Raw genomic sequence first — 57,671 nt, 5'->3', positions numbered from 1 at the left:
CCTCCACATCAGTACCCGGAGAAGGACTGGCCTCCGGATCGGGTTCATAGTAGAAATCGTTGTAATTATAAATCAAATTATCCACCGAACCTTGCTGAGCTAAGGCCGATGTCCAGGCCATATCTGCATATTCCAGCATTTTTCCGAAATCACGTGCAAACATGTAATAATAAGCCATCAAAGTCTGTACTGCACATCGATTCATACGGGCAGGATGGTTTACATTATCGGGAACACTCTTCAGAGCGAAATCGATATCCGCTTTGGCCAGCCCGAACACCTCGGCCGTTGTGGATAATGCCGGATTAGCTTCTGTAGGAGAAGCTGCGGTACGATAAGGAATCGTTTTTGTATCGTTAGCTCCGGCAGGATCATAAACAGGTCCATAAATCATGGCCATTGTCAGATAAGACCACGCCCGGGCAGCCCGGGCCTGTGCCGACAATTCCTCAGCCAATTTCGCCGTCTTTTCATTCTTTACGTCATTTACCCCGTCAATCACATTGTTCAACAAACCGACGGCACGATAAGTACCCCATTCCCAAAAATAATCGGGTTTTTCAGGATTACCGTAAGGCAATTTAAACGTATAGGCAGCGTAGCGGTTAATGTTCGGATGGGTTGCGGTATAATTATAATTGGCACTATTCTCACTGATTTGCAGGTTATCTCCCAAAGAAGCGAGAAGCGTACCTTTATTATTGTCCATATAGTACCAATCTACCGTATACGTATTATTGAGTATATTCTCAAACTCTTCTACTTCCGTAGGAATCAATTTTCCGACAGGCTTGACATCCAAAAAATCATGACACCCCATAAACAAGCCCACCATTAAAGAAATAGTCAATAATTTCGCTTTCATAAGTATATATATTTAGAATGAAAATGATAAACCAAAATAAAATTCAGGACGCAATGGCAATGACGTGAATCCCTGTTCCGTAAAATTATTATATGCTCCTGTCATATTCACCTGAGCAGTTTCCGGGTCTATATCCGTCCCCTTAGCCGTCACAGTCCAAATATTGCGTGCCTGGAAGTAAGCCCGAACATTGTTTACTCCTACAGAAGACAACCAATGTTTAGGGAAGGTATAGGCAAGCGTCACATCCCTCAATTTCATATAACTGGCGTTTCCGGTCAGGAAATCGGTATAAGGGAAATACCAATGTTCCGTACTTCCACTCCGGAGTTGGGGATATTTTTTGGTAGCTTCATCTCCCGGCTTTTGCCAACGGTCGGCAACATGACGATTCTGATAATTCATACCATAGAAACCGTCTTTACGGTATTGATGCCCTAATTTGGCGATAAACATAAAAGAAAGCTGAACGTTTTTATATTTGAACGCATTGGTAAACGACAAATCATATTTCGGACGTACCGTACCCAAATATATAATATCATCGGTAGTCAAGTTAGCGAGCCGGTCTTTCTCTCCGTTTGCCGAATACCCCAAAGCTTCTCCTTTATCGTTCAGACCCGCATATTTAAATCCAAACATAGCGTCGGCAGGGTAACCTTCAGCTAAAATAGGTGCCATACTGGCCCATTGGCTGGTATACATCCGGGTTACATTATATGTTTTAACTTTATTTTTATTATAACTGAAATTGAAAACCGAATTCCAGACGAAATCCTGTTTTTTGATAATATCGGCATTAACAGAAAATTCTACACCATTGTTCTGCATTTCCCCGACATTTTTTGTCAGACTGCTGAATCCGGTCGTCGGGTCGATGGCATCTCTGGCCAACAAATCGGAGCTGTTCTTCAAATAATAATCGAAAGTCAGATTTATACGGTTATCGAATAAAGCGATATCGGCACCGATATTGGTCGTTTTTGTCTTTTCCCAACGCAATTGATTGTTTGGAGGAGAAGCAATACTATAAGAAACTCCACCGGTCATTTCCTGATAAGAGCCTGCCGCAAGCATCAGGTACGGACCTTCGCTTAAAGAAATATTTCCGTTGATTCCGTAAGAAGCCCGCAGATTTAAACGATCGATCCAGGAGACGGAGAAGAATTTCTCTTCAGCCAATTTCCAGGTTGCTCCCACCGACCATAACGGTTTATACCGGTATTTCGAATCTGTTCCGAAGAAATTGGTCAAATCCAACCGTACACTTCCGCTAACCAGATAACGGCTGTCGAATTCGTAAGAACCGTTTCCATACCAGGAAACAAAACGGTTATCCCGCAAATTATACGCCCCGTTTTTTAAAGAATAAACCGTAGTCGAGCCGAACAACATATCCGCCTTATTCAAACCTGAATTCCAATCTTTTATATTTACCGGAATGAAAGATCCTGCCGTCGGATTATATCCCAAACGGGTCGCATACTGATTATTACTATAAGTACTTTTGCGTACTTCATTTCCGGCAAGGAAGGTCACCCGGTGCCTGTCATTCAGAAACGAACGGTTAAAGTTGATCTGAGTCCGGAGTGTCCAGCTTTCATTGATGTTACGCCATTCATCGATCATTGCTCCGTCCGGAAAATAATGACTGGCGTTGTTTGTCTTGGAGGTTGCATCATTGTATTGAATCCTGATACGATAAGCATCCCGGTCATAAGTCGTTTTCTCCACTTTATTTCCTTTGGTCCAAATCCCTCCGGTCTCGATATTCAATCCATCGATAATATATATCTTTAAGGTTCCTCCCAAACGAGTCTGAATATCTTCCGTATCGGTCGTCTCCTTACCCACATCCTCAATCGGATTATAGCTCCAGTCCTTCATATTAGCGATTTTCTCATAATTGGCAATTTTATAAGTACTGGTCGAAAATACCGTCGTCGGTTTGCCCGTCTCCGGATCGACCAGATTATCATAAGGCTGTATCAACGAAGTATTGGTATAACCCAACAAATCGCTCCAACCTCTTACCGGATGTTCATCTTTAGTATATACGACATTAGCCATTAATCCCAACGAAATGTATTTGGACGGTTTCCAGTCGTTCTTCAAATCGAAAATCAGACGGGAATTGTCGGAATGAATCATATTTCCCCGATTATACATATAATTGACAGCTGCATTAAACCGATTTTTCTCCGTACCGCCATTGATGGCTATATTATGCTGATGGCTGAGCTGATTGCGGTAAAAGTATTTCTCCGCCTGCTTCAAACCGTTTATATTCCGCAATTTATCGATTTCAGCCAAAGCTTCTGCCTCAGTCATATTTCCTTCCCGTGCCTGCATCATCAGCCAGGTCACTTTACTCATATTGCTAACGGATTGCGTACTGGGACGGTTCGGATTCTGGTAATACAAATCTAATTCCGCATCGATATAATCCGAAGTCGACGCCCGGTTCAATTTAGATAATTGAGGCTTTAAAATCGTACTTACAATTCCTTTATAAGATACGTTAAAACGATCGGCAGCCCCACGGGTAGTCGTTACTACAATCACACCATTAGCAGCTCTGGACCCATAGATAGAGGCAGCGACCCCATCTTTCAGCACTGTAATATTCTCAATATTCTCAGGATTAATCGATTCGAGCCCCCCCTCGATAGGATAACCGTCCAACACCACCAAAGGCTCGTTTTCCGCATTGAAAGTTGACACACCACGGATTTCTATTTTACCGTCTTTATCCAGTACAACTCCAGTGGCCTGTCCTTCCAGGACAGAACTCAGATTCGACTGTAATTTTGTCTCGATATTCCGGGGAGTTATCACTCCGAACGAACCGGTAGTCCGTTCTTTCGAGATAGTTTGGTAACCTGTAACAATCACCTCATCGAGACTTTCGGCAGCGCTTTCCAAGACCACTTTCAATTCCTGATTGTTTCCGATTTTTATTTCCTTCGTTTTCATGCCCACAAAAGAAAATTGCAAAATCAGGTTGGGCTCATCGTCCACTTTGATCTCAAACCGACCATTGATATCGGTCGCAACACCTGTCTGGGTACCTTTCACTATAACAGAAACTCCGGGAAGGGTAATTCCTTTTTCATCTTTGACAATTCCCCGGATCAGCCTTTTCTGTTGCATCAGAGTTTCCAGCACCTCCCGACTGTTTTCCCTGTCTTTGATTACCACAACATCCCGCAGGAAAGTGTAAGTAAGTTCCGTCCCCTCCAATATCTCATCCAATGCCTTCTCTAATTCCAGATCATGAATTTCGATCCGGCGGTTCCCGATATTTTTCAATTTCTCCTCATTATAAAAAAAACGGACACCGGTTTGTTGTTTTATTTTTTTAAATACCTGACGCAACTCTGCGTTCTCCATGATCAGGGAAACCTTTTTCAATTGTGCATTTGTTGCAGCAACTACCGAAAGATTCAACATCACAGTAAACAAAAGGCATAATTTCATAACCCGGAATAAAGGATTAAAATTAATGGGTACACTACGCCCATACACTTCGTTTTTTTTCATAACTTTGTTTTAGTTTTAGTGAATACTGAAATTAACTGCTCGGATGCGGATGAAGGTTGGCGCTGACATCCGCTCCTTTATTTTTTATTCTATCAAAACAGTCTTGCCTTTTATGCTAAACCGGACATTTCCACCGATTTCCATAAATTCCAGAAAATCGTTGATTGTCTTATAACGTTCCAGATCACCTGTAAAATGTAATTTTTTGACTTCTTCGCGTTTATAAAAAACGGCAATATCATACCACCTGGACAATACTTGCATGATTTCTTCCAGTGTTGCATTTTCAAAAACATATTTTCCGTCTTTCCAGCCGGTATATAAAATAACATCTACTTTCCGGGGCTGAAGACTTCCTCCTTCTTCATCCTTTATCTGAAAACCAGGTTCCAACATGATTTCCCGACCCGGTTGTCTCTCCGGTCGGTACACCACCTTTCCCTGCACCAATGTTGTAACGGTTTTTTGTTCTTCCCGGTAATCCCGAACGTTAAACCCCGTACCCAACACCTCAATCGCTCCCCTGGAAATGTGTACGATAAAAGGATGTTCGCTATCTTTCGCCACCTCAAAGTAGGCCTCTCCTTCTAAATAAACCTCCCGCCGTTCTGCGGTAAAACTAACCGGGAACCTTAGTTTTGAATCGGCATTGAGCCAAACTTTAGTTCCATCCGCTAAAACCAACTGATATTCCCCTCCTATCGGAATATCAATGGTATTGTATACCAATGCTGGTGTCTTTTGTTTTCCTTTATATTCCACGACGGCAGAATCCAAATTCAGGAGCGTTCCGTCTTCTCCGATCAGTTGCTGTTTTTTATCTCCTAAAACTATTTTCTCTCCGTTTGCCAGCGTAATCATCGCCTTGCTCCTGCCGGGTTCCACCACTTCATTTTTTACCGTCAGCGGGGGGACAGACCGTAGCTGTTCCCGATGACTCCAAACCAGTCCAATCCCCACAAACAACAAAACGGCTGCCGCTGCGGTAAGACCGATACGCCCAAACCTCCACCACCTTTTCCTGTTTTTGTATTGCAGGAATTTACGATACGCTATTGCAGAATCGAACTCCTCTTTCTGACGTAAACGTGCTAACCAACGTTTGCGATCCGGAAAAGGAAATTCCCGTTCTTCTATTAAGTTTTGAAGACGGATTTTCTCACTTCCCTTCAATTGTCCGGTAATTTCTTTACACCATAAATCAGAAAGTTCTTCCCTTATTTCGTCATCTTTGTTCATATAACGATTATTTATATAAATAATCCACAAAAAGACAAAACGGGTACCTTTATTAACTGAATTTTTTTCGAAAAACGGATAAATTTATTTAAAAAGTCAATCTTTGGGGTGGAATAAAAGACAGAATAAAATGAAAATGTCAGGCGACAGAATTTTCCGGATATACTGATAAGCTTCTTTTTTATGTTTTTTGACCGTATTGACACTGATTCCCAGAATTTCACCGATTTCTTCCACCGTTTTTTCTTCTAAACAAAGCAGCATCACCTCCCGTCGTTTCTCCGGCATCCGGGCAATCACGCCCCGCAATTTACGGACGACCTCTTCCTCGATCACCGCCCCGAAATCTCCGGCGCTCTCCTCTTCCTGCCCGCATTGGGTCAAACACAGTTCTTTTATATTCCGGTCACGTAAAACTTTCAGACAATTATGATATACCGCCCGATAAAGGTATCCGCGGAAAGAAGGCATATCTTCGAAATAAGTATCCGCTTCCCATAACCGGACAATGATCCCCTGCACCACATCCATAGCATATTCCCTGTCTTTCAGAATTTTCAAAGCATAACAACAAAGCGGAGAATAATACTCCGCATATAAATATTGCCATGCCTTTTCCTGCTTGGTATTGATACCGTATAAGAAATTCTCCGGTTCTTCCGCCATATCGAAAACATCTATGATGGACAAATATAGTGAAAGGCGAGAGCAAAAACAACAAACTGGTTGGATTGATTTTGCCGAACCGCATCTTATATTATACAAATATAGCAATTATAGCCCATTCCCCGATTTTATCGGACAAAAAATCTTATACAGACAGATGAACGAGAATGGATTGGAGCAGAGACTGACAGTAACCTTTTCGTTCAAGTACAGGAAATACCCGAGGCATGTAAGGCAACATTCGCCACTATACTACTATCAACGAGCTCATCTGCCCATCAAACGCGGTAAATTCAGGCCCGCCAAGAAACCAGCCGGTATACTTCGAGGCAAAAAAGCCTTCCGATTTCCCCGATGACAGGAACCGGAAAGCTTTTACACCAAGTATCACATAAAATATTACTCTATCGGCCGATTCTTCAACTCTTCCAGAATTTTGTCACAAGCCTTTTGCTGGGCTGGCGCACCGTCCTTCCTCATGTTGGCGAGGAACATGGAATAATAAGAGAAAGCCAGATGTCTGTCCATCTTCGGGAAATTCTGCCGGCAGGCTTTTATCAATCGGTTGAAATCACCCGCACGGCAAGCCTGTACCACATTCCAGAACGGATACAATTCCGTCATCCCGGCTGCATCCAGATTCTTTTGAATGGTAGCCCGTTCCCCGGGTGTCAAATCCTGTTTTTCAAAAGAAGACCAGCGCAGGTATTCCGTATTGCAACGCACCAGCAGGTTATACACCGTCTTTTCGCCCATCGCCTTCTCATAACGCGGACGGTTGGCCAGAAAATAAGCGTAAATATCCGAACCGACAGTATTCAGAGATAGATTCTGAAACAGGAAAGCATACTTTTCAGACACTTTTTCATCGTCATCCAAAGCGGCAAACAATTCGCCCGCCACCTTTCCCGCTCTTTTATCGGAAGCCCCCATCAGCAGATTCAGATACTGCAACAGGAACTCTTTATCCCGTTCTCCCGAGTCATAGCGCGTCTGTATGGCACCCCAGGCCGAAGAAGGGTCGTAATCCAATTCGCTGAGCAAATCATTTGCCGTCCGATAACCGACAAAACGGTGTACCATCGTCCCATCCGCATCGATCACAAGAAAAGTCGGATAAGCGGATACTTCATAACGTTTTTTCAATTCGACACCTTCCCCTTTTTCCATATCGTATTTGACGCATACAAAGTTCTCGTTCATGTATTTCCCCACCTTTTCCTGCGGGAAGATATCATTTGTCATCATCTTACACGGACCGCACCAGGAGGTATAACAATCCATAAATACCGTTTTGTTTTCCGCCTTCGCCGCTTTCAGCGCCCCGGCAAACGAAATGTCTCTGAACTCCACACCTTGTGCAAAGCCTGCCAGGGCAACACACTGGCACACACACATAAAAAATAATACTCTTAAATTCATAACCAAATTTTATAATTAACTGTTCAAATCTCAAGTTTAGGCTCCCATTTCAATAAAATCTCTAAATCAAGCAGGCCGGTATTTGAAGAAGCGAGTGTCTGAGACCCCATAATTTTTAAGAATTTATCCAATTCCTCAGTTAAGGCAGGTATTCCCAAATACTTCTTCAATTGAATATATTCTTTTGCAGCCGGATTGTCAATCTCTTTTAAAAGAAGAAATGAGATATTGAACATTTAGATAATATTGCCAGTGGAGGAAAATATAAAAAGAACTTTATGAATTTTATACCTTAAACACATTGAGGATTACGGACTTGAAAAAAAGTAACCATCCGAAAAGAATGTAAAACTCATAAAACAACCCCAAAGGACAAGGAACGACGATGAAAAGAAAAATAGTCGTAATTTTGATGGCTTCAAGTCAACCGAAAAGGAAAGCATAACGAACTCTATTCCAATCTATTCGCTACGCTTTTCCCAAATTTACTATTCCATTAGGTGTTTATTTTAACAAATCATCCAAGTATGTATAGAATTCCGCACTCTCTCCTGAAAATATTCTGACAATTTTCCCTTCCGGATCAATGATACACTTGGTTGGATAACCATTTACAGCATACAGAGCAGCCACGTCTATATCTTTACCATCATTGAAGAGTTGCACCCAAGGCAATGCATTTTCCTTTACAGCTGTACGCCATTTTGCATCAGAATCCCGACAAGCAATACTTATGAACTCGATTTTTACCTTATGTTTTTCGTAACTTTTCTTCATATCAGGAAAACCTTTGATACACCATACGCACCAGCTTCCCCAGAAATCAAGCACCACATATTTGCCCCGAAAATCTGTCAAGCTCACGTCCTTACCATTCAAATCTTTCAGTTTGAACTCCGGAGCAACCATTCCCACCTGAACCTTTTTCTTCGCCTCTTTTTGATACAATTCTGCTTCGGCCATTTTCACCAAAGTTTCTGCATAAGTTTTCATTGGCCCTTCTTTTACGCAACTATCCAACAAATCGAAAGCTTCTCTTCTTTTCTCGTTCACTACACACTCAATCAAAACTGCTGAAGCGTATTGTTTCGGATTAGTTTTCATATACTCCATTGCTGTGTCAGAGATTTTCCTTTTTAACACATCAATTTCCGCTTCTACCGCGTTAATGGCATCGATAGGAGAATTTTTGCCTTTCAAGGCATTTAACTCCATCTGTTTTTCGTCTACCACCTTTTGATCCGCTTCCAACTCCTTCTTGGCTTTCTGAAGGTCTGTATAGAAAGTGCTTCCGGTTATTTCATAATTTCTGAAATCGCCAGTCACAACAGCTTTTTCTCCCGGAATGATTACCAGTCGGATAGGACTGAACATAGCAGCCATTAACCCCTGCACATCTCCATATTTAGGTTTGCCTATGATGCCCACCGCATAGGTTGTATTTTTATCAAGCGCATCAAATCCGAATGCTCCAGCGTTAGAGGGGACTGTATCCAATTTCGTTCGTCCTGTTTGAGTATTAACATAAGCAACCAATAAAGTATCACTGGGAGTTTTCAAATTCCCGCTAACTTGATATGAACTGATTGGTTTCCACCGATTAAACAATTCTTCAATTTTGGTTTCAGAAGGTCGTGGAGCTTTCGCATCCAGTAATCGTCCTTCCTTGTCGAAAATCATAAAACGCGGGATATTGGTTATGCCGTATGTATCAGCATAATCAATTTGATTTTTCCCCGGAACGATATATTGTTCCCAAGCTGGTTTATCTGATGCCAGCTTCTTTTCCCAGGTTTCTACATCAGTATCAATGGAGATGCTGACAAAACGAATGTCCTGATATTGTTCAACCAACTTTTCGATGAACGGAATCTCTTTGCAGCATGGTCCACACCAAGTTGCCCAAAAGTCAATATAGGTATATTTGCCATGCCCGACCAGTTGATCAAGAGTCACTTCCCTCCCTTGCCGATCGCGCATCCTTAATGAAGCCGCCAACGTTCCCGGGGTTGTATTGTCTATAATCTTTAACTGTTTGACAGCCATTTCCCGAAGCTGAGGATCGGTGGATATTTTTAAAAATTCACGATACACGAACGGAATCGTCTCCGAGATATCCGCTCCTAACATCTGTGGAAACAATTGTGCAGTGAGCAAAGTCTTGCTTATATTGTTTCGCACACCCTGGTCTTGAGTCAATTCACCCAATACACGTATTTTTACAGCTCCTATAGGTAGTTCCTCATCTTTTTTGTACAGATCAGGGTTTGCCGTGACATACCAATCAATATATGGCACAATTGCAGCTACTTGCAACGTGTCATTGAAGTTGATTTTGTTCACAAACTCCATGAAATCTTTATCTTTCCGCATATCTACTCCCGCTTGTTGTTTGGCTATGGCATAGTTGAAATAGAGCATCTCCACCATCTTTTTCCAACCCTGTTTTTCTTGTGCTACGAACGTCTGATTTTTTACCTTTGTCAAGGCTTTCTCTACAGGAGCAAGTTGAATGTCGACATATTTCACACATGCGTCAAAATCAGGAATATCTCTCCATGTATTGTTACTGAATTTTTGGGAAAGGGTAACCGTTTCGCGGTGTATGTTCGTATAATCGGTTTCCGGACCGGTATCCCCTGAATAAACGAGTTTTATATGATCTTGCTTTTTTACAATATCAACGTGCAGCGACTTGTCAGGAGCAAGATACAGCAAATAAGAATGGGGGTTATCTTTTCCATCATGGACCTTAAAGAACGCATTCTTCACACCAGGGATTACGATTTCCTGTGAGAATGTTCCATCCGGACGAATAAGCAGGGTGTCCGGTTTCACATGTTCCATGGAAAGATCACAGATAAGAGTGGGGGTATCGGTAAAACCTTTCACCCGCCCGCTTAATGTCATTTTACTTGTCGTTTGTCCATACATGGATATGCTCCCCATAAGCAAAAGAGCTACCATACCATTTTTCTTCATGCTATTTTTCATATTCTCTCTATATATATTTTAATTTTTAACAGGAAGGCGTTTCCACAGGCAACTCGGTATCCCACGCCACATTATCGTAAGAATGGCATAACGCCAATCGATAATGACAGACCTGCGTTTTTTATTCAATGCATTTACCGCAATTTTAGCCACCTTTTCCGGTTTCATCAGTAGAGGATAGGTCTTTTCACTGCTGTCCAACAAGGCCGTATCCACAAACCCGGGTTTAATATCTGTAAAACGGATTTTCAGTTTCTGCATATATGCCAATTGCTCAAGCGAATCGATATAGATATTCTGGAATCGTTTTGTTGCCGAGTAGGCCGGGGCAACACCCAATCCCTTTGTTCCGGCAATAGAACTGATTACAGCCAAATGTCCGCCACCTTGTTGACGGAAATAAGTATATGCGGCATTTGTCATACGGATAAATCCGCCGACATTAGTGCGTGCCGTATCGATTTCTATTTCCGGTTGCAAGTCCCGGTTTTGTTTGCCGATACCTGAACACAATAAAAACAAATCCATTCCACCCAATTGTTCAATCAGCCCATTCAATTTCAATACAGCATCCTTTTGGGTTACGTCCAACGCTTGCGTTGCTATTTGTTCCGGATTCCGTTCTTGAAATGCTGTCAGAAGTTCTTTTCTTCTGCCGGCTATCCCTATTTTCCATCCTTGCGCAAGCAGTACCTTTGCTATTTCTTGCCCAATACCTGAAGTAGCTCCCACAATAATCGCCCGTTTCATACTTTATGCTTCAAACTACTATTTTAATACCTCGGCCAATATCTGCCGTACCTGACTCACACTATGCGGAGCACACAATACCGTTCCGTCGGGTGCCACTAACATATAGTAAGGCACTCCGTTTCTTACTTGGTATTTATTATAATAGAAATCATTGAATCCTTTTTCAGTCATCACATAATGTGGGAACGGGAACTTGATACGTTCCATGGCCTTACGCCAAGCCTCCTGCTTTTTATCACACGAAACAGCTATCACCTCTAATTGACCAGAGTACTCTTCCGCCAATTTTTTCACTTCCGGCATACTGTGAATACACATCCCGCACCAACTTGCCCAAAAATCTATCAGCACATACTTACCCTTTGGAACCACATCCACCAACTGAACCTGTCTGTTGTCTATATCTGTCAAATCCAAGTCGAGGAGCGCCGCACCCACTGTAGTTTGCTTAGCTAATGCCACACGTTTTTTGAATTCGTTGTAGCGTGCCGTGTCACAAGGACATCCGATGATGTTGTTTTCCAAAGTTTCCACTTGTTCTTTGGTCAAATTATATCCGCGTTCCAATAAACCATTGGCTAACATCACAGACACTACTGATCGAGGGTGGGAATGGATAAAATCCCATTCCCGATTACTCCCCTTCATATTCATAAATTCTTCATAGTCTTGATGCGCTTGTCCCCCTTTTACCTGGAGTTTGGATTTGGAATCCAATTCCGAGTATGCCCCAGACGTGATACTTATTTCCGTGTTTTCCACAAATAAATCCGTGTAGGTCCACTTGATTTTCATCCCCGGATTTTTAGTTTGTATCTCCATGTTATTGGTAATTAACATGAACGCTTGTGGGCTTTCCACTCTCCCCTTCAACTCAAAACGCTCATCTTTTACGATAGTTTCCGCTTTTGTAGAGCGTTTCCCTTCTTTCTCCATCAAAGTAACTTTCACGCCATCCGGCATGCCCGGAATGTAACCCCGGATGACAAATCCCTCCTTCTGCGCCCAAAGATTAAGGCTTATAAACAACGCTAAAATAAAAATTTTTATTCTCATGGCATTCAAATTTTAATCTCACTCTATGTCATTGGGCATTACGTACCAAACGCAAACTCAAATATTGCGCGTTGTTTTCTATACTCTGCCGATACACCTGATCGGATTCGTAATAAAGCTTACGATAGAAATAATATTCTCCGTTTTTTGATTCATCTTTGGTGCTCGTCCAATAGAATCCATACGCTCCCATAAAACGGTATCCCGGTGTCTGCATAATCATATATGGAGTATAATAACCGGCCAATTGAAAATTCAATCGGGTCCCTTCTTCCGCTTGCCGCATCAATGTACCTGTCCCGCCGCCTCGCCAATCCAATTCATCTGCGTTTGCCGCAGACATACCCAATGCTCGCTCCAACTGCTTGAAATCTTCATCGGTAGGAATGCGCCAACCTTCAGGTACAGCGTTTGGGGCATCGAGAAGGGTATAAAGGAAACCATACCTATCGGAATAGACATCCGAGGGATTAGTTTGTCCCGTGTTCCCGTAATCCACATAATACTTGCAATCGGACGTACGATAACGGCAGTTTTCCGTCATCCATTCCAAATTGCCTATACGCACATAATTATAGGTGTTGTCATCTCTTGTGTCCGTGAATGTCCCGGTCGATACTGGGCTAATAACCGGCAGTTCGTGTGAATCGTCATCGCTACAGGAGGCAACCAATCCTACCCATACGATACTTAACAATAATTTATTTATCCATTTCATTTTTTCCTCCTTCATTAATAAATGTAACCTAATTCTATTACCAGATCGCTCAATAATTGCGCGCGCTCAATAATTTTCGGATATTCCGCATAGTCCACCTTTATCTGTTCCATCGTAGAACTGAAAATCAGTTCGACATAGGCGTTGATGTCATCCGTCTTATCAGGATACTTTCCTAACTGTTGAATCACATAACTACCAATTTTAAGCACTCCGGCAACAAGGAAGCCCGCTTCTTTGCAATGATGTAGATTAAGAGTCATATCTTTTTGAGGGTTATCGGCGATACTAAACTTTCCTTCATGCAGATTGCCGCATGCAGTATAGAACTCTTCCAAAGCCGCTTCATTATCCATAAAGGAGCCCCCTAAATAAGAGATAAAGAACGACTCGGCCAACGCATTTTTTCCCTCCTCGGATAAGGTCAGGATGTCCCCGACGGCCAACGCGACGGCACGTTCACCGGAAACCGTGAGAGTAGAGGTCATCGATCCTCCCATCATAGCGTCCGGATATTGGATATCCGTTGACAAAAACCAGGAGAATGGTCTTATGGACGCGGACAAGTGAGGCAATACATACTCTTGCAAAAAGGAGGTCGCTTGCTTCTTCTCTTCCATGCTCTGCAACAGTTTGTAAGAATAGGTAAGGGACGAGTTCGTACTAGCGCCCACGGAATAGTTGACATCCAACAGTTCAATAAAATATTGCATATCACCATTGGAATCCTTTCCCAACTCTTCTCTTCGAAGCGTATCACTAAAGAGCAAATAACAGTTTTCCTGTTCGAAAAAAGTGCGCCGTAGCACAGATTCCTCATCCATCGCATCCGCGGCAGGGGCAAAGCAATCTATATTGGTATCCACCTCGGGTGTCAAAGTGTCTTCCTTGGCGCAAGCCGTCATTCCTGTTAGAAACAACACACTTATATAGAGGATGTTGTATCGTGTCTTCATAATCAATTGTCATTTGGGGTTATTACTGAAAATTCTCTTACAGGGCGTTCGTTGTTCGGCATACCCGTGTTAAAATCCAATACCTCTTGTGGGATCGGCAGAGTGTAGGCCGGATCGTTTGCTTTCAACACAAATAAATGGGCTTCTTCCATAGTCGTTTTGTCTGCATAATAAGTGTATTTATGAGTCAATTCTTTCGATTCCGGATAAAACTCACATACCCCATAGCGACGGAGGTCAAACCAACGAAATCCTTCCAATGCGAACTCTTTACGGCGCTCTTCGCGGATGTCCTTTACTAATTCTTCGCCAGAACCGATTACTTCATAGCTACTCCCCGAAACATACCTTTTGGCACGTAAAGCATTCAGCCATTTGCGAGCTTCATCCTCCTGTCCTAAGTATGCGGAAGCTTCGGCTTTGTTCAAATAAGCCTCGGCCGTACGGAAACAGAACTTGTCAGAAACAGGCGCTTTTTTTCCTCCCCAAGCCACATTGTAATATCTATTGTAATAGTCACTTTCTTCCGGATCTCCGTCATCCGTCATACCGGGACCCCGTACTAATTTTGTGCTACCGATGAACGTGTTTCTTTTCCACCACCATTGCGTCTTCCGTAAATCATCCTCCTCGTAAGCGTCGTATAATTCGTGAGAAACCCTGTAAGACTTATATTCATAATAGAAAAAGTTGGGAATATCATTATCTCCCATGGAGAAAATCATCTCTTCGGAATCTTCTGAAAGAAATCCGTCGTACGGTTGGCGGCTGTTCAAATCAACCAATGTGTTTTGTCTTACCAATACGGAATCCGCATAGTCTGCGGCCAATTGCCAATTCTGCATATACAGATGAACACGACTCTGCAATAAATTCACGGCTGTCAAGTCCGCCCGATAAATATTGCGGGCCTCTCCTGTTTCCGCCAAACAGGCTTCAGCGGTTTTCAGATCGGACAAAATCAGGCCATAGGTTTCCTGTACCGTATTACGACTGAATTTGATGTCGAGCACACTCTCTGTCGTTTTGAGGGGTACGGCAAGATCTTCTTTCGCGGTAGCAACGTCATACGGTTTACCATAGAGATTCACCAACCAAAAATAATAGGCGGCACGCAGAAAATGAGCTTCGCCCTTTACACGTTTTGCTCCCAATCGTTCATCGGCAGATACTTGAGGAACATCCTCAATACTGGAAATGACGTTATTCATGACATTAATCAAACGGTAGAGTTCCGTCCAGGTCCCGTTTTCAGTGATAAAACCGGTATAGGAATCGTTTTGTCCCACACGTTGTTGCCAGGTGTAGTATCCAAACAGATTACGTCTGAAATTGTCCGCACCAGAAGCAAAACCACCGCCCCAGGCACTGTAATAACTATTTTGTTCCTCGATTTCATCGGCTAAAAAATGGATAAAATACCCCATATTACTACCGCAACCATTCACGGGCAGATAACCATCCCCTGCCAATAATTCATCCAAATCCTCATAGGAAGAAACGTAGTACGTGTCTTGCGAATATTCTTTCAGGAAGTCGGAGCAGCCTATTGTCAAAAGGACGAGCAGACCGCCTAATCCTATATATTTCAAAGCTTTCATAATCTAATTATTTTAGTAAGATTTAGCGTATCGCTGTTAGAAATTCAGATTCAGACCAATGGTATAAGTCGGTGTATCTGAAAGTTGTATATCCGAGAATCCTCCTTGAGTCGGAGTCTGTCCGCGTAACTTACTGTTACAAAACGTGTACAAATTAGTAGCTCCCAAAGTTAACGCCAATCTTTCCAACTTCCAACGACTCAATATTCGCCGAGGAAATTCATAGGTCAGCGAAATACTGGAAATCTTCAAATAGTCAGCACTCACAACTCGTAAATCCGAGTAATCATACATCGTCCAGGCGTTATCCGCAATTTTCACCACATCCGAGGTGGAAGCGGAACTCCAATGATAACTGTAATAGTTGTAACCATTTGAAGCGGAACCCATGATGGCAGGAATATCCGTAGTCAGTTCATCTCCAGGCTTTTTCCATGCTTTCAACATATCCCGATTGATATTGGCTTCAGCGGAATAACCGTATACAAAGTCTTCCATCATACGGAACAGGCGAGTACTACCACCGATACTGTAATTCAATGAAATTCCCAAACGCCATTGTTTGTAGTTAAAGGTGTTATTGATGCTACCCGTCATATCCGGATCACGTTGTCCAGAAGGTACCAATACTTTTGTATATACACTATATTTGTCCAAATCTACCAACTCAGATTTGCGGTCTTCCCAATCATCAAACATCGGACCTCCGTCCACAGGGCTTAACCCCATATATTTGTAAGAATAGAAAGTTCCTATCGGCATACCTTCTACCACAGCAGTACCGTTCAGAAAATCACTCAATTCATACGTTTCCTGTCCTGGCAAAGTACTCATGGTATTTGTCACCTTGGAGAGAGAACCGGAAAGAATCCAGTTGAAATCTTTCGTTTTTACCGGAGTCGCGGTTATACCGACATTCCAACCTCTGTTACGAAGCGTCCCGGAATTTACGACATAGGTATTGAAACCGTTAACATCCGAGATAGTTTTACTCATAAACGCATCAGAAGTCTTTTTGTAATAGTATTCAAAATTTATCATCAAGCTGTTTTTGAATACTGAAGCCATCGCTCCTAAGTTGTAAGATCGTGTCTTTTCCCATTTTAAATTCGGATTAGCGAAGCCACCGGAAGCCACAGTGGAAATCATCTCATCGCGATAGTCGCTGTAACTACCTTTCTTCAACACCAGCACAGGCGTTTGTCCGTCAAGCATGTTACCCTGCTCTCCGTATGAACCTTTCACGGAAAATGACTCCAACCACGAAAGTTGTAAACCGGAAACAGTCTTCAAGTCCACCAAACCGGAAACCGACCACACAGGTAACAATTTTTCGTTACTGCGTGAACCGAATTTGTTAGAACCGTCGTAACGGGTATTAGCGTTTAAGGTAAAGTAGTCCTTATAACCATAAGTAGCTGTCGCATAAGCTGATAATAGGTTTGTAAGATTATCCGTGATGCTCGGAACATTGCTTTGCACCCAACTGGAATAATACGTAGGAAAAGAAGACGGAGAGAGATCCGTGACAAAACTCTTTCCTCGATCATCGTAGTAACCGCGCTGTGTATGGGAGTAAGCATTGTAGCGGGAGGAATTTGCCTCTGCTCCGATAGAAACGTTCAAAAAATGATTCTCGTTTTCGTCCAAATACTTGTGAAAATCCGCCTGTAGACGGGCGGTATAGCTCTTCGTATTATAATTATTGGTCGCCAACTCGCCACCATAGGGGCACAAGCTACTTTCAGGTGCTTTTTCTCCGTAATCCGAACCACGTAAATCGGCAATATAATGGGTCTTTTCGCCCCAATGACCGTTCAAATTGGCAGAATTGACAGAACCTGATACAGTGGCGCTCAACTTTAACCATTCTGTCACCTCGTAATTCAAATTCACAGTAGCCGTAAAGTTACTGGTACTCTGTTTTTTATAACTATTGACCAATTCATTCAATATATTGAAATTTAAATAACTACCGTACCTATTATAGACACCATAAAAATGGTAAGAACCATCTTCGCTAAAAGCGGGAATAGCCCTACTGGTATTATAAGCATAATCTATAGGATTCACTTCATCCTGAGTGTATTTACGCTCGTTCAAATAACCGTTTAAATTGAATGAAAGCCTCCATCGGGAAGAGAGAGTCATATCCAATTTAGCCGCAGCTGTATAGCGTCGATTAGTTGTACGTCTGATAACATCGTCCTCGCTTGTATAACCCAACGAAGCGTAGTAACGGATATTATCCGAACCTCCAGAAACATTAATGGCATAATCTTTGGAAAACGAGTCTTTTGTCAGCAAGTCAAACCAATCGGTATTCATGGTCTGCAGGCGATCTACTTCTGTCTGAAACTGTTCCTTGGTCAAAGCTCCGCTGTAATACCGGCTCAACACATATTCATAGCCGGTCAAGGGCATATTGTTGGGGTAAATGTAGTGATTGGCTACCAATTGTTGTGAAAACTGTATACGTTCTTTGGAGTTCATCAAGTTGATTTTATCGTCTGTATAGCGAGGATGACGACGAAAAGTGCCCGTAACGGAGCAAGAAATCACCGGCTTACCCACATGCCCTCTTTTAGTCGTCACCACGATAACCCCATTGGCAGCACGTGTGCCATAAAGAGCGGTCGCTGCAGCGTCCTTTAACACATCCAAACGTTCAATATCCTGCGGGTTCAAACCGGAAATGGCATTACCGATACGGTTCACATAATCAGGGTCATTTAATACGTCAGGAGACAAGTTTACGGGATCATTCACGATGATACCGTCCACCACCCATAACGGCTCACGATTTCCGATAATAGTAGAAGTACCGCGTATACGCAAACGGGGAGTGGCATTGATTTCCCCACTGTTAGAGGTGACAACCATATCAGGAATTTTACCTTCCAACATCTGATTTAGGTTAGTAATACCAGGTTTTTGTATGTCATCCATTCTGACAGAGGTAACCGAACTCGTCAAATGGCGTCGGTCGATATTCAGATAACCGGTAACAACAACCTCGTCAATCTCGCTTACCTCAGCCTGCATGACAATATTCAGTTCCTTTTGACCGGTGTAGGCCACTTCTTGCGATTGCATACCGACAAAGGAAAAGACAAATGCCATCTCTTTTTCATCTATGAGCAACAAGGAAAATCTACCGTCGGCATCCGTCGAAGTTCCTAATATGGTACCTTTCACCCTAACTGTGACTCCCGGCAGAGGATTGCCTTTTTCATCCTTCACAACACCTTTGACACAGTCCGGGGCCGGACTCAGTACCGACGATTGCGGGCGTTCTTTCACCACAATGATGTCTTCATTAATAACCCACGTCAGACCGGTGGAAGCGAATACTTTATCCAACACTTCCGCCACGGTCGCGTTCTCGGCGTTCACGGACACCCGTCCCACACGTTCCCCTTGTTCCTTGCTCATCATAAACTGCAAGTTGGTCTGCTCACGGATTTGTTCCAGCACCTGCCGCAACGATACGTCCTGTAATTTCATGTTCACCCGTTCCCGTTGCGCCAAAGTAGTAGCGGACAAGCTGAAAGAGAACAGACAAACCAGAATAATACACAATTTCATCATTTTTCCGATTTTTTGCCAGCGGTAATGATAAATACCGAGGCATTCTGATTTCTTTTTCATAAATTTGTAACTGAGATTAAACATGGCTACCGAACGGATGACAGCCGTCCCGTAGCAAACCTATCTTGATAAGGGAAGTGTGGGGACACTTCTCTTATTTTATTCCACCACAATCATACGGTCGCCGACCTGGAAAACAATCCCTGTGGATTCCGAAATGGCTCCGAGAATTTTCCGGATATTTTCATACCGTTTCAGATGGCCCGAAAACCGGATGTCTTTCTTCCCGGCCGACTGAAAAATTACTTTTACATCATACCAGCGTCCCAACTCTTCGAGAATCTCCTCCAAGGTGTCGTCGTTAAAGCAAAATTCCCCGTTTTTCCAGGCGGTGTACTTCCGGATATCCACTTCCCGGAAAGTGATTTCCCCGCTATGATGGTCGCAAGCGGCCAGCTGCCCCGGACGCATCCGCCACTCTCCGGTACTTCCCTTTCCGGAAATACCGATTTCTCCCTCCACCAATACCGTTTCCGTTGCCCGGAGGCCATGGGTATTCACATTAAAAGCAGTGCCATACACCCGGATGCTCACCTCGTCCGTTTCCACATAAAACGGACGCTCCGCATCTTTTGCCACTTCAAACCAGGCCTCGCCTTTCAGATATACTTTTCTTTCCGCCGCCGCAAAAGCCACCGGGTAGCAAAGTTCCGACCCGGCATTCAGATGCACGGCGCTACCGTCGGCAAGCAGCAAACGGTATTCCCCGCCATTGGGTATGGATAAGGTATTGTAAACCACGTTTTCCGGCTGCGACGCCACCGGGGCGGAATAAACCACTTTACCCGAATCTATCCGGATACTCCCGGCCGTTTCCTGCAAATCCCGTTGTCCCGATTTTTCCAAAACAATCCGCTCGCCGCTGCTTAATTGCAAAAAGGCCCGGCAGGTACCCGGCTCCACCACGGTTTCCGCCATTTTCACGCTGACTTCCGGTCTGTCCTGTTTCACTAACAACCATACTACACCTAAGGCCATGAGCAGACTGGCCGCCACTGACAAACGAATGAGGTTTCTTCGGATGCTCTGCCGCCGCATATTCTTCCGGAACTTCCGGTAGCCCCGTACAGGTTCCCAACCGACATACTGCCGGAATTCTCCTATCAGGTACTCATCATCCCCCACCTCCTCATACAACCGCCGCATACTCTCGTCCTCTAACAAACACGCCATCTCCGCCCGCTCATCTGCCGTGAGTCTTCCCGCATAGGATTTCCGAAATAAAGTCACCGTTTTTTCAACACTTTTATCCATTATTTTTTCATTTTTATACCTATTGTGCATAACAAATGAAAAAGGGTGACAAGAAAACTGATTTTTTTTGAAAAAGAAGGTATTTTATAAGGAGGGATATTATTTAAGTTTTCAAGACAAGAAAAACGCCAACCAGAACACGCTGGCGTCCCCTCTCATTTTCCCGCGCAATTGTTTAAAGCTACGCTTTTTATGGGTTTTTACCGTGTTGACGGATATGCCCAACTTTTCGGCAATTTCATTGACGGACAATCCATCTATGCTCAGCCGGATGACCTTACGCTGTTCGGACGGCAATTCATCAATATAAAGATACAATTGCCGGAGCAACTCTTCACGGACAGTCGCCATAAACATTTCATCGGATTCCGGATCGTTTTCCAGCATCAACCGGTTCAGATGCCTGGATTTACACTTTTCGCGGCGTAACCACATCATCGACCGATTATAAACAGCCCGGTAAAGGTAATTGGTCAGCTCGTCTATCTGAAGAAATTTTCGTTCTCCGTTCCAAACATACAACAAAATGTCCTGCACCAAATCTTCGGCAATGACCGGGTCCTGCACCAAACGCCCGGCATAAGAGCATAAAGCCGCGTAATAGCAGCCGAAAACTTCCTGCCAAAGTTCCTCCTTCTTCTCGTTTACCGCTTCCAATATCCGACTTGCATCCATATTTCCGGCACTATCGTTCGCTTTACCACACTAACCGATAGTCTTCCAACCGGAATCCCCTCAGAAAGTCCTCCGTCCGCATTCTTTTTTTTCCTGACAACTGCAACTCCAGCACACGAACGATACCTCCCTCCACATATACATCAAAAAAGGTTTTTCCATCGGTACGGACTTCCCCCGCGAGCAGATTATGGCCCTGCCGTATCCTGGCGGCTTTAAATATTTTAAGTGTCAACACTCCGCCATCCTTCCCGACAGCCTGTAATTCCGTCCATGCCCCGGGAAAAGGCGACAAGCCCCGGATATGGTTACAGATGGTTTCCAGTTTCCCGTTCCAACGGATTTTCATGTCTTCTTTGAATATCTTCGGAGCGAGTACCGCTTCGCGCCCCCGCAGCAATCCACACTGGTCGGTCAACGGATAGTCCCCTGCCTCCATCGCCTGCACGGTTTTCAGCAACAAGTCCGCCCCTTTCTCCATCAGTTCGTCATGCAATTCTCCGGCGGTCATCTCCTCGCCGATTTCCACCTTTTCCTGAAAAATAATATTGCCGGTATCTATCTCCTGCTTTAAAAGGAAAGTCGTCACCCCGGAGCAGGTTTCCCCATTCATTACGGCCCGGTTTATCGGTGCCGCTCCCCGGTAATCCGGCAGCAGAGAAGCATGCAGATTCACCGTCCCTAAGGGAGGCATATTCCAAACCACTTCGGGCAACATCTTAAATGCCACAACTAATTGCAAATCGGCTTTTAGCTCTGCCAGCGCCTGTAAAAAATCGGGATCCCTGAATTTCTCGGGTTGCAGAATCTTCAGGCCGATTTCCCGGGCGTATTTTTTAACTGCGGATTCCTGAAGCTGTTGTCCTCTACCGGCCGGTTTATCAGGATTAGTAACGACTCCTACAACCTGGAATCCAGCCTCTATAATTCTTTTCAAGGGCAGGACAGCAAAATCGGGAGTACCCATATAGACGATACGCAACTTATGACTTGGCATTTTTCTTCTTTTTTATAAAGGCAATCAATTTCTTAAAGACTCTTGTGTAAGCTTCTGTATTCATCATCTCGGAATCGGTCACGGATTTATAAGTCAGTATAATTCCCAAAGGCAACAGAATAAAGGCAGAAATCCACATCCCGGCAGCCGGAGAGATAACAGCCTCCCTGGCCGACCTTTCTCCCATCATCGAAATAATATAATAGATGATAAACAAAAGCACGGAAACCACCACCGGCATTCCTAATCCCCCTTTCCGGATAATAGCCCCCAGGGGAGCACCGATAAAGAAAAAAATAAAGCAGGCAAAAGATAAGGTGAATTTACGATGCCATTCCAATTGACTCTTTATTACATTCTCTTGCTGAGCCACATAATAATGAAGATCGTCCTGGTTCCGTTGTTTTACCTCTCTGGCATATTGCAGGGCATTATCGACCGCCCGACGTTGTTCTTCAATATCAAAAGCAGTAAAAAGGCTGTCGGGATCACTGAACTTTCCCCGGCTTTGATCGGCCAGTATACTATCCCGTTGCGGACTGGGACTTTTGCTTCTTTGATAATTATTCGCCAATAATTTCTTCGTATCTCCTGCTTTTCTCACTTTCAATGCAGCTCGTGCCGAATCGATCGAATGACTCAATTGTTTGAGATTCAGCATCATCGAATAAGAACGAAATCCGTCTTCGTCGCTTCGTTTCAGGTCAGTTCCCGGCAATTCGATCAATACGGTTTCCTTATCGAACTTTAATCTTCTGAAAGGAAATGTTTTACGGGAACCGGGATTCTTCATTCCCTCATCTGTATAAGAATGGCCATTATACAAGACCAGTTCCATCAGATTACTTTTTGCATCACTGATCATCATCCCGGAATCGGCTTTGGTAACATCATAATTCCCGGAACCGTCCTTATGTTCGTATATCAGCATGTTATACATCATGCCGGTTTCTTTATTGATCTTATCGATTTTAATACTATATCCTTCCAAATCGTTCGTAAAGATCCCTTCTTTAAACGACATCTCCGGTTTTTGTTTCCGGATATCGTAAAGCAGGCTATAAAATTTAAGGTTCGCCACCGGAAGGATATTGTTCGAAAAGACAAAAGCGAATACTGTGAGGCATATAATCAGGATAATCAAAGGTTTCATAATCCGGTAGAGAGAAATACCTGCTGATTTTAAGGCGATCAACTCATAATTTTCTCCCAAACTTCCGAAGGTCATGATCGATGAAAGCAATACTGCCAACGGCAATGCCATGGGTACCAAAGTGGTCGCCACATAAATCAATAACTCGGCAATTACCGTAAACTCTAATCCTTTTCCTACGATTTCGTCTATCATACGCCAAAGAAACTGCATAATCAAGACGAACATACTGATGAAAAAAGTAGCTACAAAAGGCCCGATAAAGCTTTTGAGCATAAATATATGTAGTTTCTTCATTTGCCAATAAGTAACCTGTACATTATCAAAATCTTCAAAACAGGTACAAAGGTACGTTTTTTTGTTTACAATACTCTCTCTCCGGTCATCAAAAACCGTATAGATCAGGCCCCCAGGTTCCGGTGCAGGATATCCATTTGTTTATTCCATAACTCTATCGTATCGTTGACTTCGTCTTCATCGGCAAAATCGGTAATAATCAGCGCTACATCTCCGGTCAAGGGCTCCACATGTATATTAAATTCAAAATATTCATCTTCCTCTTCTGCATCATCCCACCGAAACCTCACCACGGCATTACTTTTCAATTCTACGAGCGTAGCCGGCTGCTCACTACCATTCCATATAAAAATAAACTGATTACCTTTTTGGAATACGTCATCTGCAAACCATTCCGATAAACCGGCAGGGGTACTTAAACGAGAAAACAAGACTTTTACAGAAGACGAAAAAATGTACTCTAACTCTATCTTTCTTCTCATATTTCTAAATTTTGAGCCAAATTACTCAAAAAAAATATAAGTACCAAACAGACCGAAAAAAATAGCATTCGCTCAGGAGAGCAAATCAGGCTCAAGCAAAGGTATCCTGACCGAATTCCTGTCTGACTGCCCCAACCAATCTGACTTTCCATTCTTCACCTTTATTCTGATCCAAATGAGATAAGCGATTAATAATATCCGCCACAGAAAGACGATGAAAATCCACTGCCGGGAAATAAGAAACATCATCGTCTTCTTTTACTTCGACCAGGATTTTATGATCTACCAATTCCTGTAGGATTACTCTGACTTTACTGGAACTCATTCGGAGTCTTTTACAAACCATAGCCAGCGTAGGACTTCCTTGTCCATGAATATACAAATCGGAAATATATCGCAACATCCGCAACGTCACTTCAACGTTATCCACCCATTTATTATCCGCATTCATTGCATTCCGGTACAAGAAATGGCGGTTGCGCATAATATAACACAGCTCCGTTCCCCACAAAACGATACTCCAACTCAACTGTAACCACACCAATAAAAGAGGCAAAGCGGCCAATCCACCATAAATCGCATTATACGAGCTCACACCGATCTGGAAACGCAAATAGAACCATTGTACAATTTGAAAAACAGTACCGGCAACAATACCGGCCACCAAAGCATATTTGAATTTCACAGGTGTAGTGGGCATGAACATATAAAGAAATACGAAAAGAAACCATACCAAGATATAGGGTATCAAAGTCAGAATAGCTTTCAAAGCAGCACTGGCATAACTCAATAATCCTTCGTCCATGGCATATTCCTGCAAATTAGCCATCATAAAAACATTCATACTACTGATCAATACGACCAGGATCGGAGCGATAAACAGAATCGACATGTAATCGGTAAATTTTTTTACCAGACTCCGTCCCTTCTTCACCCCCCAAATCCGGTTCATAGCCAGTTCGGTACTGGAAAGCATCCGGATAACCGACCAGAGGAGTAAAACAATACCAAAACCTGCAATCACACCTCCCTGCGTATTATCCAAGGCTTTATTCGCAATATTCATCACCCATTGCATCACATCGGGATTGGTATAAGATTGCTCTTTGAGCCAATCTTCGAATGCCTTTGCAGCACCGAATCCACGGGCGATAGCTAAAATCAGGGCAACGACAGGAATAAAAGAAAGCGTAGAATAAAATGTTAAAGCAGAAGCTGAGATCATCGAAGCATCTTTAATAAAACGATCGATCGAGACAATGACAACAGCCACTGTTTTCAAAACAAGATCGGAAAGAAAAGTGGAAATCCGCCAATCCCGGCGCAAAACCGAGTAATAAAAATCCAAATACAAAAATCGTTTCAGATTATTCCTGTGTTTCATGACCTATGTATGATTTATGCAGCAAAGATAAAACAAAATTCAATACCTGTAGTGTACAATAACGAGGTTACAAAGTTGGCCAGAAAAAAGATCGACATTTAAATCATTACAGAGGTTCGAAAAGTTACAGCAGTTAGACTTAACCTCTAAAACCACAGTAACTCTCCGAACCTCTGTAACTAAAAAGAAGCCCCACAGGTGCCAGGGCACTTTACGGACTTTATAAACCTATTCCATTCTACCACGATCCTGTTTAAGGGAAAAAACTTTAATCGGTTTTCTCCTCCGGCAGGATCAAATAAACAATTCCATCACAGTTTCTTTAATTGTATCGGGATCTGTATCGAGTGCAAAGACACAATCGGGCTGTTTATAAACCACTTTATTTTCTTTTTTAAATTTTGCGATACCTCCGCCTGTAATATTCAGCATAATCACAGCATCGGTTTCGACAGCTCCGGTACGAATGGCTTGCTTCAGGGAAGCCACTGCAACTCCTGCGGCCGGTTCGATATCGATCCCTTCAGTGCGTTCGAACAAGACCATACCTTCCATCGCCTCTTCATTCGATATGGCAAACATATCTCCGCCGGTTTCAGTAAGCGCGTCGAACAATCCTCCTTTCAACGAATAAGGAGGTTTACGGTTAGAAAGTACTTTAGCACATATTTCTTCTGCCTGCTTACGGGCAATCGTATCGTCAACCGGCAAAAGAGCCCGCGATCCGGCCTTCCAGGCATCATACATCGGAGTAAACGGAATATTTTGTGACACCATCAATTTCATCAGGTTATTTCCGTAACGACCATCTACGATAAACCGTTTGTTTGCCTCCCAGGCAGCGATCGCCCCTGTTCCGCTTCCGACAGCCTGAAAATAATAATCCGGAATCCGTCCGATCGTGGTAACGGCAGAAAGTACTGTCGTCCCCATTCCATCGCGCCGGGCAACGTTTTTCGCTCCTCCTTCCGGATAAAACTTATCTAATTCACAAATAATATTCGACAGGTAAATAGCATCGAAATAATCGCTTCCTCTTTCGGTAGCGACCAATTTCACACAAGGATTCAACGGTTTAGCCGACCACATGGCATCGATACAATCCTGCGGAATACATAGTAACAAAGGAATATTATTTTCGGAACAAACCCGTGCAAAAGCCCGAGCGGTATTACCGGCCGAAGCCACCACCATCACTTTATCGTTCAAGTCATTGATCCGGGCACAAACCGCATAAGCCTCACATTCCTTGAAAGCCCCTGTCCTCATCAGAGCCCCCTTTTCAGGCCAATACCCGTTAAAAGTGATATACAAATCCGACAATCCCAATTCGCCGGCCAGACCTTCACTTTTGTATGTGACAGGTGCTCCGGAACCGTCCAGTGTCCGACAAACAGGTAACCAATCGGAATATTTATACAATCCCGGAAGATTTTCTTTCACCTCCAGTTGTTTCTTTGCATAGTTGGCAAAAATCAAAGCTGCGCCATCCCGATTCGGGCAATCCAACTCCCATTTTTCATCTGCGAACTTTGTCCCACAACATCGGGATTCAAGTACATAATCAGTCATTTCTAGTGTCTTCACTTTATTACTATTTACAACTTACAAAAATAAGTTATTTCTAATAGCCGAAGTTGGGTATAAATACTACTTTTTTGTTTATGTAACAGATTTACCGGACCGGCAACTGCCGTTCTGACAGTTTTTCCTGCCATACCCCTTCACCATTTTTATAAAAAAACCGCCATTTTTACAAAAATAATCCGGAGAAAAGCACTGGCATGCCATTTGATAAAAAATAAATGTGTTTGAATCAAAACCTCAGACACACCGAAAACGAATAATAGGTAAAAACGAATAGTAAGTAAGTAAATAAAATACATTAACATTATGGGAAAGATTATAGGAATTGACTTAGGAACTACCAACTCATGCGTTGCTGTAATGGAAGGTAACGAACCGGTAGTAATACCAAACAGTGAAGGTCGGCGTACTACCCCTTCAATTGTAGCTTTTGTAGACAACGGCGAACGGAAAGTAGGTGATCCGGCCAAACGTCAGGCTATCACCAATCCGAAAAAAACGATATACTCGATCAAACGTTTCATGGGTGAAAGTTTCGATCAGGTACAGAACGAAATCAAACGAGTAGCTTATGAAGTGGTGAGAGGTGACAACAATACTCCCCGGGTAGTGATCGACAATCGTCAGTATTCCCCACAGGAAATTTCTGCCATGATTTTGCAGAAAATGAAGAAAACGGCAGAAGATTATCTGGGTCAGGAAGTATCTGAAGCAGTCATCACCGTTCCGGCTTATTTCAACGATGCACAGCGCCAGGCAACGAAAGAAGCAGGAGAAATTGCAGGTTTGACTGTAAAACGTATCATCAATGAACCGACAGCTGCCGCTTTGGCATATGGTTTGGATAAAAAGTCCCAGGATCAGAAAATCGCAGTATTCGACCTCGGGGGTGGAACATTCGATATCTCCATTCTGGAATTGGGTGACGGGGTATTCGAAGTAAAATCGACTAATGGAGATACCCATTTAGGTGGGGATGATTTCGACGATAAGATCATCAACTGGCTGGCTGACGAATTCCAGAAAGACGAAGGGGTAGACATCCGTAAAGACCCGATGGCTCACCAACGGTTGAAAGAAGCTGCTGAAAAGGCAAAAATCGAATTGTCCAGTTCAACTTCTACAGAAATCAATCTGCCGTACATATTCCCGGTCAACGGAATTCCAAAGCATCTGGTACGTACGCTGACCCGTGCTCAGTTCGAACAATTATGCGACAGTCTGATCCAGGCAACGATCGAACCCTGTCGGAAAGCCCTGCAAGATGCCAACATGAAAGCTTCCGATATCGACGAAGTGATTCTGGTTGGTGGTTCAACCCGTATCCCTGCCGTTCAGCAGAAAGTACAGGAATTCTTCGGAAAAGCTCCTTCGAAAGGTGTTAACCCGGACGAAGTAGTAGCGGTAGGGGCAGCTATCCAGGGAGGTGTACTGACCGGAGAAGTAAAAGACGTCTTGTTGCTGGACGTTACTCCGCTGTCATTGGGAATCGAAACACTGGGCGGTGTAATGACCAAACTGATCGAAGCCAACACGACCATCCCGACTAAAAAATCGGAAGTATTCTCTACGGCAGCTGACAACCAGCCTTCTGTAGAAATCCATATCTTACAGGGTGAACGTCCGATGGCCCGCGACAATAAAACGATCGGCCGCTTCCATTTGGACAGCATTCCGCCAGCACCGCGTGGAGTACCTCAGATCGAAGTCACTTTCGATATCGACGCCAACGGTATCCTGAATGTTTCAGCCAAAGATAAAGCCACCGGTAAAGAGCAATCTATCCGGATCGAAGCTTCTTCCGGTCTGTCCGATGCCGAAATCAAACGGATGAAAGACGAAGCAGCTGCTAATGCAGCCTCCGACCAGCAAGAAAAAGAAAAGGTCGATACGATCAATAAAGCAGACTCTATGATCTTCCAGACCGAAAAACAACTGAAAGAGTTCGGAGACAAATTGCCGGCCGACAAGAAGGCGCCGATCGAATCTGCTCTGCAAGAACTGAAAGAAGCTCATAAAGCTCAGGATGTCGCCCGCATCAACAGCGCCATCGACAAACTGAACAGTGTCTTTCAGGCTGCTTCACAGGAAATGTACAACGCTCAGGCTCAACAACAGCAGGGCGGTGCACAGCAAGGTCCTCAGGGTAACCCGAATGCCGGTCAGCCGAACAATGGCGGAAAAGACCAGGAAGTCACCGACGTAGACTTTGAAGAAGTGAAGTAAGATAGCAACTATCTGAAACGATAAATAAGAAAAGGAGTGTAAAATAATTGCACTCCTTTTTATTTTACTAATATTCTCAATCTTTCGTTATTATCAGCAATTTTTACGATAGTTTTCAGTTATGCGATAACAATGGTCCCGGGTAAAAATTTAAAATGCGGCATATTTACTGTTGAAACGGAAACCGATTCCCAACATCAGGAAATTGGGGTCGTGAAATTTCTGGAGGTTATAACCCACATGTAAAAAAGTATCCCGTGACATGGCTATTTTCAAAGTCAACATTTGATAAAAAGCCCTCAGATCGCCTTTTCCGATAAAATTAGTACCCATACCGATCCCTACGGTAAAAAAAGGCATGACATACTCTACCCGCCCCGACATACCCAGGGCAAATTGATTATAAAGAGCAGGCCGCCTGATTTGTGACTTATCGATGTCTCCATATACCTCATCGGAAAGATACAAATTTGCACTTCCATCATATACTCCATCCAAAGAAACACCTAGCCGAAGTTTATAGTCGACGTTATACATAGGGGCAAAATTAAATCCAAAAACCGGATAAGACTCGGGTAACGGATATTGCCCTTCCTGCATCCAGATTCCTTTCCGCCGCCATGAACCGAAAAATACAAAATCATAACTGACATGCCGCTGAAAAGGAGGAATATGATAAGAAGCGGCTGCATGTAAAGAGGTCAGATCTTCTTTCCGGTAAAAATTATATTCTACACCGAGTTTTCCCCCAAGGGTATTCACCCCTGCATTGGGGAAATTTGTATTTCCATTTGAAAAATGGGTCAAAGTGACTCCCGAAGTCAGACTTAAACGGGGAGAAAGTGCCCAACGCAGATAAAAATTAGCATTGAGATAAGCATTGATCTTCGATCCCACCATCTTATTGTAAGAATTATACTGTTCATCATAGGGTTTCCAGCCGCCAGACAATCCGAAATTCCATTCGTAATTAAACGACAGCCATGGACAAATCCGGGCGATACGTGCTCCCTGAAACAGATAAAAGGCAACAGGATTACCGATTTGCCGGGATTCTCCAAACGAATAACAGCCCAATCCGATTCCCTGATAAACATTCCCATAAATCCGATCGTAAATACTTCCGGGCTGATAATGAAGCGCATATTTAAAATGAGTAGAAAAAGCTCCGCGAATCAGTTTCCGCTCCGGATTTTCTCCCCTCAAAAAAGGATGAGTAGGAAAAACATATTCGGGTCTTGCTTCTACTCCCAGGCCATGAACGAACCGACGGGGCAGCCTATTAGCCAAACTATCCTCCGTCTGCCCGAAAACGGACGCAACCACCCCAACCATCACCATACCCGACAAAACGATAACTTTCTGAATCCGCCCAACCTTATTCATATATCAATCCTGATTTCATAGGTAAGTCTTCACTATTTTTAATGCACGCAAATATAGTAATAGCAGTCCAATATAATCCCCCCTGCACCATTAAATTTTGACAGTTATATACATATTTACACTTACAAACGTAGGTTTAATTTTTTTCTTTCTATTCCGATTCCGGGTTTTATCCCGTCAGACCGGTTCGTCTGGAACGGTCCGGTAAGGAGTTCCTTCACCGACGAACGGAGTGAGGAGTTCCGCCGGTCAGTGAAAGAAAAAGCCAGACGACCGACAGAAGCGACCGGGTCTCCAAACACGAACACCGGAGACGAATAAGTAACGAACCTACGTTTATTAGTGTAAATATGTATATAATTGTCTAATAAAATTCAGAAAAGAGACACGTTAATTTGTGAAATATACAAAAAGAATTCATTTTTTCAAAAAAAAACAGTATGTTTGCACATATCATAATATGTATATACATATATAATTTAAACTATCGGCTGAAAATAACAAAATATGAAAAGAATAATCGGATTATTTCTCGTCGCCCTTATTCCGCTATATGTATCCGCCGGCCCCGACAATATCGCTCCTGCAGCAAAAGTAAAAGCATCTTCTTCGGTACCCGGTTATGAATGCCAGCACGTTACAGACGGTATTATCTGCATTCAGGATCAGGGAGAATGGGCTTCCAACAGCAGCGTTTCATTTTACGGCTCGATCGACTATCCCTGGCTAGAACTCGAATGGGATACCCCACGGAGTATCGATCGCATCCATTTGTATGACAGACCTTCACAACAAATTCATACAGCAGGTATTACCATTCATTTCGATGACGGTAGCCGACTGCCTGTCAACACTATTCCCAACGACGGGACAGCTAAAGTCGTCGAATTCGCCCCCAAAACCACCAAACGCCTGAGATTCGAAGTCACCGACGGTGACGGACCTACCCTGGGACTTTCGGAAATAGAAGTCTTCCCCTCTCCTCAGGATTACCCGGATTATGTTTCTTATGTCGATCCCTATATCGAATCGGCCCGTGGACGCTATTTCTTTTTTGTAACCGGCAGCAGGCCTTTCGGCATGTTAAGTGCGGCACCGATGACCCGGAATAAAAATCAATACGGAGGAGGTTATAATTACAATTCGACAGAAATCTTAGGATTCCCTCAGGTGCATTGCTGGATGCTTTCCGGTATCACTCTCATGCCTGCCACCGGTGATATCGATCCCACCAAGGGCGAACAAGGTTGGAAATCCCGATTCTCTCATAACGAAGAACTTGTACAACCGGGTTACCACCGTGTATTCCTGAACGATTACAAACTTTGGGTAGAACAAACCTGTACCGACCGGGTCGGTTTCTACCGGATGAAATATACCGAAGACTGCCTTTCGAATACACTCCTCAATCTGGGCGGATTTACAGGTACTTCGACGATGACCGATGCCGAAGTCCGGCAGACGGGCCCGGCAGAACTGGAAGGTTCTGTCAGTACAGTCGGAAGATTATGGGGTGGTCCTGAAGAAGTGAAGATCTACTTTGTCATGCATTTCGATAAACCTTTCGACCGGCTCGACAGTTGGGACGATTCTCTGACGACCAAAGCTGTCACCGGATTAAAGGTCAATTCCCAAGCCACACCACGAAATGCCGGGATGACCTATTATGACGCACCTACAGCAGGGATTCAAGCCCTCCATCGGCTCAAGAAAGGAGAAGAACTTCAAGTAAAGATCGCAATCTCATATACCAATATCGAAAATGCCCGTCACAATTTAGCACATGAATGTGCCCATTGGGATTTCGATGCCATACGCCGGGATGCCCGCCGTGAATGGGAAGAAACCTTATCCAGGATCCAGGTTCAGGGAGGCGATGCCCATCAGCGTATAAAATTCTATACCGATCTGTGGCATGTCCTGTTGGGACGCCATAAATTAGACGATGTTTCAGGAGATTATCCGGATCGTACAGGCCAGGAATTTATTATCCGTACCCTCCCTAAAAACACAACGGGAGAATCAAAATTTCATATGTACAACTCGGATGCTTTCTGGCTGACCCAATGGAACCTGAATATACTTTGGGGACTTGCCTGGCCTTCGGTATTGGATGATTTCGCCGCCTGTCTGATACAATATGCCGATAATGGCGGATTATTACCCCGGGGGCCATGCGGAGGAGGTTATTCCCGGATTATGACGGGGTGTCCGGCAACCAACCTGATCGTATCGGCTTACATGAAAGGACTTTTGAAGAAGACCGAAGCCCGGCACGCTTTCACTGTGATGAAACGTAACCATATGCCGGGAGGAATGCTCGGAATCGATGATTTCTATCTCGAAAACGGTTATTATGCCGACAATGCAGGTATCACTATCGAAGCAAATTTTCAGGATTGGGCTCTCTCGCAAATGGCACAGCAGCTGGGCTACCCAGAAGAAGCCACTTATTTTCTGAAACGCTCCCAAGGCTGGAAACAACTTTTCGACCCTGAAAAAAAACTGATCTTCCCCAAAGACCGTCAAGGTAACTGGAAGCACCGGAATCCGTTGAGCGGTGACGGCTGGGTCGAAGCCAACGCCTGGCAAGCCACCTGGTCGGTATCACACGGCATCCCGGATCTGATCGAACTAATGGGAGGAAAAGACGTATTATGCGATAAATTGAATTATGCTTTCGAACAAGCTGCCGACGATGACTTTGTATACGGTTATTCGGGAGGCTACATCAGCTATGCCAACCAACCCGGAGTGTCCAACGCCCACGTATTCAGCTGGGCCGGTAAGCCTTGGCTGACACAATACTGGGTCAGAAGAGTCAGAGCACAAGCTTACGGAGCAGTCACTCCCGACAGAGGATACGGCGGGCATGACGAAGATCAGGGACAGATGGGAGGTATCAGCGCACTGATGGCTATCGGGCTATTTAGCCTGACAGGAAATGTGGATCAGAATCCCTCTTATGAAATCACTTCTCCGATTTTCGACCGGATCGAAATCACACTCGACGATCGTTATTATGAAAAAGGAAAATTCGTCATTCAAACCTATCATAATTCGGCCGGCAACTGTTACATCCGACAAGCACGTCTCAACGGAAAACCGTTACACGACTTCCGTTTTTCCCATGCCGACTTTAGTAAAGGAGGACTATTGGAATTATGGATGGGGCCTGAACCGGCAAAAAAATGGGGAATTTTCCCCAAAAAACGCAGTCCTCGACCAGTGAATCAAAGATAGGAACTTTTCAATTCTCACATAAAAAAAACAGATGTTTATTATTCTTAAATATAGCACCGACAGATTTTATAAACTCAATATAAAACAGCTATCTGAACAGACAATTACAACAGAAATAACAAAACCGAATCTTTTAACTTTTCACGCAAATACTTGAATCCCCGGTTCTTTTGGGTTTTTACCGTATTAATACTGATTCCGAGCAGATCGGCAATCTCATTTCCCGAATGTCCCTGAATACTCATCAAAAGTATTTTTTTTCTTTCTTCGGGCAGATCTTCTATATAGACATAGAGTTGGCGGATCAATTCTTCCCGTACGGTTAAAGCGAATTGTTCGTCGGGTAATTCAACCTCCTCCGCTACCATCTTACGTAAAATATTCTGACGGGAAGCCTGGGTACGAAGATGGAACAGGGCATTGTTGTAGGTCGAGCGATATAAATACCAGGTCAATTCTTTGATATCCGGAAAGGTCCGGTCGGAATTCCAGATCCTGATCAAAGTATCCTGAACGATATCCTGAGCCGTATCGGAATCTTTTACAATACCATCGGCATATGAACAAAGGGCTGCATAATAAGAGGCATACAGCGTTTCCCACGCTTTTAAATCCTTTTGATTTACCCCTCTTAATATTTCCTGTTCATTTAGCGCCATCCACTTTCTTTCTGTTTGTTTCCGAAAACAAAAATAAAGGATATTTATAAATATAATTAAAACAAGGGATTATTTTATAGAAAACATTTTTTCTGTCCCCCATTTTCGGCAGCCCAACCGGTTATTGGTGCTCTTTTTTCATTAATTCGTTAAAACAATGCCGGCATATCGGTTCATAATCGTGCTTTTCTCCCAGCATCACCAATTTATCATTATCCGACAGACGATGGGAATGATGGGCCAAATTCCCGCAACGGACACAGATCGCATGTACTTTCGTCACATATTCGGCCACAGCCATCAAATCAGGCATCGGCCCGAAAGGTTTACCGGTATAATCCATATCCAGCCCAGCGACTATTACGCGGATACCGTTATCTGCCAATGTTTTACATACCGACACTATATTAGAATCAAAAAATTGGGCTTCATCGATTCCGACGACATCGACATCTCCGGTCAATAACAAAATATTACCCGAATTTTCCACCGGCGTACAACGAATCGTATTCGCGTCATGCGATACCACATCTTCATCCGAATAACGCACATCGATTTTCGGTTTAAATATTTCCACCTTTTGCCGGGCAAACTGTGCCCGCTTCAACCGCCGGATCAACTCTTCCGTCTTACCGGAAAACATAGAACCGCAAACCACCTCTATCCAACCGGCCCGATTAGTACTCTCCAAAAACATCCCTGATTCATTTTTAGTCGTGCAAAAGTATAAAATTAAGGGATTCCGGGACGGTTCTTTCTGTCAAAATTTACCGGCATCTGCTAAGTTGCCGGAATAGGGGAATTTATAAAGCCAATGGTTCCAACGGATGCTTTTTACGGTCGCTGAAACGAACGATCGGGAAGGACGGTTTAGCGAACAAAAGGGATTTAGAAGTTTCTGACTTTTCAGACGAAATAAAAAGTTACAAAGGTTACAAAGATGGCTCAACCTCTGCCCCCTCGTAACTCTTGTAACCTTTTTAACTTTAATAACTGAAAAAAGAACGATCAGCTTACAGCCATTTTACCAAAGCAAAGTCCTGGCGATGGGGCAGTAATTCGCTTTTCGGGTAGATACGGATGGCCAGCATCAGCAATCCCGGAGAGTCGGCAGTCACATCGATGCGGTATCTGGCCACACTACCCACTTGTTCAACAGGGATAAAATCGTGTTTTTCGCGGATAACCTGGCGTCCGTCTTTCTGTTCGGCAGCCACCAATTCAACTCCTACTTCATGCATACTGAGTTCGCCGATCTCGAGTTTCACCTCTCCGTAATAAGATTTCCCCAAAGCGATGATCTGTTTGGAACGATTGGGCAGGTCCAATCCGACTAACTCGATATTATCCCATTCGCGGGAAATTTTCTTTTTCCATTCGGCAATTTCTGCCGCCATGGCGAAATCATTTTCGATCATCTTCTGATAGCGGGCAGACATCGGAACATAATATTGTTTTTCATAATCTTCCAGCATCCGGTTGGTCGTAAAATTCGAAGCCACCCTGGCAATAGTATTTTTGATATAGCTGATCCATTTAGGTGATAATCCGTTAGCATCCCGTTCGTAGAACAGAGGAGCGATCTCATCGTCGATAATGTTATATATCATTTCAGAATCCAATTCATCCTGCATGGCCTGATTTTCGAAAGTTCTTTCCATCGGCAGCATCCATCCGGCATCTTTACGATATCCTTCTACCCACCAACCGTCGAGCACGGAGAAATGCATAACACCGTTCATAGCAGCCTTTTCGCCACTGGTACCCGAAGCTTCCTGAGGCCGGGTCGGCGTATTCATCCAGACATCAACCCCTTGTACCAATTTCTTGGCCAGATCCATATCATAGTTAGGCAGAAAGATGATCTTACCCAGGAATTGCGGATATTTGGATACCTCGACAATCCGTTTGATCAGGTCCTGTCCGGCTTTATCGGCAGGATGGGCTTTCCCGGCAAAGATAAACTGCACCGGATGTTTGGGGTTATTGACGATTTCATCCAGGCGTTCGAGGTTACGGAACAACAGGTGAGCCCTCTTGTAGGTAGCGAAACGCCGGGCAAAACCTATGGTCAGAATATCGTCCCGCAAAGTTTCACGGATCTGAATCACCTGCCGGGGAGTGAAATAAGAAGCAGCCACCTCGTCTTTCAGCAATTCTTTTACATGATCGATCAGGCGCTTACGCAATTTGGTACGCACCTCATATACGACAGCATCGGGAACGGTATAGATTTGTTCGAAACATTTCTTATCGTAATGATGATTCTTAAAATCTTCACCGAACAAAGATTCTTCTATTTTCTTCCATTCGGGAGCCGCCCAAGTCGGATAATGTACCCCGTTGGTCACATAACTGATGTGCAACTCCTCGGCCATATATCCCGGCCACATGCCTTTGAAAATCTCTTTACTCACTTCGCCGTGCAACCAGCTAACCCCATTCATTTCCTGAGCCAGATTAGCCGCAAGGAAGCTCATAGAGAATTTCTCATTCGGATCGGCGACATTGATTTTTCCTAATCCCAACAGCTGTTCCCAGGAGATTTTCAGCCGATCGGCATAATGAGAGATGTAAGTACGCAGCATATTTTCCGAAAAGGCATCATGTCCTGCAGGTACAGGTGTATGAGTCGTAAACAAAGAAGATGCCCGCACCACTTCGATCGCTTCGGCAAAAGTCAGGCGTTCCTCGGTAATATATTCTTTCAATCTTTCCAGCCCGGTGAAAGCAGCATGTCCCTCATTGCAATGGTAAGTAGAAGCTTCGATACCCAGTTTTCGCAAGGCCTGAATACCTCCACACCCGAGCAAAAGTTCCTGTTTCAAGCGGTTTTCCCAATCTCCGCCATACAGATGGTGGGTGATACTCCGGTCTTCGGGCAAGTTATCTTCGAAATCGGTATCCAGCAGATAGAGCTCTATCCGGCCGACATCGACCCTCCAGATCCGGGCATATACATTCCGTCCCGGGAATACCAGACTGATGGTTTCCCAATTACCTTCCTTGTCACGTACCGGGGTTACGGCGATCTTCATAAAATCCTGAGCTTCGTATTCGGCTTCCTGATCACCCATAGCAGATAATTTCTGTGTGAAATAACCATAACGATACAATAAACCGACAGCCGTAATCTTCGTCCCTTTATCGCTGGCCTCTTTCAGGTAGTCACCGGCCAGGATTCCCAATCCTCCGGAATAGATCTTCAACGAAGTATGCAAACCATACTCCATACTGAAGTAAGCAACCCCATTCCCGGACATATGTTCTTTCGCTGCCATATAGGCTTTAAACTGAGCATATACTTCTTCAAGTTTATGCACGAAACCGGCATCATTTTCCAGTTCTTTATAACGAGCCAGGGAAATCGAATCCAACAACATGATCGGATTGTGACCGCAAGCCCTCCATTTATCGACATCGATCATCCGGAATAATTCACGAGCACCTTCATTCCAGGCCCACCAAAGGTTTTTGGATAATTCTTCCAGAGCGATCAGTTTTTCGGGAATAGAGCGATGGATCATCACACTGACCCAGCTGGGATTATTCACCGTGAGCTGTTTTTCGATATAAGATACCGATTCGTTCATATTGGCAGGCAGGTCTTTCAAGCGTACGCTGACCTGGTTCAAAGCGATCGTATAAGCCTGTTTATAATAATTGATCAGATTATCCCAAAGTGCAATCCGGGAAACATCTTTGGCATTGTCCCGGTCTTTCTGCATTTCAGTTTCTCCGACCTGTGTATAATTTTTTACCCATTCGGCGATAGCCGTAGCCACATTGGACGCATCACCGTCTTCGCGGTGAATAACTTCTATACCGGGATGATTCATATTATAATGTTCTTTCACCCACAGTCCGAATCCGGCCAAAGTGGTCGTAATGGTAGGCACTTTAAACGCCAGACTTTCGAGCGGAGTATATCCCCAAGGCTCGTAATAAGACGGGAAAGCGGTCAGATCCATCCCCACCAGCAAATCATAGTAAGGCATATTGAATACCCCGTCATCTCCATTCAGATAACTGGGAACGAAGAAGATCTTCACTTTATCTTCCTCGGAATTACGCAATTTTTGTGCCCGGATACGGTTCATCACCGGATCGTTGGCACTATCGTTGAGATAATGTGTCAGATAAAGATCTGTAGAGGTAACGGCCTGATAAGGTAATTCCAGGTTATGCAGCAATTCCTTGTTTGCACCGGCATGTCCGGCAGGTACCAAAATAAAGGCCAACACCTCTTTACCGAGTCCGTTGTTACGATTCAATTGTCCCATGGCATCGATAAAGACATCGATTCCTTTGTTTTTAAACTCGTACCGTCCACTGATACCCAGGATCAAGGCGTCTTCGGCTACGGGACGCCCCAAAATCGCCTGTGCCACCTGAAGAAATTTTTCTCTTCCGGCCTTTCGTTTGCCTTCCCATTCGGCTTCGGAAGGCGTAAAGACATTCTCAAATCCATTGGGAGTAACCAGGTCTACTTCTTTATCCAGAAAATGAGCACATTCGGTAGCCGTGATCTCACTGACCGTAGTGAAACAATCGGCTTGATGTGCTGCGGTCTTCTCGAGAGACTGTTTGGAAATGACATTGAAACGACGTGCCAGTTCTTCGGGTACATAATTTTTCATCTCACTGTACAGGGGTAGATTATTCCCGGCTACACAACGGCCCAACACGGTGGCATGAGTGGTAAATACACATCCCACCTGAGGCATCGCACTTTTCAAATACAATAATCCGGCTCCCGTCATCCATTCGTGAAATTGGGCGATAATCCGCTGCCGGATAGAAGAATTAAAGCGAACGAAGCTCTCGATCACTTTCCCTGCTGCATATCCGAACAGGGCCGGTTCGATGTAATCCCATTGACCACTAATCGAATCGAGTTTATATTTTTCCCAAAAAGAAGCAAAAATTTCATCTTTCTGCGTAATGAACGTACTGAAATCAACCAGGATGACAATCGGTTTTCCAGCCACATTCCACCGTCCTACTTTAATACGCAAGCCTTCCTGGGCTGCTCTCTGCCGCCAGGACCTGAACAAACGGGGATCGTCGATAAATTCAGGATTCTGTTCGGTATAACGCCAGACATCGGGGCCGATTAAAATATGACTACTGCTGTATTCTTTTTCCATATTGAGGGCTTTGGTCGAAATCACCGTATGAATTCCCCCCACTTTATTACAAACTTCCCAACTTACTTCAAAAAGGTAAGCGGGATTCTTCAATTTATTGTTATCCATATTACTTTTGCGTGTGTTAAATGAGCCCCGAAGGTACATATTTTTATCCAAAAAGTTGATAATCAAAACCTAAAAAATCAAAATTCAGGAAATTCATTGTTCCTGCAATGCCTTTCCTGAATCGGTTTAGTTCATGAGCGATCAAGTTTATTAAGTCCCCGGACCTTGCGGGCACTTTTCTCTACGGCCGACCGGACCCGAAAGTCCCATAAAGAAGACGTCCGCAGGTTCTACACACTTTATGAACTTGAAGCAACGAAGGAGTAACCTGAAGAACTTTACGGACTAATTATACCGATCTTTTTCCGGCTTAGCCCGAAAAGCTTATTTCTTTTTGGTCGTCGTTCTTGCTTTTTTCTTCTCACTCCCGGTCTTTGGAGTTTCTTCCTTCGAAGTTTCCGGGGCTTCGATTACTTTCCGGGTTTCTTTCGGTTCTTTTTCTTCTTTCGGATGTCTTGTCTTCTTCCGGTCCGTTTCTTCTTCTACCCTCCGTATAAAATCGCTCAGCACATTCATATAATTTATAAATGCCTCGTAAGGAGTGTCGTAGGGAGTAAAATATTGGTGTATCGCTCCATCAGAAAATAGCTTGGTGCACATATAATAGAAATGGTCGCTAGCCTGTAAGCAATCGAAATCATGGGTAAGTGCCGGATCTTTGAGCGCATTGACCTTATTTTTCATTTTGTAGAGTTCCTCGAAAGCTTCATTCTGCAATTCATTTCCCAACCAGGCAGTGACATCCCGTTCTTCATCGGCCCATGAGATCGGGTAAGGGACATGCAAAGGAGCTACCGGTTGATGTTTTGCGGCAGCCTCTTTAGGAGTCAGAAATTCAAAATTGGTAGAAGCAAAAATCTGTGCCGGCAGAGCTGCTATAAAATCGAAAATCCCGGTATCGCCTCCCTGGTGTTCTCCCAAAGTTTCGTAGTCCATAAAAAGATTGACAATCTCTCCGTCGGCAGCATTCAGCCAGGAAGCATATTTATCGGCAGTCAGCGGCCATTGATCCCAACCTTTATCGGAAAAACGGAAAGCGATATCGTCGCTTAGTCTGAAATTTTTCAGCAACAGCTTCAATTTCGGATTAATCGAATTGGTATAGACATAATCCGGGCTCTTCCACCCCAGGATATGCCGTGCTCCTTCGGTCAGCATCGTTTTATATCCCATCCGGGCAACCATCTCACCAATCTCGTCGGAATAGATCAGTTCGGTATTCCGGAAAGTCACCGGTTTCACCCCGAATAATTCTTTCATCAGATCAGCATGTTGTTTCACCTGTTTTTTAAATTCGCCTTCATCCACCAGCGAAGCCAAGGAATGGGAATAAGTTTCGGCCAATATTTCGACACATCCGGTAGCCACCAATTCTTTAAAACTATCGATAACCTCAGGGGCATATTCACGGAATTGTTCGATAACCATTCCGGAGATAGAAAAGCTCACTTTAAAATTCTTTCCGTATTTCCGAATCAGCTCCAGCATCATCCGGTTGGCCGGTAAATAGCAACGGTCGGCCACTTTACGGGTAATCGTACGATTGGCAAAATCGTCGTAATAATCGCTATTCTTGCCTATATCGAAAAAATGATATTTTCTTAAACGTATCGGTTGATGCACCTGGAAATACAAACACAACGTTTTCTTATCCATAGTAGTCATATTTTAATTGTTATTGTTTTATCTTTTTAATTCTTCGTAAATCGTTTTTAAGAGATACGCTGCATTTTCCCATTTTAAAGTATTCACCTCATTCAAGCCGTATTTAGCTGCAAATTCAGCTAATGCCGGATACGCCAGCAAAGCATAGATAGCATCCGCCAAGGCATCGACATCCCAAAAATCAACCTTGATCGCATGTTTCAACACTTCGGCCACTCCCGATTGTTTAGAGATAATCGTAGGTACCCCCGAGCGCATCGCTTCCAGCGGAGAAATCCCGAAAGGTTCGGATACCGAAGGCATCACGTAGACATCACTGTGGGCAAACATCTTTTGCACATCCTGGCCACGTAAAAAACCTGTAAAATGAAATTTCGTTGCAATCTTCAGTTTAGCCACCCTTCGGATCGAGCGGTTCATCATATCCCCGCTACCTGCCATAACAAAACGTACATTCGGATAACGTTTCAACACTTTATTCGCTGCCTCGATAAAATATTCGGGTCCTTTCTGATAAGTAATCCGTCCCAGGAAGGTCACGACCTTTTCTTTTACCCCTCTCTCGACTTCCATTTCGGAATACGACTGAAAATCAACGGCATTATGTACCGTCACCACTTTATCCGGATTGATCCCATAGCGGGTAATGACGATATTCCGGGTTAGATTACTGACGGTCACCACCCGATCGGCTTCCAGCATCCCCTGCCGTTCCAGGTTATAGACCGTTTGGTTCACATTCTCACCACTACGATCGAATTCAGTGGCATGTACGTGTACCACCAGAGGTTTACCGGACACTCTTTTAGCAGCGATACCCGCAGCATAGGTCAACCAGTCGTGAGCATGGATCACATCGAACTGTTGTTGTCTTGCAATCGTAGCAGCAACCAGAGCATAACGAGCCACTTCTTCCATCAGATTAGCCCCGTATTTACCGGAAAATTGATATTTGTTCTTAAATTCAATCCGATTTTCTTCGCTTCCTTCCAGAACACTCTTATTCACTTCCCGGGTAAATGTCTCGGGATCCATATACGGCATCAGATTAGAGCCTACCTCCATAAAATCGATATTTTTCCAATATTCCTCCACATCATGGTATTGGTACAAAGACTCCACATCACTGGCGTTAATAATTTTGGCAGCACTCTGATCTTCATCACCGCTCGCTTTCGGCATGACGAAGAGCACTTCAACACCTTGTTTAGCCAATCCCCGGGTCAATCCCAGACATGCAGTTCCCAATCCTCCGGCAATATGAGGTGGAAACTCCCAGCCAAACATCAATACTCTAGTTTTCATATAATTATAATTAATTTTTTTTGCAATCGTGCGAAACCTTCGTTCCCCTTATCGTGTTTCCCTATCCGAAGTTTTCCACTTCATTCCTCTCGTCTGCCTCTTCCCCATCTGTCATCTATCATCTTTACAAAACTTCTCCAGCAAAGCCATACTTCTCAGAATCTCCCCCACACTCCAGGCTTGCGATATACACCCATTCGGAGTATAAGGAGGATTTCCGTCATAAATTTCCCCGATAGAACAAACTCCATACACAGTCATATCTTCTTCGAAATTGGCCAATAATTCGCGGGCTGTTTTCGCAAATTTTTTCCCATAAAGCCGGAAATTAGCTTCGATATAAGGTCCGAGCAGCCAAGGCCAAACCGTTCCCTGATGGTAAGCTCTGTCCCGGGTTGCCTGATCTCCTTCGTAGGTGCCTTCATAGGCCGGATTCTTAGGTGCCAGTGTCCGTAAGCCTTTCGGTGTCAGTAATTCGTTCTTCACGACATCGAGCACGCCATGTATCATCTCGTCCGACAACGGACTATATTCGAGCGAACAGGCGATGACTTGGTTCGGACGTACAAAAACATTCTGTCCGCCTCCATTGACAAAATCGGCCAAATAGCCTTTTTCTTCATTCCAGAATACTTTCAGGAAGCTTTCTTTTACTTTGTCAGGCATATCTTTCCACTCTTTCACGAACTTATTATCTCCGGCCTGCCCGGCCAGTTTCAGGGTATAGCAAATAGCATTATACCAAAGAGCATTGATTTCCACCTGATAGCCTCCGCGTGGAGTAACCGGTACGCCATTGACAATGGCATCCATCCAGGTCAGTGCTTTTCCCGGTTCGTCGGCCCAGATCAGACCGTTATCCACCATCTTCACATATTCGTTGATTCCATCCCGGTAAGCTTTCAAAACGGCCTTCATCTTCGCCCCGTAGCTCTTCCAGACAGCAGCATCGTCCTGAACGGCTTCTCCATACTCCTGAACGGCTTTAAAAAACCACATCGGAGCATCGACCGAATTGTAGGAAGCATTTTTATCTTTACCGATATTCGGGAACAAACCGTTATTCAGCTGACGGATCATCGTGTCGAGAACTTCTTTACAAGTCCTGACATCATTCGCCGCAGCCAGGGTCACTCCCGGCAAAGCAATAAAGGTATCCCTTCCCCATCTTCCGAACCAGGGGTATCCTGCCATGATCTCGGTTTCTTTTCCTCTTCTCACGATAAACTGGGAAGCCGAATATTTCAGACAACTCACAAAGCTATTACGGGGAGCCCTGTTATCCACCAATTTCTGGAATTTGGTTTTCAACCGTCCGGTAGACACCGCATCGACAGAAGCAGAAAAAATCACACTTTCCCCTTTCTTTATCGGAAATTCGAAATACCCCGGTACGAACAAATCTTCCCTGAAATCATATCCCCGGTTTTGTTCTTCTATGTATTCGATGTTATAATACCAGTCGGGAGTAGCGATAAACTCGTTTTTCTTGCTGATTTGCATATTCAGGTATGGAAAACCATTATACAATTTGGAGCGGATCCCGTTTTCAACTTCCTGATATTTGGTATTGACCATCATATTCGCTTTCGACAAGCGATGGATATTCCGGTAAGCCAGGAACGGTTTCAATCTCAACGTCGTATCGGAATGGGCATCCAGCAAAGTATAACGGATCAGGACCTGAGGTTCGTTGTGTACCAGAATAATCTCTTTTTTGAGCTGTACGCCTCCCACCCGGTAAGTCAGGGTAAATACCGGTTCGTACTCGAAATCGACAATATATTTATGTCCCCGGGGTTCATAATTACCCGGATACTTATGGATACCCAAATTAAACTCACGTCCATGCTGGATGACCGTCTCGTCCAGGTTCGACAGCAACACATGATTCTCCCCATCGAATTCTTCTATAGGCAATATCAGTAATCCGTGGTACTTCCGGGTATTACATCCGATAATAGTAGAAGACATATATCCTCCTGCCCGGTTTGTCGCCAACACTTCCCGCTTCAGTGAATATTCCAGATTCACCAATTCATCCTTATTAAATTTCAAATAAGCCATAATAACGTCTTTATATCTATTTTATTTTTTCATTTTAAAGTTTTCCTCCTGCAATTGCAGGACAACAGCCGTACGGGAAGGAATATAGAGACTCAACCAGTTTCGTCCTTCCCGGTAAAGGGTAAAATGTTCCAGCCCGTCATCGATCCGGTTAAAACCGGAGAACAACTGATTGTCGGTATCCAATACCGGCAAATATTTTCCCGCTTCCACCTCGAACCGATAGTCGGAGAATGAACTTTGGGGATTAAAATTAAAAACAAACAGATAAGCGCCTCTCCGGAAAACCAATATCTGTCTCTCATTATCTCTTACGACAGGCAGTGGGATAGGTTTAAAAAAGCCGTCTTTCTTTGCTAAAGAAATCATCGCTTTATCGAATTCGTTCAGAAAACGGAAACGCAAATCCTTGTCGTCTACCAGACTCCACAGCCGGCGGGCATGTTCGTAGCTCCAATTATTTCCTTCCCGGGGAAAATCGATCCATTCGGGATGGCCGAATTCATTCCCCATAAAATTCAGGTATCCGTCGCCGGCAGTGGCTATCGTCATCAGCCGGATCATTTTATGGAGCGCCATGCCCCGGTCGACCCGAAGGCTATGGTCGAAAACACTCATCGAAGTATAGATATCCTTGTCGACCAAACGGAAAAAAATGGTTTTATCCCCTACCATAGCCTGATCGTGACTTTCGGCATAACTGATGGTATGCTCTTCCGGACGTTTGTTGGTCAGTTCGTAAAACATATCCCCGACATGCCACTCCTCATCTTTTTTATCTTCGATCAATTTGATCCAATAATCCGGTACTCCCATGCTCATACGAAAATCGAAACCTAATCCTCCCTCGCCGACAGGCATCGCTAAACCCGGCATACCGCTCATATCTTCGGCAATCGTGATCACTTCCGGATTCACCTCATGGATCAACTTATTGGCTAAAGTCAGATAGGTAATCGCATCTTCATCCTGATTACCGTCGTAATAAAATTTGTATTCCGTAAAATCACGCCCTAAACCATGATCCCAATACAGCATACTGGTGATCCCATCGAAACGGAAGCCATCGAAATGAAATTCTTCCAGCCAATATTTACAATTCGACAACAAAAAACCGATCACTTCATTTTTTCCATAATCGAAGCAACGGGAATTCCACAATCGATGTTCACCCCGTTCACCAGGATAAAAATACTGGTTATAATCTCCGGCAAAACAACTCAATCCTTCGGCTTCATTCTTGACTGCATGAGAATGCACAAGATCCATGATCACACCGATACCGTATCCATGTGCCTCATCGATCAGACGTTTCAGGTCGTCGGGTGTTCCGAATCGGGAACTGACCGCATAAAAATTCGATACCTGATAGCCGAAAGAACCATAATAGGGATGTTCCTGAATCCCCATCAGCTGAATCATATTGTATCCCAGATCTACAATCCGGGGCAATACATAAGCCCGGAATTCATTAAACGTAGACACCCGGCGATTCTCCATGCTCATACCGATATGAGCTTCGTAGATCAAAGGATGCTCCCTTCTTCCTACGCCGGAATAACGCCACCGGTAGACTTGTTCGGGTTGCCAGACCTGCGCTGAAAAAATTTTAGTCAGATCGTCCTGTACAACCCGGTTTACATACCCGGGAATCCGTTCACCTCCTCCTTCGGGCCACTCTACCCAGAACTTGTAATCCATCCCATGCCAGAGGGCTTCTTCGGGTAATTCCAATTCCCAAACCCCTCCCTCCAGCCGGTGGAAGCTAAAATTCTCCCTTCGTTGCCAGTCATTCGATTCTCCGATCAGATAAATCGCCGTAGCATGAGGAGCCCATTCCCGGAATACCCAACCTTTTCCAGGAAGCCGGTGCAAACCAAAATAAAGATAATTATTAAAAATGTCGGCAAGTCTTTTTTTCCGGTTGGTAAATTCCAACTCTTTCAGCACACTGCGTTCATGGCGACGCCGGATAACAGGAAGAAAAGGTTCCAGCAAAGGATCGTTGACTGTGATATCAAATTTCATTTCATACCGTTTAAAATATTCCCCCGGTAAAATATTCACACCTATTCATCCATCACTTAATACTATCGCACCTACACCCCACACATTCTATTCATTAACTTCCTTTCACATCTCTGAAAATCTTGACCAAAGTTTACGATAAAATATTATTATTTCAGCTATTTTACCGGATACAAACAAACATTATACGCTCTATCAGCGGAAATGTTCCGGTTAACGGAGGAAAAAAGCAATTATTTTTTCCGGTTCCGAAAAGAAATCCTCGATCAGACGTAGCTATGTTCAGTTCAATTCAGCATTCGAAAGATAGCAAGGAATCCGCATATTCACAAATTTTTATCAATATTTTAACGACAAAAATTTGCAAATTACACACTTGTTACTTTTAGATGACAATTTTTACACACTTCTGCTAAATTATTACGACAAATTGAGGAAAAATATACCAAACAGAGAAGTCAAAAAATATTTTACTATTTTTGCCTGTGCTCATTAAGCACATCTATTATGAATCCTTTTTTATTAACGACAGCTTATTTTCCACCGATAGCTTACTTCTCTTGTCTTAAAAAAGCAGAAGTAACGTATATCGAGCAATATGAAAACTTCGGAAAACAGAGTTACCGTAACCGTTGTGAAATCATGACCGCAAACGGCGTGATCGCATTGACCGTCCCGGTAGCCAAAGCCAACAGCAAAACCCTGATAAAAGACCTGAAAATCGTGTATCCGACTCCCTGGCAAAAATTACACTTCCGGGGTATCGAATCGGCTTACAAAAATTCTCCTTATTACGAATATTATATCGACGATTTAATGCCTTTTTTTGAAAAGCAGGAGACTTATCTTTTCGACCATAACCTGGCCATCTTAACGACTATACTGGATTTTTTGAAACTGAAACGGGACATCCGGCTTACAACGGATTATATCGCGATCGGGGATATCAATTACAGGGATCTGCGTAATGCTATCCACCCCAAAGTTTCCCATAGACAACCCGGTTGTGATTATATCCCGAAACCTTACCGCCAGACTTTCAGCGACCGTTTTCCATTTACCCCGAATCTGAGTATTCTGGATCTGCTTTTTTGTTGCGGACCGGAAGCGGGAGAAATGATTTGAAAAAAAAGAGTTGTAAGAGTTACAGAGTTAAAAGAGTTACAGAGTTAAAAGAGTTACAGAGTTACAGAGTTACAGAGTTACAGAGTTAAAAGAGTTACAGAGTTAGAAGAGTTGTATGAGTTAAAAGGGTTCGACTTTATGGCCTTTTAATCGTTCAGGATTCGTTTGATGACTTTCAGGTTATGGGTATAACGTTTCAAGTCTTCGTTGAAAATTCCCTGATGGTCGATTTTGTCCACCCGTACCCTCCCGGAAGCATGGATGATCCGGTTTTGTTCCCAAATGATTCCGACATGAGTGATCGCTCCGGTCTCGTCTCCGAAGAAAGCCAGGTCACCGGGCATCGCTTCTTCGAGGAAGGAATAATTCTGTCCGAGCGTCACCTGCTGCGAAGCATCCCGCGGCAAATCGATTCCCGCCATCCGGTAAACAATCTGGGAAAGCCCCGAACAATCGATCCCATAGGGTGATCGTCCTCCCCAAAGATAAGGCGTATTGTAATACATCAAGGCATAACCGATAATCAGATCCCTCAGACTATCGATGCCGACATCTTTCATTTTACTGACCAAAGTATAGGTATCTCCTCCGATCTGCATCTTCTTGGTCGTGGCATCGAAAAAAGGAAATACACTACCCGAAACCACCAATTTATTCCCGTAATCACCGTCTTTCACGACTATATTAAACACTTCCGTAGCCAATACAGATACCTCGGCTTTGTATTTACCGATAAATTCTTCGGTGACTTCAAGATACATTTTCCGATCGATCCACCCCTCGTAACGATCATGCAACATCCTGACATATACCCATTTCTCATCCACCTCCAGTATTTCAAATACCTCACCGAAAAGAATCTGAGAAACCATCTCACTCCGTTCCGATTTTTCACTCCGCATGGGAACTATACTCAAATCTGCTATACCGTAAGACATAGGAATACTGAATTAATATACGATTGTGCAAATTTACAAAATAAGTATCAATAACTGGGCTGTTAAAACGCGTAAAAACATCGTTAAAGGATAAACGGTAGCATATCCCACTGCCGGCATATCATTTCCGGCAACACCATTCGAATAAGCCAATGCAGGCGGATCGGTGGTACTCCCGGCAATCAATCCCATCAAAGTGAAGTAGTTTATCTTATAACACCAACGGGCAATACTGCCGACTATCATCAGAGGCACGAAGGTAATGATAAACCCATATCCGATCCATGCAAAACCACCTTGATTCACCACCGTATCCACAAATCCGACCCCTGCATCCAAACCGACACAGGCCAGAAACAAAGAGATACCGATTTCGCGCAACATCAGGTTGGCACTCATCGTCGTATAAGTAACCAATTTATAATGGGGTCCGAACTTACTGATCAAAATAGCGGTAATCAAAGGTCCTCCTGCCAATCCCAATTTCACCGGTTGCGGAATTCCCGGAAAAGTAAAAGGTATACTCCCTAACAAAATACCCAAAGCGATCCCCAGAAAAATAGGTACCAGATTGGGTTCCCGCAACCTCCGGAGTGAATTACCCAATATTTTCTCTACACTTTTCACACTATCTTCCGTTCCGACAACCGTAACCCGGTCACCGATCTGCAATTCCAACCCCGGACTAGCCACCAAATCCACTCCGGCCCGGTTTACCCGGGTGATATTGACACCGAATCCTCCGCGTAAATGAAGTTGAGCCAGCATTTTTCCATTGATTTCCGAACGGGTAATCATGATACGTTTCGAAACCAACTTGGAATCCAGCTTCTCCCACTCAGAACGATGCATCTCTATTTTTTCACCGATAAAAGCGATTATCGCATCCATATCTTGCTTGGCAGCAATGATAAATAATTTATCTCCGGCCTGTAGATGTGTGCGTGAATAAGCGATCTCCAAATCATTATTCTCGTGCAACACCCTGGAAATCACAAATTTCTTATCGATCAACGTAGCGACGGCCTCCACTTCTTTACCGAACAGAGCCGGATTTTTCACCCGGACGGAAACATGGGTCGCCCGTGCTTCCTTTTCTTCCAGCTGACTTTGGGCAGATTCAGTCTCTTTATCGAAAGAAATCCGGAAAATATAACGAATCAGGATGAGTGCTGCGATAATCCCCACCACACCCAAAGGATAAGCCACTGCATAGCCCATAGCGATTTCGGTACCTTCCTTACCGGTCATATCGAAATAAGCCTGTTGCGCAGCCCCCAGGCCCGGCGTATTCGTCACCGCCCCGGAGAGAATACCCACCATCGTAGTGACGGGCAAACCGGTCACGACATATAAAACACAGGTAATTGCAACACCCAGTACAATCACCAATACCGCTAGTAAATTCAGGGTAAGCCCGCCTTTTTTAAAAGAAGCGAAGAAACCGGGTCCTACCTGTAAACCAACTGAATAAACAAACAAAATCAGTCCGAATTCTTTCAGGAAGTGCAAAGCATGCGCATCCATCCGCATTCCCCAATGGCTGAAAATAATACCGACGAACAGAATCCAGGTAATTCCTAAAGAAACACCTGCTATTTTTACTTTTCCCAGATATATCCCGATAAAGATAACGATAGCTACCAATAAAATCGAATGCCCGATTCCCGATCCGAAAAATAAAGTATGTATCCACTCCATATACAAATCATCTTAAATTTCTAAGAGCCTACAAAAATAGAAAATAATCTGCAAAATTTCTTCTTTGCAACTAAACACATCTTTTTTCGTTTAATATTTTGCAATCGACAATGCTTAAAGTAATCGGTATGACAAACGACTTATTATATTTGCTTTTACGGGCTTCCATCAATGCCTCGCTCAGTGACCGGGATGCTTTTATCGAAAAGGTATCCAAAATTATCGAACAACAGACTCATAAAGATCCGGAAGCAGCCCGTCGGCTCAGTGATCATATAGCAGGAGCTATGGAAGGGCTGAACAGCACTTTATTATTGCGTCAGTTATTCACTCCCCGCCGGGATAAAAAGCTTACTCAAACCCTCGATCAACTCACAACAGCTGTAGAAAAGCTGAATGCTTTACTGGAAGATGCTTCGTTTCCTCCCCAACCTTCTAAACCCGAAGAGCAATGAGAATTACAGATGTATACGTAGGGTATCTGAAGATCACCAGAATCATTCAAATCGGTAGTATTCTGGTCAAACACGGTTTTAAGGAAATGATTTCCCATACTTTTCTGGGGCGTCGTATCCGAAAGCGCCGTATCCGCCAACATAAACCAGTATATACCACCCAGGAACGGCTGCGGCTGACCATAGAGGATCTGGGACCAACTTATATCAAATTCGGTCAGATCCTGGCCGACCGGCCGGATATACTCTCCGAACGGTTCAGAAAAGAATTGAAGAAATTACAGACCAATGCCCTCCCTTTCGACGACCATCTGGCGATCCGCCTGATTGAAGATGAATTAGGGGCCGAAATCAAGGATGTTTTTTCAGAATTCAATCCACATTGTATCGCTTCGGCTTCTATCGGCCAGGTGTACACCGGACGTCTGAAAAACGGGAAAGACGTCGTGATCAAAATCCGCCGCCCGAATATCGACCAGAAAATCAAACTAGACTTATACCTCATGCGCTATCTGGCCAAGAAATTAGCCCTGGAATACCCCGAAATGGCTGCCATCAATATCGTAGGAGTCGTCGACGAGTTCGGCGAAAGCATATTCAAGGAATTGAATTATTATAACGAAGCCACGAACATCCTGCGTTTCCGGGATATATTCAAAGACAATCCCCGGATCTACATTCCCCATGTCGACATGAAACATACGACCCACCGGATGCTCATTATGGAACGGATCTTCGGTATGTCGCCGGACGATCCGCTTCAGCTGAAGGCTGCCGGACTCGATCCGGTACAAATAGCCCTCAACGGAGCGGAAGCCTTGCTGATCATGGTCTTCAAGGAAGGTTTTTTCCATGCCGACCCTCATGCGGGTAATTTATTCATCCTGCCGGGCAATCGGATCGCCTTTATCGACTTCGGGATGGTCGGAGCTCTCCGTCCCCGGGAAATGGATTTTCTGGCCAACCTTTCCATCGGTTTCGCCCGCCGGGATCCTATCGGCCTGGCCGACTCCATGATCCGGCTTTGTGATCAACGTTTTTTCGACCAACGGGACGATTTGATTTTCAGCCTGCAACAAATGATTAAACGCTTCTCCCAACTCCCGATCGAGAAATTCAATTACGCCAAGATGATCCAGGATTGTATCGACCTGATCACCAAATACGGACTTTGTCTGCCTACCGGTATTTTTATGCTGGCCAAAGCGTTGGCCACAATCCAGAAAGTGGCCGAACGTCTGGACCCGGACATCCCCTTTGCCAAGCTCATCATCCCTTACGCCAAAGAGGTTGTCATGACTCAATTTTCTCCGCGAAAGATGGCCGCCTCGCTTTTCCAAACCTTAAAAGGATATGCCACCCTCCTGCAAACCGCTCCGGGAGATATCAGCGAGATATTATACAAACTCAAACAAGGCGAAATCAAACACGAGTTACAAATCACGGATGTTCCTGAATTCCGGAAAATGCTCCGGAACGGAGCCTCACGGCTCGCTTATGCGATACTTCTGGTCGGCCTGTTTATCGGAGCGATCGGAATACTCGATAAACGCCCCGACCTGAAATACGGCCATTTTCTACTCTTTGTATCCTCTTTTTTAATTTTCATCGTTATGCTAAAATGGATACTCCGGAAAAAAAGGGATTAGAAGGGAAAGATTGGAGATTAGGGATTAATTTCATTATCTTTGAATCGTTTTATCTTTAATTCTAATTTTTATCATGATTCGAGGTTTTGGAAGCGATAATTTTTCAGGCGTATTACCGGAAGTATTCAAAGCACTGGAAGAGGCAGCCTATGGGCATCAGCATTCTTACGAAGAAGATGTTTATTCTGAAAAAGCCATACAGGATTTCAAAAATGTTTTTGGAGAAAATATCCGTGTATTTTTCGTCTATAACGGTACAGGGGCAAACATACTCAGCCTATCTGCTTTCACCCATTCCTATAACGCCGTTATATGTGCCGAAACCGCCCATATCAATGTGGACGAATGCGGAGCGATCGAGAAACAATCGGGCTGTAAACTACTGACCGTCCCAACTTTCGACGGGAAACTGACAACCGGTCTTATCCAAAACCACATGCACGGTTTCGGAGAACAACATCACTCACAACCTAAAATGATTTCCCTGACTCAATGTACCGAATTAGGGACGGTTTATACTCCTGCCGAATTAAAAGAAATTTGCGATTATGCCCATGCCCATCGGATGTATGTACACATGGACGGAGCACGTCTTTCGAATGCCGTCGCCTATCTGGGATGTGATCCCCGCGACATCACCTCCCGGGTCGGTATCGATGTATTGAGTTTCGGAGGTACTAAAAACGGGATGATGTTTGGAGAAGCTGTCGTCTTTTTCAACCCGGAAGTCGCCAAAGAGGTACAATATATCCGTAAGCAACTGATGCAACTTCACTCGAAGACCCGTTTCATCGCCGCCCAATTTTCGGCAGTCCTGAAACACGACCTTTGGCTAAAGACCGCCGGACATGCCAACCGGATGGCCCGGATGTTAGCCAACGAAGCGGCTAAAATCCCGGGAATCCGCATCACTCAAGAGGTGCAAGGCAATGAAGTATTCGCTATCATCCCCCGCGATAAAATAACCAAATTACAGTCGGAATGCTTCTTTTACATTTGGGATGAAAATGCCTCGGAAGTACGTTGGGTCTGCTCCTTCGACACGACAGAAAGTGATATTATCGAATTCGTCAATTTACTCAGAGCAGAAATCTGTTGAAAGGATGCCACATCAATTGATTCAAACAGAAGACGGTAGTATAACCTTATATGTTCCTGAACTGAATGAACATTATCATTCGGTACACGGAGCGATTCAGAAATCTATTCATATTTTTATCCGGGCCGGACTGGATTTTTATCTGACCTCCCCGGAACATCGGCCGCCCACCGAAGTCCCGTTGTCTATTCTGGAAGCCGGTTTCGGAACCGGGCTGAATGCTTATTTAAGCTTATTGCGGAGCGAAGAACTCCAGCTCCCGCTCGATTATCACAGTGTGGAAAAATATCCGTTACCGCCCGAAGAAGTAAATCGTCTTCATTATCCGGATCAACTTCCCGCTGCCGATCCCGGATCATTCGCCATGCTGCACGACGCCCCCTGGGATTGCGGAGAGCAGATTACCCCTTTATTTCATTTACACAAATACCGGACAGATTTCCGGTCTATACAATTTCAGGCCCGATTCGATATCGTCTATTTCGATGCCTTCAACCCGGAAGTGCAACCCCATCTCTGGACTCCGGAAGTATTCAGCCGGTTCGCCCAAGCATTGAAACCGGGAGGAATCCTGGTGACTTATTGTGTCAAGGGGATAGTCAAGCAAGCCTTACGCGAAGTCGGTTTCACCTTAAAACGCCTGCCCGGACCTCCCGGAAAAAGAGAAATGCTCAGAGCCACCAAACCCGACCGAATATGACATCACTAGAAATAAAACAACTACTCGATGAAAAATATCAGGAATATTGCCATTCCGATTTTTTTATCCATACCGATCCCATTCAAATTCCTAAATTATTCGAAGAGAAAGAAGACATCGAAATAGCCGGTTTTCTGGCAGCCTCCCTGGCTTGGGGGCAACGTCCGACCATCATAAAAAAGTGTAAGGAACTCATGCAGCTCCTAGATTATGCTCCTTATGACTTCGTCCTGCATGCCCGGGAAAGCGATTTCACCCGTTTCGAACATTTCAAACACCGCACTTTCAACGGTTATGACTGTAGTTATTTTTTACGTTCCTTAGCCCATATCTACCGCCATGAAGGAGGGTTGGAAAATGTCTTCACCACCGCCTGGCAAATACACGGGGATATGTTCGAGGTATTACGCCATTGGTATCGGATTTTCACTACCCTTCCGGCCGAGCCCCGGGTACTCCGCCACATCGCGTGTGTAGACAAAGGCTCAGCCGCCAAAAGAGTGAATATGTTTATTCGCTGGATGGTGAGACACGACCACAGCGGTATCGATTTCGGACTATGGAAAGGTATCCCGGCCTCCGCCCTATTGATCCCTTTAGATCTGCATACGGGCCATGTAAGCCGCGAACTCGGTCTGCTTACCCGTAAACAAAACGATGCCAAAGCTGTCGAAGAGCTTACCCGGCGTCTTCGTGAATTCGATCCGGTCGATCCGATCCGGTATGATTTCGCTCTTTTCGGCCTGGGGGCTTTCAAATAAGCAGGAATAATTAATCGTTAAAGTTCGTAAAGTCCTGAACCCTGCGGGCACTTTCATTAACGTAACTTCCGGTGCCGGCCGGCCGCCCCAGTGCCGTAAAAAAATGCGCTCGCAGGATCCATCGACTTTATGAACCTCATGAACTTTATAAACTCCTATAATTCAACTTTTTTTGAAGAAACAATATAGAAATGAAGAGTCAACTTTGATTCTCCCGTACTCTTTTCTCCAAATTCAAGGTTCCCTTCAGAGCACTTCCAATAATTCTTCATCTGTCAAAGGGATGGAAGTAGCTGCTGTTATGACAGAATCGGCAAGGCGTTGTTTACGTTCCTGGATAGCCAGAATTTTTTCCTCGAGTGTTCCGGCAGTAATAAAACGATAGACGAATACCGCCCGTTTTTGCCCGATCCGGTGGGCCCGGCTAACGGCTTGATTTTCAGCAGCGACATTCCACCAAGGGTCGAGAATAAATACATAATCGGCCTCGGTAAGATTCAAGCCTACCCCACCGGCTTTCAAAGAAATCAGGAAGATCCGGCATTCCGGGTCGGCCTGAAAATGCCGGATAGTCTGTTCCCGGTCGGCAGTCAAACCTGTCAGCATCGCATATTTCCATCCCCGGACCATTGTTTCTTCAGCTACCATTTTAAGATATTTTACAAAAGAAGAAAAAACCAACACCTTGTGTCCGGAAGCAATCACTTCTCCCAACATACGGAATACCTCACTAAATTTTCCGGAATTTCCTTCATACCCAGTTTCGACCAAACGGGGATGATTGGCGATCTGACGCAATCGGATCAGAGCTTTTAAAACCATAAAATCACTTCGCAATTCCCCTTGATTCTCTCTCTCACTCAAGATATAATTTCTCACCCGGGACTGTTCCTCTTCGTATACCTTCCGCTGTTCCTCTTCGGGTTCACAAACGACCAACTCGGCTGTGAGATCCGGCAAATCGGCCAACACTTCTTCTTTGGTACGGCGTAAAATATACGGAGCGATCAGTTTACGCAAAGCTTCGCTCATCCGCCCTTCTACATCGGCCAATATAGGACGGATAAAATGATCGCGGAAAAAACGCTGTGATCCGAGTAATCCCCGGTTCACCCAATTCATCACAGCCCACAAATCGGTCAGTGAATTTTCTATCGGTGTACCCGACAAAGCCCAAAAACACCTTCCCTGAATACGCATCATAGCCTGATGGAGCTGAGACCCCGGATTCTTTAACATTTGTGCTTCGTCGGCAACGACGATACCGAAAGTCAGGCGGGACAAAATATCGATATCGTTCCGCAAAGTATGATAAGTGATCAATACGACATCCGAACGTTGCAGGTATGAACGCAAATCGATACGGTTAGTTCCGGCATAGATAGTCACAGTCAGCTGAGGAGCGAATTTCCGAAGTTCATTCCGCCAATTATGGATCAAAGAAGCCGGTACAACCACCAGACAGGTATGGTATACCAATGAACGATCTCCCTCATCCGGCCTGCTTACCTCTTCCGGGGCATCGAACAAACTCAGTTGTTTTCCGCTGTCAGGCCATCGGTTTACAACAGGCTTTTTTACTCCTTCCTGCCTGTATTTCAAGATCAGGGCAATGGCCTGAAGTGTTTTTCCCAATCCCATATCGTCGGCCAGACAACCTCCCAAGCCACATCGGTACAAACGGTACATCCATTCATAACCGAAACGCTGGTACGGACGTAAAGTCACCTGAAAATCAAAGGGCAGAGTCACCTCTTCCTGCAAATTCTCCGGCAATGAAAAATGACAGGTCGTCTCCGCCCAGTTTTTTAATAAAATATACTGGCTGCGGTGAAAAAATAAGGAAGTCCCCCTTCCTTGAGCAAATAAAAGCAACTCGGTATAGGTAGCGAACCATTCTTCAGGAATCAGGAATAAAGTGCCGTCATCGAGTAAAAACTCACGTTTACCCGTCAGAATATGGTCCCGGAAACGAAGCAAAGGAATCCGGCGCCCATCAGTCAGAATAACTTCTGCTTTCAATTCGAACCAATCCATCGTTTCCGATACCGAACTATCGATCTGCCAGGCTCCGATATAATAGGCCCGGCGCAATGTTTTCTGAGTGAAGCCG

The 57,671-nt window shown here is 44.2% G+C and carries 39 protein-coding genes (2 of these 39 cut by a window edge); 8 read left to right on the top strand and 31 right to left on the bottom strand.

What is annotated here, in order from left to right; all coding sequences use genetic code 11:
* From AC5RDS_RS15090 to AC5RDS_RS14995, 20 genes are all read right to left on the bottom strand, one after another.
* On the bottom strand, positions 1–865 hold the 5' portion of the coding sequence (locus tag AC5RDS_RS15090) for a RagB/SusD family nutrient uptake outer membrane protein (protein ID WP_046402880.1). Its footprint begins 692 nt before the window's first position; 865 of the gene's 1,557 nt are visible here — the first part of the coding sequence; its start codon is at positions 863–865; the stop codon falls past the left edge of the window.
* A gap of 12 nt (positions 866–877) precedes the next feature.
* Positions 878–4,408 (bottom strand): SusC/RagA family TonB-linked outer membrane protein, encoded by a 3,531-nt coding sequence (locus AC5RDS_RS15085; RefSeq protein WP_118104822.1) that lies wholly within the window; start codon positions 4,406–4,408, stop codon positions 878–880.
* Between the two features lie 84 nt (positions 4,409–4,492).
* The gene (locus tag AC5RDS_RS15080) at positions 4,493–5,647 is read right to left on the bottom strand and encodes a FecR family protein (protein ID WP_118104823.1); all 1,155 of its coding nucleotides are present in this window, start codon (positions 5,645–5,647) and stop codon (positions 4,493–4,495) included.
* A 96-nt stretch (positions 5,648–5,743) separates the two neighbouring features.
* Positions 5,744–6,313: an RNA polymerase sigma factor gene (locus tag AC5RDS_RS15075; RefSeq protein ID WP_022160083.1), complete on the bottom strand. Its 570-nt coding sequence runs from the start codon at positions 6,311–6,313 to the stop codon at positions 5,744–5,746.
* A 399-nt stretch (positions 6,314–6,712) separates the two neighbouring features.
* Positions 6,713–7,735, bottom strand: coding sequence for a thioredoxin family protein (locus AC5RDS_RS15070; RefSeq protein ID WP_118104824.1), 1,023 nt, complete (start codon positions 7,733–7,735; stop codon positions 6,713–6,715).
* Positions 7,736–7,758: 23 nt separating this feature from the next.
* Positions 7,759–7,971 (bottom strand): hypothetical protein, encoded by a 213-nt coding sequence (locus AC5RDS_RS15065; protein ID WP_118104825.1) that lies wholly within the window; start codon positions 7,969–7,971, stop codon positions 7,759–7,761.
* Between the two features lie 268 nt (positions 7,972–8,239).
* Positions 8,240–10,729 (bottom strand): TlpA family protein disulfide reductase, encoded by a 2,490-nt coding sequence (locus AC5RDS_RS15060; RefSeq protein ID WP_118104826.1) that lies wholly within the window; start codon positions 10,727–10,729, stop codon positions 8,240–8,242.
* Positions 10,730–10,747: 18 nt separating this feature from the next.
* On the bottom strand, positions 10,748–11,479 hold the full coding sequence (locus AC5RDS_RS15055; protein ID WP_118104827.1) for an SDR family NAD(P)-dependent oxidoreductase: 732 nt from the start codon (positions 11,477–11,479) through the stop codon (positions 10,748–10,750).
* 18 nt (positions 11,480–11,497) lie between these two features.
* Positions 11,498–12,538, bottom strand: a complete 1,041-nt coding sequence (locus tag AC5RDS_RS15050) for a TlpA disulfide reductase family protein (RefSeq protein WP_118104828.1) — start codon at positions 12,536–12,538, stop codon at positions 11,498–11,500.
* A 28-nt stretch (positions 12,539–12,566) separates the two neighbouring features.
* A complete protein-coding gene (locus AC5RDS_RS15045; RefSeq protein ID WP_013610660.1) occupies positions 12,567–13,256 on the bottom strand; it encodes a fibrobacter succinogenes major paralogous domain-containing protein in 690 nt (229 codons plus the stop codon).
* A 14-nt stretch (positions 13,257–13,270) separates the two neighbouring features.
* Positions 13,271–14,065 (bottom strand): hypothetical protein, encoded by a 795-nt coding sequence (locus tag AC5RDS_RS15040; protein WP_494222396.1) that lies wholly within the window; start codon positions 14,063–14,065, stop codon positions 13,271–13,273.
* A gap of 149 nt (positions 14,066–14,214) precedes the next feature.
* The gene (locus tag AC5RDS_RS15035) at positions 14,215–15,813 is read right to left on the bottom strand and encodes a RagB/SusD family nutrient uptake outer membrane protein (RefSeq protein WP_013610658.1); all 1,599 of its coding nucleotides are present in this window, start codon (positions 15,811–15,813) and stop codon (positions 14,215–14,217) included.
* A gap of 36 nt (positions 15,814–15,849) precedes the next feature.
* On the bottom strand, positions 15,850–19,464 hold the full coding sequence (locus AC5RDS_RS15030) for a SusC/RagA family TonB-linked outer membrane protein (RefSeq protein WP_494222395.1): 3,615 nt from the start codon (positions 19,462–19,464) through the stop codon (positions 15,850–15,852).
* A 99-nt stretch (positions 19,465–19,563) separates the two neighbouring features.
* Positions 19,564–20,718, bottom strand: a complete 1,155-nt coding sequence (locus tag AC5RDS_RS15025; protein ID WP_494222394.1) for a FecR family protein — start codon at positions 20,716–20,718, stop codon at positions 19,564–19,566.
* A gap of 111 nt (positions 20,719–20,829) precedes the next feature.
* Positions 20,830–21,393, bottom strand: a complete 564-nt coding sequence (locus tag AC5RDS_RS15020; protein WP_013610655.1) for an RNA polymerase sigma factor — start codon at positions 21,391–21,393, stop codon at positions 20,830–20,832.
* Between the two features lie 22 nt (positions 21,394–21,415).
* On the bottom strand, positions 21,416–22,390 hold the full coding sequence (fmt, locus tag AC5RDS_RS15015) for a methionyl-tRNA formyltransferase (protein WP_494222393.1): 975 nt from the start codon (positions 22,388–22,390) through the stop codon (positions 21,416–21,418).
* Positions 22,377–23,840, bottom strand: coding sequence for an LptF/LptG family permease (locus AC5RDS_RS15010; RefSeq protein ID WP_118108528.1), 1,464 nt, complete (start codon positions 23,838–23,840; stop codon positions 22,377–22,379). Before AC5RDS_RS15010 ends, fmt begins: the two co-directional genes overlap by 14 nt.
* Before the next feature lie 104 nt (positions 23,841–23,944).
* On the bottom strand, positions 23,945–24,322 hold the full coding sequence (locus AC5RDS_RS15005; protein ID WP_013610652.1) for an START-like domain-containing protein: 378 nt from the start codon (positions 24,320–24,322) through the stop codon (positions 23,945–23,947).
* A 91-nt stretch (positions 24,323–24,413) separates the two neighbouring features.
* The gene (locus AC5RDS_RS15000; RefSeq protein ID WP_013610651.1) at positions 24,414–25,706 is read right to left on the bottom strand and encodes a YihY/virulence factor BrkB family protein; all 1,293 of its coding nucleotides are present in this window, start codon (positions 25,704–25,706) and stop codon (positions 24,414–24,416) included.
* Between the two features lie 294 nt (positions 25,707–26,000).
* Positions 26,001–27,278: a cysteate synthase gene (locus tag AC5RDS_RS14995; protein ID WP_118121852.1), complete on the bottom strand. Its 1,278-nt coding sequence runs from the start codon at positions 27,276–27,278 to the stop codon at positions 26,001–26,003.
* Between the two features lie 321 nt (positions 27,279–27,599).
* On the opposite strand from AC5RDS_RS14995, the gene dnaK reads away from it, so the two are divergent.
* A complete protein-coding gene (dnaK, locus tag AC5RDS_RS14990; protein WP_013610648.1) occupies positions 27,600–29,519 on the top strand; it encodes a molecular chaperone DnaK in 1,920 nt (639 codons plus the stop codon).
* A 150-nt stretch (positions 29,520–29,669) separates the two neighbouring features.
* Here dnaK and AC5RDS_RS14985 read toward each other — a convergent pair whose 3' ends face one another.
* Positions 29,670–30,860, bottom strand: coding sequence for an acyloxyacyl hydrolase (locus tag AC5RDS_RS14985; protein ID WP_229032404.1), 1,191 nt, complete (start codon positions 30,858–30,860; stop codon positions 29,670–29,672).
* A gap of 552 nt (positions 30,861–31,412) precedes the next feature.
* Here AC5RDS_RS14985 and AC5RDS_RS14980 point away from each other — a divergent pair.
* Positions 31,413–34,148, top strand: coding sequence for a GH92 family glycosyl hydrolase (locus tag AC5RDS_RS14980; RefSeq protein ID WP_494222392.1), 2,736 nt, complete (start codon positions 31,413–31,415; stop codon positions 34,146–34,148).
* 104 nt (positions 34,149–34,252) lie between these two features.
* On the opposite strand, the gene AC5RDS_RS14975 is transcribed toward AC5RDS_RS14980, so the two are convergent.
* The 7 genes from AC5RDS_RS14975 to AC5RDS_RS14945 all read right to left on the bottom strand — a co-directional run bounded on the left by AC5RDS_RS14975 (position 34,253) and on the right by AC5RDS_RS14945 (position 47,130).
* Positions 34,253–34,807 carry an RNA polymerase sigma-70 factor gene (locus AC5RDS_RS14975; RefSeq protein ID WP_013610643.1) on the bottom strand — a complete coding sequence of 185 codons (555 nt, stop codon included), beginning with the start codon at positions 34,805–34,807 and terminating at the stop codon, positions 34,253–34,255.
* A gap of 121 nt (positions 34,808–34,928) precedes the next feature.
* Complete coding sequence (locus AC5RDS_RS14970) at positions 34,929–35,504, bottom strand: thymidine kinase (protein ID WP_013610642.1); 576 nt, start codon at positions 35,502–35,504, stop codon at positions 34,929–34,931.
* A gap of 316 nt (positions 35,505–35,820) precedes the next feature.
* Positions 35,821–40,065: an alpha-glucan family phosphorylase gene (gene glgP / locus AC5RDS_RS14965; RefSeq protein ID WP_118108569.1), complete on the bottom strand. Its 4,245-nt coding sequence runs from the start codon at positions 40,063–40,065 to the stop codon at positions 35,821–35,823.
* Between the two features lie 324 nt (positions 40,066–40,389).
* The gene (locus tag AC5RDS_RS14960; protein WP_195328668.1) at positions 40,390–41,721 is read right to left on the bottom strand and encodes a glycoside hydrolase family 57 protein; all 1,332 of its coding nucleotides are present in this window, start codon (positions 41,719–41,721) and stop codon (positions 40,390–40,392) included.
* 27 nt (positions 41,722–41,748) lie between these two features.
* On the bottom strand, positions 41,749–43,035 hold the full coding sequence (locus AC5RDS_RS14955; protein ID WP_118112646.1) for a glycosyltransferase family 4 protein: 1,287 nt from the start codon (positions 43,033–43,035) through the stop codon (positions 41,749–41,751).
* A 111-nt stretch (positions 43,036–43,146) separates the two neighbouring features.
* Entirely contained in the window at positions 43,147–45,102 is a 1,956-nt protein-coding gene (locus tag AC5RDS_RS14950; protein ID WP_118112645.1) for an amylo-alpha-1,6-glucosidase, read from the bottom strand.
* 21 nt (positions 45,103–45,123) lie between these two features.
* Complete coding sequence (locus AC5RDS_RS14945; protein WP_195328669.1) at positions 45,124–47,130, bottom strand: alpha-amylase family glycosyl hydrolase; 2,007 nt, start codon at positions 47,128–47,130, stop codon at positions 45,124–45,126.
* A 507-nt stretch (positions 47,131–47,637) separates the two neighbouring features.
* On the opposite strand from AC5RDS_RS14945, the gene AC5RDS_RS14940 reads away from it, so the two are divergent.
* Positions 47,638–48,255: a WbqC family protein gene (locus AC5RDS_RS14940; RefSeq protein WP_013610636.1), complete on the top strand. Its 618-nt coding sequence runs from the start codon at positions 47,638–47,640 to the stop codon at positions 48,253–48,255.
* Between the two features lie 146 nt (positions 48,256–48,401).
* Here AC5RDS_RS14940 and AC5RDS_RS14935 read toward each other — a convergent pair whose 3' ends face one another.
* Positions 48,402–49,193 carry a C40 family peptidase gene (locus AC5RDS_RS14935; protein ID WP_013610635.1) on the bottom strand — a complete coding sequence of 264 codons (792 nt, stop codon included), beginning with the start codon at positions 49,191–49,193 and terminating at the stop codon, positions 48,402–48,404.
* A 33-nt stretch (positions 49,194–49,226) separates the two neighbouring features.
* Positions 49,227–50,894 carry a putative transporter gene (locus AC5RDS_RS14930; RefSeq protein WP_013610634.1) on the bottom strand — a complete coding sequence of 556 codons (1,668 nt, stop codon included), beginning with the start codon at positions 50,892–50,894 and terminating at the stop codon, positions 49,227–49,229.
* Positions 50,895–51,022: 128 nt separating this feature from the next.
* On the opposite strand from AC5RDS_RS14930, the gene AC5RDS_RS14925 reads away from it, so the two are divergent.
* The 5 genes from AC5RDS_RS14925 (at position 51,023) to AC5RDS_RS14905 (ending at position 55,558) form a co-directional block, all read left to right on the top strand.
* The gene (locus AC5RDS_RS14925; RefSeq protein WP_013610633.1) at positions 51,023–51,349 is read left to right on the top strand and encodes a hypothetical protein; all 327 of its coding nucleotides are present in this window, start codon (positions 51,023–51,025) and stop codon (positions 51,347–51,349) included.
* Positions 51,346–52,998, top strand: a complete 1,653-nt coding sequence (locus tag AC5RDS_RS14920; RefSeq protein WP_013610632.1) for an ABC1 kinase family protein — start codon at positions 51,346–51,348, stop codon at positions 52,996–52,998. Before AC5RDS_RS14925 ends, AC5RDS_RS14920 begins: the two co-directional genes overlap by 4 nt.
* Before the next feature lie 73 nt (positions 52,999–53,071).
* On the top strand, positions 53,072–54,097 hold the full coding sequence (locus AC5RDS_RS14915; protein WP_013610631.1) for a threonine aldolase family protein: 1,026 nt from the start codon (positions 53,072–53,074) through the stop codon (positions 54,095–54,097).
* Positions 54,098–54,101: 4 nt separating this feature from the next.
* Positions 54,102–54,797 carry a tRNA (5-methylaminomethyl-2-thiouridine)(34)-methyltransferase MnmC2 gene (gene mnmC2, locus AC5RDS_RS14910; RefSeq protein WP_494222391.1) on the top strand — a complete coding sequence of 232 codons (696 nt, stop codon included), beginning with the start codon at positions 54,102–54,104 and terminating at the stop codon, positions 54,795–54,797.
* Entirely contained in the window at positions 54,794–55,558 is a 765-nt protein-coding gene (locus AC5RDS_RS14905) for a TIGR02757 family protein (protein ID WP_013610629.1), read from the top strand. Before mnmC2 ends, AC5RDS_RS14905 begins: the two co-directional genes overlap by 4 nt.
* Positions 55,559–55,804: 246 nt before the next feature.
* Here AC5RDS_RS14905 and AC5RDS_RS14900 read toward each other — a convergent pair whose 3' ends face one another.
* Positions 55,805–57,671 carry the 3' portion of a DEAD/DEAH box helicase gene (locus AC5RDS_RS14900; RefSeq protein WP_013610628.1) on the bottom strand. Its footprint extends 1,118 nt past the window's final position, so only the last 1,867 of its 2,985 coding nucleotides appear in the window; the start codon falls outside the window, past its right edge; it ends in the stop codon at positions 55,805–55,807.

This window comes from Odoribacter sp. (genome assembly GCF_985060555.1).
This window is presented reverse-complemented; position numbering and strand designations above follow the sequence as displayed.

Bases quoted from the DNA above. Each gene is read 5' to 3' on its own strand.
- AC5RDS_RS15085 (WP_118104822.1), bottom strand. From the start codon at position 4,408: ATGAAAAAAAACGAAGTGTATGGGCGTAGTGTACCCATTAATTTTAAT.
- AC5RDS_RS15080 (WP_118104823.1), bottom strand. From the start codon at position 5,647: ATGAACAAAGATGACGAAATAAGGGAAGAACTTTCTGATTTATGGTGT.
- AC5RDS_RS15075 (WP_022160083.1), bottom strand. From the start codon at position 6,313: ATGGCGGAAGAACCGGAGAATTTCTTATACGGTATCAATACCAAGCAG.
- AC5RDS_RS15070 (WP_118104824.1), bottom strand. From the start codon at position 7,735: ATGAATTTAAGAGTATTATTTTTTATGTGTGTGTGCCAGTGTGTTGCC.
- AC5RDS_RS15065 (WP_118104825.1), bottom strand. From the start codon at position 7,971: ATGTTCAATATCTCATTTCTTCTTTTAAAAGAGATTGACAATCCGGCT.
- AC5RDS_RS15060 (WP_118104826.1), bottom strand. From the start codon at position 10,729: ATGAAAAATAGCATGAAGAAAAATGGTATGGTAGCTCTTTTGCTTATG.
- AC5RDS_RS15055 (WP_118104827.1), bottom strand. From the start codon at position 11,479: ATGAAACGGGCGATTATTGTGGGAGCTACTTCAGGTATTGGGCAAGAA.
- AC5RDS_RS15050 (WP_118104828.1), bottom strand. From the start codon at position 12,538: ATGAGAATAAAAATTTTTATTTTAGCGTTGTTTATAAGCCTTAATCTT.
- AC5RDS_RS15045 (WP_013610660.1), bottom strand. From the start codon at position 13,256: ATGAAATGGATAAATAAATTATTGTTAAGTATCGTATGGGTAGGATTG.
- AC5RDS_RS15035 (WP_013610658.1), bottom strand. From the start codon at position 15,813: ATGAAAGCTTTGAAATATATAGGATTAGGCGGTCTGCTCGTCCTTTTG.
- AC5RDS_RS15030 (WP_494222395.1), bottom strand. From the start codon at position 19,464: ATGAAAAAGAAATCAGAATGCCTCGGTATTTATCATTACCGCTGGCAA.
- AC5RDS_RS15025 (WP_494222394.1), bottom strand. From the start codon at position 20,718: ATGGATAAAAGTGTTGAAAAAACGGTGACTTTATTTCGGAAATCCTAT.
- AC5RDS_RS15020 (WP_013610655.1), bottom strand. From the start codon at position 21,393: ATGGATGCAAGTCGGATATTGGAAGCGGTAAACGAGAAGAAGGAGGAA.
- fmt (WP_494222393.1), bottom strand. From the start codon at position 22,390: ATGCCAAGTCATAAGTTGCGTATCGTCTATATGGGTACTCCCGATTTT.
- AC5RDS_RS15010 (WP_118108528.1), bottom strand. From the start codon at position 23,840: ATGAAGAAACTACATATATTTATGCTCAAAAGCTTTATCGGGCCTTTT.
- AC5RDS_RS15005 (WP_013610652.1), bottom strand. From the start codon at position 24,322: ATGAGAAGAAAGATAGAGTTAGAGTACATTTTTTCGTCTTCTGTAAAA.
- AC5RDS_RS15000 (WP_013610651.1), bottom strand. From the start codon at position 25,706: ATGAAACACAGGAATAATCTGAAACGATTTTTGTATTTGGATTTTTAT.
- AC5RDS_RS14995 (WP_118121852.1), bottom strand. From the start codon at position 27,278: ATGACTGATTATGTACTTGAATCCCGATGTTGTGGGACAAAGTTCGCA.
- dnaK (WP_013610648.1), top strand. From the start codon at position 27,600: ATGGGAAAGATTATAGGAATTGACTTAGGAACTACCAACTCATGCGTT.
- AC5RDS_RS14985 (WP_229032404.1), bottom strand. From the start codon at position 30,860: ATGGTGATGGTTGGGGTGGTTGCGTCCGTTTTCGGGCAGACGGAGGAT.
- AC5RDS_RS14980 (WP_494222392.1), top strand. From the start codon at position 31,413: ATGAAAAGAATAATCGGATTATTTCTCGTCGCCCTTATTCCGCTATAT.
- AC5RDS_RS14975 (WP_013610643.1), bottom strand. From the start codon at position 34,807: ATGGCGCTAAATGAACAGGAAATATTAAGAGGGGTAAATCAAAAGGAT.
- AC5RDS_RS14970 (WP_013610642.1), bottom strand. From the start codon at position 35,504: ATGTTTTTGGAGAGTACTAATCGGGCCGGTTGGATAGAGGTGGTTTGC.
- glgP (WP_118108569.1), bottom strand. From the start codon at position 40,065: ATGGATAACAATAAATTGAAGAATCCCGCTTACCTTTTTGAAGTAAGT.
- AC5RDS_RS14960 (WP_195328668.1), bottom strand. From the start codon at position 41,721: ATGGATAAGAAAACGTTGTGTTTGTATTTCCAGGTGCATCAACCGATA.
- AC5RDS_RS14955 (WP_118112646.1), bottom strand. From the start codon at position 43,035: ATGAAAACTAGAGTATTGATGTTTGGCTGGGAGTTTCCACCTCATATT.
- AC5RDS_RS14950 (WP_118112645.1), bottom strand. From the start codon at position 45,102: ATGGCTTATTTGAAATTTAATAAGGATGAATTGGTGAATCTGGAATAT.
- AC5RDS_RS14945 (WP_195328669.1), bottom strand. From the start codon at position 47,130: ATGAAATTTGATATCACAGTCAACGATCCTTTGCTGGAACCTTTTCTT.
- AC5RDS_RS14940 (WP_013610636.1), top strand. From the start codon at position 47,638: ATGAATCCTTTTTTATTAACGACAGCTTATTTTCCACCGATAGCTTAC.
- AC5RDS_RS14935 (WP_013610635.1), bottom strand. From the start codon at position 49,193: ATGTCTTACGGTATAGCAGATTTGAGTATAGTTCCCATGCGGAGTGAA.
- AC5RDS_RS14930 (WP_013610634.1), bottom strand. From the start codon at position 50,894: ATGGAGTGGATACATACTTTATTTTTCGGATCGGGAATCGGGCATTCG.
- AC5RDS_RS14925 (WP_013610633.1), top strand. From the start codon at position 51,023: ATGACAAACGACTTATTATATTTGCTTTTACGGGCTTCCATCAATGCC.
- AC5RDS_RS14920 (WP_013610632.1), top strand. From the start codon at position 51,346: ATGAGAATTACAGATGTATACGTAGGGTATCTGAAGATCACCAGAATC.
- AC5RDS_RS14915 (WP_013610631.1), top strand. From the start codon at position 53,072: ATGATTCGAGGTTTTGGAAGCGATAATTTTTCAGGCGTATTACCGGAA.
- mnmC2 (WP_494222391.1), top strand. From the start codon at position 54,102: ATGCCACATCAATTGATTCAAACAGAAGACGGTAGTATAACCTTATAT.
- AC5RDS_RS14905 (WP_013610629.1), top strand. From the start codon at position 54,794: ATGACATCACTAGAAATAAAACAACTACTCGATGAAAAATATCAGGAA.